The sequence below is a fragment of the Sulfurisphaera sp. genome (assembly GCF_059755235.1).
This window is the reverse complement of record NZ_DBPRYF010000038.1, coordinates 1-52,787: the sequence shown is the minus strand read 5'-3', so window position 1 is coordinate 52,787 and position 52,787 is coordinate 1. Positions and strand designations below refer to the sequence as shown.

Annotated in this window: 59 protein-coding genes, 5 tRNA genes and 1 other RNA gene; 27 read left to right on the top strand and 38 right to left on the bottom strand. The window is 33.3% G+C overall.

What is annotated here, in order from left to right; translation table 11 throughout:
• Positions 1 to 66: 66 nt before the first annotated feature.
• Entirely contained in the window at positions 67 to 1,305 is a 1,239-nt protein-coding gene (gene coaBC, locus AC3OCB_RS06170; RefSeq protein ID WP_498341446.1) for a bifunctional phosphopantothenoylcysteine decarboxylase/phosphopantothenate--cysteine ligase CoaBC, read from the bottom strand.
• A gap of 23 nt (positions 1,306 to 1,328) precedes the next feature.
• Between coaBC and rimI the strand changes: the two genes are divergently transcribed.
• On the top strand, positions 1,329 to 1,832 hold the full coding sequence (gene rimI / locus AC3OCB_RS06165) for a ribosomal protein S18-alanine N-acetyltransferase (protein ID WP_498341431.1): 504 nt from the start codon (positions 1,329 to 1,331) through the stop codon (positions 1,830 to 1,832).
• On the opposite strand, the gene AC3OCB_RS06160 is transcribed toward rimI, so the two are convergent.
• The 7 genes from AC3OCB_RS06160 to AC3OCB_RS06130 all read right to left on the bottom strand — a co-directional run bounded on the left by AC3OCB_RS06160 (position 1,812) and on the right by AC3OCB_RS06130 (position 6,313).
• The gene (locus AC3OCB_RS06160) at positions 1,812 to 2,225 is read right to left on the bottom strand and encodes a hypothetical protein (protein ID WP_498341429.1); all 414 of its coding nucleotides are present in this window, start codon (positions 2,223 to 2,225) and stop codon (positions 1,812 to 1,814) included. The two genes, rimI and AC3OCB_RS06160, sit on opposite strands and share 21 nt — an antisense overlap.
• Positions 2,209 to 3,105, bottom strand: a complete 897-nt coding sequence (locus AC3OCB_RS06155) for a triphosphoribosyl-dephospho-CoA synthase (protein WP_498341427.1) — start codon at positions 3,103 to 3,105, stop codon at positions 2,209 to 2,211. Before AC3OCB_RS06155 ends, AC3OCB_RS06160 begins: the two co-directional genes overlap by 17 nt.
• Positions 3,074 to 3,991 (bottom strand): nucleotidyltransferase domain-containing protein, encoded by a 918-nt coding sequence (locus AC3OCB_RS06150; protein WP_498341425.1) that lies wholly within the window; start codon positions 3,989 to 3,991, stop codon positions 3,074 to 3,076. The genes AC3OCB_RS06155 and AC3OCB_RS06150 overlap by 32 nt, the downstream gene beginning before the upstream one ends.
• Positions 3,955 to 4,857 (bottom strand): DUF1464 family protein, encoded by a 903-nt coding sequence (locus AC3OCB_RS06145; RefSeq protein ID WP_498341423.1) that lies wholly within the window; start codon positions 4,855 to 4,857, stop codon positions 3,955 to 3,957. The genes AC3OCB_RS06150 and AC3OCB_RS06145 overlap by 37 nt, the downstream gene beginning before the upstream one ends.
• Positions 4,854 to 5,426, bottom strand: coding sequence for a hypothetical protein (locus AC3OCB_RS06140; RefSeq protein ID WP_498341421.1), 573 nt, complete (start codon positions 5,424 to 5,426; stop codon positions 4,854 to 4,856). Before AC3OCB_RS06140 ends, AC3OCB_RS06145 begins: the two co-directional genes overlap by 4 nt.
• A 32-nt stretch (positions 5,427 to 5,458) precedes the next feature.
• Positions 5,459 to 6,112, bottom strand: coding sequence for a hypothetical protein (locus AC3OCB_RS06135; protein ID WP_498341420.1), 654 nt, complete (start codon positions 6,110 to 6,112; stop codon positions 5,459 to 5,461).
• A 105-nt stretch (positions 6,113 to 6,217) separates the two neighbouring features.
• Positions 6,218 to 6,313, bottom strand: a tRNA-Met gene (locus AC3OCB_RS06130).
• Between the two features lie 55 nt (positions 6,314 to 6,368).
• Between AC3OCB_RS06130 and AC3OCB_RS06125 the strand changes: the two genes are divergently transcribed.
• Positions 6,369 to 6,896 (top strand): adenosylcobinamide amidohydrolase, encoded by a 528-nt coding sequence (locus AC3OCB_RS06125; protein ID WP_498341445.1) that lies wholly within the window; start codon positions 6,369 to 6,371, stop codon positions 6,894 to 6,896.
• Here AC3OCB_RS06125 and AC3OCB_RS06120 read toward each other — a convergent pair.
• The 7 genes from AC3OCB_RS06120 to AC3OCB_RS06090 form a co-directional block, all read right to left on the bottom strand.
• Positions 6,889 to 7,332 (bottom strand): GNAT family N-acetyltransferase, encoded by a 444-nt coding sequence (locus tag AC3OCB_RS06120; protein ID WP_498341419.1) that lies wholly within the window; start codon positions 7,330 to 7,332, stop codon positions 6,889 to 6,891. The genes AC3OCB_RS06125 and AC3OCB_RS06120 overlap by 8 nt on opposite strands.
• A 53-nt stretch (positions 7,333 to 7,385) precedes the next feature.
• Entirely contained in the window at positions 7,386 to 8,093 is a 708-nt protein-coding gene (locus AC3OCB_RS06115; RefSeq protein ID WP_498341418.1) for an ABC transporter ATP-binding protein, read from the bottom strand.
• A gap of 31 nt (positions 8,094 to 8,124) precedes the next feature.
• Positions 8,125 to 8,200: transfer RNA gene (locus AC3OCB_RS06110), tRNA-Asp, on the bottom strand.
• Between the two features lie 570 nt (positions 8,201 to 8,770).
• Positions 8,771 to 8,854, bottom strand: a tRNA-Ser gene (locus AC3OCB_RS06105).
• 63 nt (positions 8,855 to 8,917) lie between these two features.
• A complete protein-coding gene (gene rpsJ, locus AC3OCB_RS06100) occupies positions 8,918 to 9,226 on the bottom strand; it encodes a 30S ribosomal protein S10 (protein ID WP_498341417.1) in 309 nt (102 codons plus the stop codon).
• Between the two features lie 21 nt (positions 9,227 to 9,247).
• Entirely contained in the window at positions 9,248 to 10,555 is a 1,308-nt protein-coding gene (tuf, locus tag AC3OCB_RS06095) for a translation elongation factor EF-1 subunit alpha (protein ID WP_498341416.1), read from the bottom strand.
• 55 nt (positions 10,556 to 10,610) lie between these two features.
• A complete protein-coding gene (locus AC3OCB_RS06090; protein WP_498341415.1) occupies positions 10,611 to 11,195 on the bottom strand; it encodes a 30S ribosomal protein S7 in 585 nt (194 codons plus the stop codon).
• A gap of 81 nt (positions 11,196 to 11,276) precedes the next feature.
• On the opposite strand from AC3OCB_RS06090, the gene AC3OCB_RS06085 reads away from it, so the two are divergent.
• Positions 11,277 to 11,759: a bifunctional nuclease family protein gene (locus AC3OCB_RS06085; RefSeq protein WP_498341414.1), complete on the top strand. Its 483-nt coding sequence runs from the start codon at positions 11,277 to 11,279 to the stop codon at positions 11,757 to 11,759.
• 4 nt (positions 11,760 to 11,763) lie between these two features.
• On the opposite strand, the gene AC3OCB_RS06080 is transcribed toward AC3OCB_RS06085, so the two are convergent.
• Genes AC3OCB_RS06080 through AC3OCB_RS06045 form a run of 8 tightly spaced genes read right to left on the bottom strand, consistent with a single transcriptional unit; the run spans position 11,764 to position 21,711 of the window.
• Positions 11,764 to 12,207 carry a 30S ribosomal protein S12 gene (locus AC3OCB_RS06080; RefSeq protein WP_498341412.1) on the bottom strand — a complete coding sequence of 148 codons (444 nt, stop codon included), beginning with the start codon at positions 12,205 to 12,207 and terminating at the stop codon, positions 11,764 to 11,766.
• Positions 12,208 to 12,218: 11 nt separating this feature from the next.
• The gene (locus AC3OCB_RS06075) at positions 12,219 to 12,650 is read right to left on the bottom strand and encodes a NusA-like transcription termination signal-binding factor (RefSeq protein WP_498341411.1); all 432 of its coding nucleotides are present in this window, start codon (positions 12,648 to 12,650) and stop codon (positions 12,219 to 12,221) included.
• Positions 12,651 to 12,971 (bottom strand): 50S ribosomal protein L30e, encoded by a 321-nt coding sequence (locus AC3OCB_RS06070; protein WP_498341410.1) that lies wholly within the window; start codon positions 12,969 to 12,971, stop codon positions 12,651 to 12,653.
• A 5-nt stretch (positions 12,972 to 12,976) separates the two neighbouring features.
• Positions 12,977 to 14,155 (bottom strand): DNA-directed RNA polymerase subunit A'', encoded by a 1,179-nt coding sequence (gene rpoA2 / locus AC3OCB_RS06065; RefSeq protein WP_498341409.1) that lies wholly within the window; start codon positions 14,153 to 14,155, stop codon positions 12,977 to 12,979.
• A 5-nt stretch (positions 14,156 to 14,160) separates the two neighbouring features.
• Positions 14,161 to 16,803 carry a DNA-directed RNA polymerase subunit A' gene (gene rpoA1 / locus AC3OCB_RS06060; protein ID WP_498341408.1) on the bottom strand — a complete coding sequence of 881 codons (2,643 nt, stop codon included), beginning with the start codon at positions 16,801 to 16,803 and terminating at the stop codon, positions 14,161 to 14,163.
• The gene (locus tag AC3OCB_RS06055) at positions 16,796 to 20,176 is read right to left on the bottom strand and encodes a DNA-directed RNA polymerase subunit B (protein ID WP_498341407.1); all 3,381 of its coding nucleotides are present in this window, start codon (positions 20,174 to 20,176) and stop codon (positions 16,796 to 16,798) included. Before AC3OCB_RS06055 ends, rpoA1 begins: the two co-directional genes overlap by 8 nt.
• A 4-nt stretch (positions 20,177 to 20,180) precedes the next feature.
• Entirely contained in the window at positions 20,181 to 20,435 is a 255-nt protein-coding gene (locus AC3OCB_RS06050) for a DNA-directed RNA polymerase subunit H (RefSeq protein ID WP_498341406.1), read from the bottom strand.
• A gap of 55 nt (positions 20,436 to 20,490) precedes the next feature.
• Complete coding sequence (locus AC3OCB_RS06045) at positions 20,491 to 21,711, bottom strand: NAD(P)-dependent malic enzyme (RefSeq protein ID WP_498341443.1); 1,221 nt, start codon at positions 21,709 to 21,711, stop codon at positions 20,491 to 20,493.
• A gap of 151 nt (positions 21,712 to 21,862) precedes the next feature.
• On the opposite strand from AC3OCB_RS06045, the gene infB reads away from it, so the two are divergent.
• A complete protein-coding gene (infB, locus tag AC3OCB_RS06040; RefSeq protein WP_498341405.1) occupies positions 21,863 to 23,671 on the top strand; it encodes a translation initiation factor IF-2 in 1,809 nt (602 codons plus the stop codon).
• Here the strand turns inward: infB and ndk are convergent.
• On the bottom strand, positions 23,643 to 24,086 hold the full coding sequence (gene ndk, locus AC3OCB_RS06035) for a nucleoside-diphosphate kinase (RefSeq protein WP_498341403.1): 444 nt from the start codon (positions 24,084 to 24,086) through the stop codon (positions 23,643 to 23,645). The genes infB and ndk overlap by 29 nt on opposite strands.
• A gap of 1 nt (position 24,087) precedes the next feature.
• A complete protein-coding gene (locus AC3OCB_RS06030) occupies positions 24,088 to 24,273 on the bottom strand; it encodes a 50S ribosomal protein L24e (protein ID WP_498341402.1) in 186 nt (61 codons plus the stop codon).
• Positions 24,274 to 24,340: 67 nt separating this feature from the next.
• On the opposite strand from AC3OCB_RS06030, the gene AC3OCB_RS06025 reads away from it, so the two are divergent.
• The 6 genes from AC3OCB_RS06025 to AC3OCB_RS06000 all read left to right on the top strand — a co-directional run bounded on the left by AC3OCB_RS06025 (position 24,341) and on the right by AC3OCB_RS06000 (position 28,848).
• The gene (locus AC3OCB_RS06025) at positions 24,341 to 24,592 is read left to right on the top strand and encodes a 30S ribosomal protein S28e (RefSeq protein ID WP_498341401.1); all 252 of its coding nucleotides are present in this window, start codon (positions 24,341 to 24,343) and stop codon (positions 24,590 to 24,592) included.
• Between the two features lie 9 nt (positions 24,593 to 24,601).
• Entirely contained in the window at positions 24,602 to 25,252 is a 651-nt protein-coding gene (upp, locus tag AC3OCB_RS06020; protein ID WP_498341400.1) for a uracil phosphoribosyltransferase, read from the top strand.
• Between the two features lie 34 nt (positions 25,253 to 25,286).
• A complete protein-coding gene (gene gatB, locus AC3OCB_RS06015) occupies positions 25,287 to 26,708 on the top strand; it encodes an Asp-tRNA(Asn)/Glu-tRNA(Gln) amidotransferase subunit GatB (protein WP_498341399.1) in 1,422 nt (473 codons plus the stop codon).
• An 89-nt stretch (positions 26,709 to 26,797) separates the two neighbouring features.
• On the top strand, positions 26,798 to 27,505 hold the full coding sequence (locus tag AC3OCB_RS06010) for a phosphoribosyltransferase family protein (RefSeq protein ID WP_498341398.1): 708 nt from the start codon (positions 26,798 to 26,800) through the stop codon (positions 27,503 to 27,505).
• 1 nt (position 27,506) lies between these two features.
• A complete protein-coding gene (locus AC3OCB_RS06005) occupies positions 27,507 to 28,073 on the top strand; it encodes an MBL fold metallo-hydrolase (protein ID WP_498341397.1) in 567 nt (188 codons plus the stop codon).
• A 133-nt stretch (positions 28,074 to 28,206) separates the two neighbouring features.
• On the top strand, positions 28,207 to 28,848 hold the full coding sequence (locus AC3OCB_RS06000; protein WP_498341396.1) for a 2,5-diamino-6-(ribosylamino)-4(3H)-pyrimidinone 5'-phosphate reductase: 642 nt from the start codon (positions 28,207 to 28,209) through the stop codon (positions 28,846 to 28,848).
• Here AC3OCB_RS06000 and tes read toward each other — a convergent pair.
• The 4 genes from tes to purB all read right to left on the bottom strand — a co-directional run bounded on the left by tes (position 28,843) and on the right by purB (position 33,085).
• Positions 28,843 to 30,591 (bottom strand): tetraether lipid synthase Tes, encoded by a 1,749-nt coding sequence (gene tes / locus AC3OCB_RS05995; protein ID WP_498341395.1) that lies wholly within the window; start codon positions 30,589 to 30,591, stop codon positions 28,843 to 28,845. The genes AC3OCB_RS06000 and tes overlap by 6 nt on opposite strands.
• A gap of 70 nt (positions 30,592 to 30,661) precedes the next feature.
• Positions 30,662 to 31,582, bottom strand: coding sequence for a thiamine-phosphate kinase (locus tag AC3OCB_RS05990; protein WP_498341394.1), 921 nt, complete (start codon positions 31,580 to 31,582; stop codon positions 30,662 to 30,664).
• A gap of 14 nt (positions 31,583 to 31,596) precedes the next feature.
• Positions 31,597 to 31,687: transfer RNA gene (locus AC3OCB_RS05985), tRNA-Thr, on the bottom strand.
• A 33-nt stretch (positions 31,688 to 31,720) separates the two neighbouring features.
• Entirely contained in the window at positions 31,721 to 33,085 is a 1,365-nt protein-coding gene (gene purB / locus AC3OCB_RS05980) for an adenylosuccinate lyase (RefSeq protein WP_498341393.1), read from the bottom strand.
• A 30-nt stretch (positions 33,086 to 33,115) separates the two neighbouring features.
• On the opposite strand from purB, the gene AC3OCB_RS05975 reads away from it, so the two are divergent.
• From AC3OCB_RS05975 to AC3OCB_RS05955, 5 genes are all read left to right on the top strand, one after another.
• Positions 33,116 to 34,117, top strand: a complete 1,002-nt coding sequence (locus AC3OCB_RS05975; protein WP_498341392.1) for a formate--phosphoribosylaminoimidazolecarboxamide ligase — start codon at positions 33,116 to 33,118, stop codon at positions 34,115 to 34,117.
• Positions 34,114 to 35,163: a formate--phosphoribosylaminoimidazolecarboxamide ligase family protein gene (locus tag AC3OCB_RS05970; RefSeq protein ID WP_498341441.1), complete on the top strand. Its 1,050-nt coding sequence runs from the start codon at positions 34,114 to 34,116 to the stop codon at positions 35,161 to 35,163. The genes AC3OCB_RS05975 and AC3OCB_RS05970 overlap by 4 nt, the downstream gene beginning before the upstream one ends.
• Positions 35,164 to 35,278: 115 nt before the next feature.
• The gene (locus AC3OCB_RS05965; RefSeq protein WP_498341391.1) at positions 35,279 to 36,295 is read left to right on the top strand and encodes an adenylosuccinate synthetase; all 1,017 of its coding nucleotides are present in this window, start codon (positions 35,279 to 35,281) and stop codon (positions 36,293 to 36,295) included.
• Position 36,296: 1 nt separating this feature from the next.
• Complete coding sequence (locus AC3OCB_RS05960) at positions 36,297 to 37,700, top strand: NAD(P)/FAD-dependent oxidoreductase (protein ID WP_498341390.1); 1,404 nt, start codon at positions 36,297 to 36,299, stop codon at positions 37,698 to 37,700.
• 36 nt (positions 37,701 to 37,736) lie between these two features.
• Entirely contained in the window at positions 37,737 to 38,702 is a 966-nt protein-coding gene (locus AC3OCB_RS05955; protein WP_498341389.1) for an Lrp/AsnC family transcriptional regulator, read from the top strand.
• Here AC3OCB_RS05955 and AC3OCB_RS05950 read toward each other — a convergent pair.
• The 6 genes from AC3OCB_RS05950 to AC3OCB_RS05925 are packed head-to-tail and all read right to left on the bottom strand — an operon-like array spanning position 38,665 to position 43,846.
• On the bottom strand, positions 38,665 to 39,498 hold the full coding sequence (locus tag AC3OCB_RS05950; RefSeq protein WP_498341388.1) for a prephenate dehydratase: 834 nt from the start codon (positions 39,496 to 39,498) through the stop codon (positions 38,665 to 38,667). The two genes, AC3OCB_RS05955 and AC3OCB_RS05950, sit on opposite strands and share 38 nt — an antisense overlap.
• 18 nt (positions 39,499 to 39,516) lie before the next feature.
• Entirely contained in the window at positions 39,517 to 40,731 is a 1,215-nt protein-coding gene (ilvA, locus tag AC3OCB_RS05945; RefSeq protein ID WP_498341387.1) for a threonine ammonia-lyase, read from the bottom strand.
• A 26-nt stretch (positions 40,732 to 40,757) separates the two neighbouring features.
• Entirely contained in the window at positions 40,758 to 41,273 is a 516-nt protein-coding gene (locus tag AC3OCB_RS05940; protein WP_498341386.1) for an HIT family protein, read from the bottom strand.
• A gap of 31 nt (positions 41,274 to 41,304) precedes the next feature.
• On the bottom strand, positions 41,305 to 42,279 hold the full coding sequence (gene radA / locus AC3OCB_RS05935; protein WP_498341385.1) for a DNA repair and recombination protein RadA: 975 nt from the start codon (positions 42,277 to 42,279) through the stop codon (positions 41,305 to 41,307).
• 53 nt (positions 42,280 to 42,332) lie between these two features.
• Positions 42,333 to 42,860 carry a hypothetical protein gene (locus tag AC3OCB_RS05930; RefSeq protein WP_498341384.1) on the bottom strand — a complete coding sequence of 176 codons (528 nt, stop codon included), beginning with the start codon at positions 42,858 to 42,860 and terminating at the stop codon, positions 42,333 to 42,335.
• Complete coding sequence (locus AC3OCB_RS05925; RefSeq protein ID WP_498341382.1) at positions 42,836 to 43,846, bottom strand: RsmB/NOP family class I SAM-dependent RNA methyltransferase; 1,011 nt, start codon at positions 43,844 to 43,846, stop codon at positions 42,836 to 42,838. Before AC3OCB_RS05925 ends, AC3OCB_RS05930 begins: the two co-directional genes overlap by 25 nt.
• 4 nt (positions 43,847 to 43,850) lie before the next feature.
• On the opposite strand from AC3OCB_RS05925, the gene cyaB reads away from it, so the two are divergent.
• Genes cyaB through AC3OCB_RS05905 form a run of 4 tightly spaced genes read left to right on the top strand, consistent with a single transcriptional unit; the run spans position 43,851 to position 46,655 of the window.
• Positions 43,851 to 44,408, top strand: coding sequence for a class IV adenylate cyclase (cyaB, locus tag AC3OCB_RS05920; protein WP_498341380.1), 558 nt, complete (start codon positions 43,851 to 43,853; stop codon positions 44,406 to 44,408).
• A 31-nt stretch (positions 44,409 to 44,439) separates the two neighbouring features.
• Positions 44,440 to 45,204 (top strand): SAM hydrolase/SAM-dependent halogenase family protein, encoded by a 765-nt coding sequence (locus AC3OCB_RS05915; RefSeq protein WP_498341439.1) that lies wholly within the window; start codon positions 44,440 to 44,442, stop codon positions 45,202 to 45,204.
• Positions 45,159 to 45,677 (top strand): nicotinamide-nucleotide adenylyltransferase, encoded by a 519-nt coding sequence (locus tag AC3OCB_RS05910; protein WP_498341437.1) that lies wholly within the window; start codon positions 45,159 to 45,161, stop codon positions 45,675 to 45,677. The genes AC3OCB_RS05915 and AC3OCB_RS05910 overlap by 46 nt, the downstream gene beginning before the upstream one ends.
• 54 nt (positions 45,678 to 45,731) lie before the next feature.
• Positions 45,732 to 46,655, top strand: a complete 924-nt coding sequence (locus tag AC3OCB_RS05905; protein ID WP_498341435.1) for an acyl-CoA thioesterase — start codon at positions 45,732 to 45,734, stop codon at positions 46,653 to 46,655.
• On the opposite strand, the gene AC3OCB_RS05900 is transcribed toward AC3OCB_RS05905, so the two are convergent.
• Positions 46,652 to 47,188, bottom strand: a complete 537-nt coding sequence (locus AC3OCB_RS05900; protein ID WP_498341378.1) for an endonuclease dU — start codon at positions 47,186 to 47,188, stop codon at positions 46,652 to 46,654. The two genes, AC3OCB_RS05905 and AC3OCB_RS05900, sit on opposite strands and share 4 nt — an antisense overlap.
• The gene (locus AC3OCB_RS05895) at positions 47,166 to 48,362 is read right to left on the bottom strand and encodes an ORC1-type DNA replication protein (RefSeq protein ID WP_498341376.1); all 1,197 of its coding nucleotides are present in this window, start codon (positions 48,360 to 48,362) and stop codon (positions 47,166 to 47,168) included. Before AC3OCB_RS05895 ends, AC3OCB_RS05900 begins: the two co-directional genes overlap by 23 nt.
• 303 nt (positions 48,363 to 48,665) lie before the next feature.
• On the opposite strand from AC3OCB_RS05895, the gene AC3OCB_RS05890 reads away from it, so the two are divergent.
• The 6 genes from AC3OCB_RS05890 (at position 48,666) to rnpB (ending at position 50,842) form a co-directional block, all read left to right on the top strand.
• Positions 48,666 to 48,739 (top strand) — tRNA-Ala (locus AC3OCB_RS05890).
• 105 nt (positions 48,740 to 48,844) lie between these two features.
• Positions 48,845 to 49,186: an SWIM zinc finger family protein gene (locus AC3OCB_RS05885; protein WP_498341374.1), complete on the top strand. Its 342-nt coding sequence runs from the start codon at positions 48,845 to 48,847 to the stop codon at positions 49,184 to 49,186.
• Positions 49,187 to 49,323: 137 nt separating this feature from the next.
• A complete protein-coding gene (locus tag AC3OCB_RS05880) occupies positions 49,324 to 49,647 on the top strand; it encodes a transcription elongation factor (RefSeq protein ID WP_498341372.1) in 324 nt (107 codons plus the stop codon).
• Positions 49,598 to 50,365 carry a phosphoglycerol geranylgeranyltransferase gene (locus AC3OCB_RS05875; RefSeq protein ID WP_498341371.1) on the top strand — a complete coding sequence of 256 codons (768 nt, stop codon included), beginning with the start codon at positions 49,598 to 49,600 and terminating at the stop codon, positions 50,363 to 50,365. The genes AC3OCB_RS05880 and AC3OCB_RS05875 overlap by 50 nt, the downstream gene beginning before the upstream one ends.
• Positions 50,352 to 50,528: a preprotein translocase subunit Sec61beta gene (locus tag AC3OCB_RS05870; protein ID WP_498341369.1), complete on the top strand. Its 177-nt coding sequence runs from the start codon at positions 50,352 to 50,354 to the stop codon at positions 50,526 to 50,528. The genes AC3OCB_RS05875 and AC3OCB_RS05870 overlap by 14 nt, the downstream gene beginning before the upstream one ends.
• A gap of 11 nt (positions 50,529 to 50,539) precedes the next feature.
• Positions 50,540 to 50,842, top strand: an RNA gene (gene rnpB, locus AC3OCB_RS05865) — RNase P RNA component.
• Here the strand turns inward: rnpB and AC3OCB_RS05860 are convergent.
• Entirely contained in the window at positions 50,834 to 51,337 is a 504-nt protein-coding gene (locus tag AC3OCB_RS05860; RefSeq protein ID WP_498341367.1) for a DUF367 family protein, read from the bottom strand. The two genes, rnpB and AC3OCB_RS05860, sit on opposite strands and share 9 nt — an antisense overlap.
• Before the next feature lie 56 nt (positions 51,338 to 51,393).
• Between AC3OCB_RS05860 and AC3OCB_RS05855 the strand changes: the two genes are divergently transcribed.
• On the top strand, positions 51,394 to 51,645 hold the full coding sequence (locus AC3OCB_RS05855) for an Lrp/AsnC ligand binding domain-containing protein (RefSeq protein WP_498341365.1): 252 nt from the start codon (positions 51,394 to 51,396) through the stop codon (positions 51,643 to 51,645).
• On the top strand, positions 51,594 to 52,787 hold a 1,194-nt coding region (locus AC3OCB_RS05850; protein ID WP_498341433.1), incomplete at its 3' end, for a TiaS agmantine-binding domain-containing protein. The genes AC3OCB_RS05855 and AC3OCB_RS05850, both read left to right, overlap by 52 nt.

The window sequence follows — 52,787 nt, the reverse complement described above, 5'->3', positions numbered from 1 at the left end:
ATTTCCTTACTTTTAAACTTACTCTCTACATATTTCTCTTTTAGTTTAGTAAAAACGATATAAAAATTATTTTGTTTTATACATATCTCTGATTATATCCAGTAATTCCCTTGCTATAATAGTTTTATAATTTTTTTCTAGTTTCTTTATGAACGAGTTTCCTATTACTATAACTTCATTGTAAACTGATGAAAACGCTATATCTTTTCTAGACGCATTATTAGCCACGATTAAATCAAATCCATGCCTTTCTTTCTTGATCTTAGCTTTTTCGATCAACTCATTCTCGTTAGTAACTGTTTCTGCCGAGAAACCAACTAAGAGTATATTATATTTTCTAATTACGCTAGAAATTTTGATGGTTTTCTCTAATTCAATTTTAGGAACTTCAGTATGGCTATCAATTTTAGAGGATGATATGTTCTTAAACTTGTAATCTGCAGGCGCACCAGCTAAAATTACTATATCATATCCCTCTTTAACTAATTTCTCAACTTCATCAGCCATTTCATCAGTGGTTTCAACCTCAATTTTTTTCTTAACCATTGGTTTAATGTGAGAACTTAAAGGTCCGTGAACAAGAACCACATCTGCACCTCTAAAATAGGCATCATTTGCTATAGCTACACCCATGGTTCCACTACTAGGATTTGAAATAAATCTTACAGGGTCTAGATGTTCTCTCGTAGGTCCAGCAGTAACCACTACTTTATAACCCTCTAAGTCTTTTTTCCTTAGAATAAGCGAAGAAATATAACTTGATAAATATTCGATGTCTGGGTAATGAGCCACGTCCCTAACTAAGGAAGGTTCAATAATAATAATCCCCATTTCTTTCAGTTTATTTATATTATTTGTCATTTGAGGGGAAAAATACATAGGCAAATGCATGACAGGCACTATTATCAAATCCTTCTTTAGTCCTACAAAATTAAGGGCTGTAGCTGTAATAGAGGTGTCAGCTATTCCATTAGCAATTTTACTTATTGTATTTGCGGTTGCTGGGGCTATTATAAATGCATCGTAGTCTTCAGCTAGACTTACATGTTCTATTTCTCCAGTTAATTTGGTTATAACTTTGTTACCAGTAGCCCATTCGAACATAGTAGGAGAAATTAGTTTTGATGCCTCTTTACTCATTATCACTTCCACTTCGGCTCCGAGTCTCATTAAAGATCTCACTAAATCTAAGGTTTTGTAAATAGATACGCTTCCAGTAACTCCAACGAGAATTTTTTTACCAACTAACTCATTTGATGTCTCGCCTATAATTTTCTTTGAAGGATGCATCAGACATAAATTTATACTTCAGATAAAAACCTTATATTATGGAATTTGCCGAAGCAACAAAACAAGATGGCTTTAAGGTAAGATTAGCTAGGATGGATGATATAGATCAGATAATAAAAATTAATAGATTTACATTACCTGAGAATTATCCTTATTATTTCTTTGTAGAGCACTTAAAGGAATACGGAGCAGCATTCTATGTAGCTGATGTTAATGGAGAAGTGGTAGGTTATATTATGCCTAGGATAGAATGGGGATTTAGTAATATAAAACAACTACCAATTCTTGTTAAAAAGGGTCATGTAGTTTCAATAGCGGTATTAGAACAATATAGGAATAAAGGAATAGGGAAAGCATTACTTGAAGCGTCGCTGAAAGGAATGAAAGAAATTTACGGAGCAGAAGAAGTATATCTTGAAGTAAGAGTGAGTAATGAACCTGCAATTCATTTATACAAAAAGCTGGGTTTCAAGGAAGTGAAAGTACTTAAACATTATTATGCAGATGGGGAAGACGCATATTTAATGGCTTGCCCTCTTTAACTCAAAACTTCTTCCATCATATATTACATAATAGCCTTTTTCCATACTACCTACCGATATAACCTTTGTTTTACCCACTTCATAAACTAATTGATCCTCGATATGCCCATGAAAAAGAAGCTCAGGTCCGTTGGATAGTATATTACCCAGAACTAATTGAGATCCCCTAGGGTTTCTTGGTGGAAAGTGCGTTATTACTTTTCTTGAAGAAAAAGAGATTGAAAGATCTAAGAAATTATCTATTAATAAATTGTTCTTCTTTAAATATTTTTGAACCGTGACGTTGTCCATTTCTCCCAAAATACCGAGGAAATTATTAATATACTGAGGACACTCTACATCACCTAGCCCTATAATGTAATCAATATGAAGAGAGTTAAGAAATTCTACCACATCCTCTTTGCATGGTACCCGTGAAACTAGGGCTATATTTTTTGTACCACTCATCAAGATAATATAAGGCTATACCAGTTGCTATTATATCTGCTGTTGATCCCGGATTGTAATTATTACTAGATAAAAAAGAATCGAACTCTTTTAGTCTCTCCTTACTATAACTATTTAATATATCACATGCTATAGAAGAAATTTTCAAAGCAATATACCCACCATTTTTTCTAAATATTAAACCATCCGGTATTTCACAAAGTATTTTCAAAAACCCATATAATACACCGTTCTCAAACCCATAAAACCTTATATACTTTATCACCTCAAGAGAATACTTATAATAGTATATCATGTTTTTTACAGAGCTATCTATTTCAGCTGATTTTAAAAGAATCTCATACAAAGAATAATTATCTAATTCCGTGTAATGCATCTTGTCAATTTTCCCCAGATAGCTTAGTTTTAACTCCTTCAAAGAAAGTGAGAAGTAATACGAATCTTTCTTATTCAAGCCTCTTATCACTTGTGAAGCTTTTTTTAATGTCTCTTGAAGTGAGAAAAGTGATGAATAAGCAATAGGTAATAATTGCATTGCTGTCCCGAATATTGAAAAGTTAACGTTAAGTCTCTTACTTTCAATAATTGCTTCATATAGTAATTTGTATAGACTATCATATTCTCTTTCAGTCTTCTTTAAACAAGCTTCTCTATAATATTCTTTAATAATAAGGGAAGAGTAAATAATGTCTGAAAAACTCACAGACTTTATATCTTTTAACCTAGATGCATTACCTGGCTTATCAATTAGAGCTTCATCAATAGATGCTTTTGATAAAATTGTGCTAATTTCCTCACAGTATTTTTTTAACATACCCTCTGACATCCCTATCACCTATGACTATTCTTATTTCTCCATCATCACATTTTATTAGCATTCCATGAGCAAAAATTCTCTTAGCCTTATATAGCAACGTTGAATAAATTCCTTCATAAGAAACTAAAACTCTAGGTAAATGTCCACCCTTTACTGACGAAACATTTGAAAGGGAAACAATTGAAGGGTAAAAAAGTGAACTTGAATTGTCGTCTATATCACCAATAATTTCTCCTTCACCTACTCTTTTGCAAACCTTATCACAGTATTTTTGAGGAAAAGGATTAACAAACAGAAACGAGTACTTTGTGCCTTTATATACTCCTCTAACTCTTACATCATAAAGTTCTTTAGCAACGTCAATAGATATTTTATAATTTTTTTGCGTTTCGTAAATCCATTCGTCATCTTTATCAAATCCTTTGAACGAACTCATAAAATCCATCGAGTTTTTTGCCCCATAGATTACGAAATCGATATCAGATTTCTGATGAGAAATGCCTGCAAGAAGACTTCCAGTAATGCCCATATTTTCGATTCCTATATTCTCATATATCTCTACTGCAATTTCTTCCAGTCTATTATTTGCACGAGAAATAATATGCTTCAATTTACATTCTGGTTTAAGATGTTTATGAACAACAGATCTTAAAATTATTGGAAAAGAAACGTCATAGCAAGGTTCATAAAGGAAACTTTGAGAAATGTTCATTAGATTATGAACGCCGTAAAACTTGAATACTCTCTCATAACCTTTCCATAAGCCTTTGCCAGTGTATATATACTTCAGATAAGCATAAACGTAACCATAACTGTTAATATTACTATAAACCATATAAACGTTAAAATCTTTACCAATTATAATGTCTTTATCAAGGAAATAATCTCTTCCCATCCTTTCAGTCTCACATAAGAAATTGCTGTACCAGAGCTTTTTAACATATCCAAATATTTCCTATAAATTCCTCCTCCCAGTGCATTGGCTATATATGCAGATCCAACTGCCGATTCCTTAAACTTAAATTCAAACTTTTTTCCAAAATCCAATTCATTTTTCTTCTTTCCAGATACTATAATTGGGATTTCATACTTAGAAGAAAACCATTCAGCAATAATCTGTATTATTTCTTTTCCTCTTTCCCAGTTTCCATTACTGTAGATCGTGTCTTTAGTTATCCTAGCATATCTATGAAGTAGATATGCAACTTCACCATCAAGAAATCCTACTGAAGAAGGCCCTGGTAAAACAGTGCCACCAAATCCATCTATTATTTTACCATCGATAACCACCAATATAGAAGAAAAATTCGTGCCTACCTCAATTAAAACAAAACTGTCATAATATGTCCTATAGAAAAAGGCAGAAGCCACTTTGTCCGCAGTACCCATGTCAATAATATTAATTTTTCGATATAGCGGAACTGACTCTAGTTCTATTACACTGGGTATTGTGTATGCATTAGTTAACAAATTAGAACTACGCAAAAAATTCCTTAAAGGTCCTTCTTTGCTCGGGTCCGCAAGACTCATTAGGAAAATTTCCTTTTCGGAAATTTTCCTAACATTAAAAAACGGCAATCCATGACCAGATGGTACTGCTATAACTTGTGGTCTCTCTCTATCTATTTGTTTAATTAAGGAAAAGGAATAATGAGGAATTAGACTAGCTGGTATTTCCTTGTAATATATTACTATACCTATTTCGTTTACAAATGAAATTGCATATGTCCCGCTCCCAGGGTCTACACCAGCAAAAATCATTTTGCCTCAAGCTCGATTCTAACTATTAAATCGCTCTTCTCAACAGAATAAATAAATTTCTGTTCTGATAACACTCTTTTAATAAGATTTTCTGAGAAATTTTTAAAGTATTCTGCGTCTTCTTTATTTTCAAACCTATATACACCTATCTGTTTAGACCTAGAAGGAAAAGTGTTAACCTTTGAATTAAATAACTGTGCAATAATATCAAATATAGCGAATAATCCGTTAATCTTGCCTTCTTCCGTTGAAGATAAAGGAGAGATATAATCAGATATCAAAAGAGATAGGTCTTTTGGCGTCGTTACTGATTTATTAATACTCAAAGCATTTACTGAAATCAATTGTTTTAGCAAAAGATAGAAAGCCATTACATAATTCACTTTATCTTTTAGATCGCCACCAAAACTTACCTTGTCTCTTAAACTATATATTAAATCCTCGTAAATTCCTATAGCGTGGTTGGTAATCTCATATATTGTCTTACCTTCTTCTTTAGCTATGTTCTTTAATTTATCATAAAGGTCTTCACGCATAAAACAAGGTTGCCTATTTTTTTCCTCGACCATGTATACATTTGTATACATACAATATTTAAGGATTAAGGTCTCAAAACTATAATCGCAAAACGCCCACTATCGCTTATCTCATGCTTTAATAAAGTAACTTTTATTTCAGATAAAATATCTTCTATGGCGTTTATAATAAAATCTAAGTTAGTTTTGTCCGCATATTTTGTCCAGATTGTACATTTCACATCACTTCCTTCTGGCTGACAATCTACATTTTGTAGTAGGAACGAAATAAAAGGAGCATAAAAGATAATATTTCTTATCAAATTAGCGTCCTTAACTTTTTCTACCTTAATTGATTTAACATATTGTTTACCAGAATCTACAACTATGGAGAGGAAAAGCTTTCTAAATAGTTCATCTTTCTGAAGAATATAATAAATTAGGGACTCAAAGCTCGAGAGCTTTGCCCTCATTGAGGAGAAGGAGTGATAAATTTTAGCAAGATTAGATATATCTTCCCAAGAATCTTGTGTTCTCATAATAAGCTCTATGTCATTGAAAATCTTGTTTAGATATTCATCTGCCTTATCATCTATATTTCGAGATATACTTGATGCTAAAGAGGATGCTAATTGTCGCTTAATAGCCTCCTCAATATTTCGTAAAACATCTATATTATCTTTAGTCATAGGATAAAGTTTTTTTCCTTCTTTTTTCTTCTCCCCTTTCTTCTCTGTCACAAATTATAAAAGCACCTTTGATAGATAAATAATCTTCCATCAGTGGCTGCCCACAAGCTGTCACGAATCCATTCGGCTCTTTGTCATCATAAAATGGAGGTGGGATAGCGGCGCCTGGATTTGAACCAGGGACCTCGGGGTTTCGCCGTGGAGAATACCCACTTATGAGCCCCGCGGGCTACCAGGCTGCCCTACGCCGCTGTGCAATCCCACCAACATAAAATATTAACCAAGCGTAATAAAGCTTTCTCTCATGATGATAAAAAGAGTAGTACAAATCGATCTAAAGAAAGACTACTTAACACTAACATCTGCTCTATATCCAGAAGGAATTACATTTATTAATAAGTTAATATCGATTATAGTTAAGAAAGAATATTGTAACACAAATCCTTGGAATGATGTTAGAAGATATGCAGATAAAAAAAGCTTAGTTTTTATGACTGCTTCAGAAAAGTTCTTATTTAGAGAGTATGAAGATATGAAACTTTTTATAAGTGCTGGAATTGGTGAAAGTGGAGAAAACGCTGGTTGCACAATAAATATTGCAGTCTTTGTTGATCAAGGTCTTAATATTAATGGTTTAGTGGATTTAGTCCGAACTATAGAGGAAGCTAAATGTGGAGCTCTTAGAGATCTTTCTTTACCTTTTACTGGAACTGCGAGTGATGCAATAGCAGTAGGTAGCTCGGTAGGAGAAAAATATTTTGCTGGCCCTTCTACTGAATTAGGTAAGAAAGTTGCAGTAAGAGTAAGAGAAAAAATAAAAGAATTACTTATTTAAATATTATTTTACCACATTCTATGTTTTCATCTAGTTCTTTACATACAACCAAATCGTCCTCATACGCATCAAGAAGTTCAATAATCTTACTTTTTACATATTTCTTATTAAATAATGTATAATCTAAAGATTTAAACATTTTGATTGCTGGTATGTTAGAGCTTCTTGTAGATGCTATGACGATTTTTACACTCTTTTCTATGAATAATTCTTCTGCTTTCTTTATAATTTCTTTCCCAAATCCTTTTCCTCTATATTCTGGTATTATACCTATGTAAAATATTACCCCTATGTCTTTATATTTCTTTAGCTCTACAAAACCTACTTCTGTTCCATTATATTTTTGTATTAGAATTTTAGATGACTTAGCGTTCTTCAAAGCAAAATATTTATCATATTCAGAAAGAGATGAACTTATTAGATCTTCAATACTCATAATCTCTTTGCCTTTAACTCAAAGGTAATTTGCACTTTTCATACTAAAAAACTTTATGGGAAAATACCACGTATAATCTTTGAAATAATTTGTTCTATTGGTTCATTACTCATACTTCTTAGATTTGAAAAATCACCTATCCACCTTATAGAACCATTAGAGATAATCAAAACCTTATCGGTAAGTCGATCGGCAACAGAAAGAATATGTGTAGAAACAAGAAAAGTAGAATTTTTCAACTCATTTAATAAATCTATGACAATCTCTTGAGAAGGAATATCAAGATAATTTAATGGCTCATCAAGCAACAAAATTTGTGGTTTATGGATTATAGCCATTGCTATAGCAAGCTTCTGTCTATTTCCACGAGATAGGGATGAAGCTTTATAGTTCATATACTGCTTCAATCCTAAAATTTCTAGTAATTCATAAACATTGTCTTCACTTACGTTTCTAATGGCAGAAATAAACTTTAGGTTATCAATTACAGACAAACCTGGAAAGGGATCAGCATCCTCTGGTAAATACCCTAAAATTGCTCTAACTTTCGGAGAAGACGGGTCTTCTCCAATTATCTTTACTTCGCCCTTATCTGGCTTGATAAGACCCGAAATAATTTTTAAAAGAGTACTCTTTCCTGCACCATTAGGGCCAAGTAATGCCCATTTCTCGCTACAATTGACAGAAAAAGAAACATTATTTAGAGCTATTATGTTATCAAATTTTTTCTCTATATCTTTGATATAAATGCACATGACCATAATAGGAAGAGGGCCAAGAGCCGCCCTTATGCGCCGCGGCCGGGATTTGAACCCGGGTCAAGGGCTCGACAGGCCCTCATCCTAAAACCGGGCTAGACTACCGCGGCATTTTCTAGATTTTGTTTTAATCAGCCCGGTCTGCATTAGTATATAATTTTCACTTACTTAAAAATCCTTCGCTTATAAAGCTATTAGCTTTCGAACAATATATTTAAGCTTTAAAAAGTATATCAACTATTAGGAAAAATATTAACTTTAGTAAATCAAAATATATTAATTGTAGCTATTTAGATATTATTAGTTATTATTGAGTATCAAAGAAATATAACTGTTCCCACGTTTATATTCTACAAATTTGTATCAAAAACCTAGATAAAAATGTAATTTATGAAATAATTAACAAAATTATAATTATTTCCTATAGAATCTAAAAGACTAATTATATTTTTAATAAAAGGATTTTTCTACTATAAAATCGCTTTCTTTCACCCTGTCATATAAACTATAAAATAGCTAAGTTATAATCCCTTAAATCGTATAGTACACAATCTTACATTAAAAATGAAAAATCACAGTTCTATTTATAGTAACTTTTATCTAGTTTTCCAAGTCTTTTGTATAAAGTATTAAAAGAAGTCGTTTGCCTAACAATAATTTAATAAAATAGCATAACCAAGCGCCGGGGACGGGATTTGAACCCGTGTGGGGTGACCCCCACTGGCTCTCCAGGCCAGCCCCTTAGTCCGCTCGGGCACCCCGGCAAATATAAAATATTAAGCCAAGTATTAAAAACGTTTTTGCAATAAACAAAGGGTTTAACTTGATTAGACCAATTCTATTTCAATATATACATCATCGGGGACTCTTACTCTCATAAGTTGCCTCATTACTCTTTCATCTGTAGCAACGTCTATTATCCTTTTATGAACTTTCATCTCCCAATGCTCCCATTTCTTTCTTCCTTCACCATGTGGCAATCTCATTACAGGTACTTCCATCCTCGATGTAGGCAAGGGGATCGGACCGTTTACTTCTACTCCCGTTTTCTGAGCTAATGTTTTTATTTGGTTGACAACGAAATTTAGATTTTCTATGTTCGTGCTCCAAAGCCTAATTCTTGCTTTAGTAGGCATAAAATCACCATAATAAAAAAATTACTTAATCTCTACTTTCTTTGGTTTAACGTCTATTATCACACCTACTCCTACTGTCTTACCCATATCTCTCATAGCAAATCTTCCTAATGCTGGAAAGTCCTTAAACTTCTCTGCGACTAAATCTTTAATTGGTTTCATCTTAACTATTGCAGCATCCCCTGGCTTTAGGAATTGTGGATTCTTTTCGGCTTCTTTACCAGTCTTTGGATCAATCTTTGATGTTAATTCAGTTACTCTACAAGCAACGCTTGCAGTATGTATGTGAACTACTGGTGTATAACCTACGCTTAAGGCTGTTGGATGCCATATTACTATTATCTGTGCTGTCATTTCATCGACAACTGTTGGTGGTACATTGGGACTACCTGCTACATCTCCTCTCTTTATATCTTTCTTTTCTATGCCTCTTACGTTAAATCCGATGTTGTCACCAGGTTCAGCTTTATCAATCTTTGTGTGATGAGTCTCTATTGATCTAACCTCACCGACTTTTCCTGCCGGCATAAAGACTACTTTGTCACCAACTTTCAGTACACCAGTTTCTACTCTTCCTACTGGTACTACACCTACTCCAGAAATTGAATATACTTCTTGAATTGGAATTCTTAATGGCTTGTCTACTGGTTTTGGTGGGATTTCTAACTGATCGAGGTATTCCTCTAGTGTGGCTCCAGTGTACCATTTCATATTTTCAGATTTATGAGTTATATTCTCACCAGTGGTTGCTACTACTGGTACAAACTTAACTTTATTCATATCGTAACCAAAGCTTTTCATGAATTTTCCTACTTGGTCAACTATTTCTTTGTATCTCTTTTCATCATATGGTGGGTCTGTTAAATCCATCTTGTTTACCGCTACTATTACTTGGTTAATACCCATTGTCTTTGCTAATATTATGTGCTCTCTAGTTTGGCCTTCGACACTCATTCCTGCTTCATATTCACCTTTCTTTGCAGATATTACTAGGATTGCAGCATCAGCTTGGCTTGCACCAGTGATCATATTCTTTACGAAGTCTCTATGCCCAGGGGCATCAATAATTGTAAAGAAGTATTTTCTTGTTTCAAATTTCATGAATGTTAAATTAATTGTTACACCTCTTTCTCTCTCTTCCTTTAGCCTATCTAGTAAGAATGCATATTTCTCTGATTCTTTTCCAAGTTTTTTGGCAGCCTCTTCTGCTTCTTTTATAGTTTTCTCATCTAGAAAACCTCTGTCCATTAATATTCTTCCTACTAATGTGCTTTTGCCATGGTCTATATGGCCTATGACGATTAAGTTTAGGTGTGGCTTTTGTGACATCTTACTCCCTCTTGCACATATTTAACGTGACAAGCATTAAAAGTTTAGCTATAAGTTATCTTGAGCTTAATGCAATTCTTTCAGTCTCTTCTTTCTTCCTAACAGCAAAGCTCTTTGGATCATTGTTAGCAGCTGCCATAATTTCCTCTGCTAATGCTTCTTCTATAGGTTTCGGATTATTAAATGAAGCTTCTTTTGCACCCATCACTATGTGTCTCAACGCTAGATCAACTCTCCTTTGGGGAGCTACGTCGACTGCAACATAATAAACTATACCACCGTACATAATTCTTGTTACTTCTTCTCTGGGTGCTGAATTTTCTATAGCTTTTACAAGAACTTGAAGAGGATTTTGACCTGTTTTAAGTGCTATTATATCAAAAGCTGTTTTTACTATGTTATATGCTAGCATTTTCTTTCCTTTGTTTCTCCCTGGTCTCATAACATTATTTATTAATCTCTCTACGATTGGTAATCTTGCTTTACCAAATCTCCTATGCTCATGTCTTCCACCAGTATGAGGTAAATACACAGGCATTAGTCCAATATATTTTTTCAAACTTGGGTCTCTAACTTCCACTTTGGTATCCCACTTACCGAAAACCTTTAAGTCTATCGACGATACTTCAAAGCTTTCCATTTTTATCCTAATCCAATAGTTAGTTTTTACTTAAATGTGTTTATGAAGGATTTTATAGTGCAATTACATAAGTATAATATAATGAACCAAGAGAATTCAAACGACTTAGTAAAAGTAGAAAAAGTAGACGCATTCTTTTATCCAATACATGGCATTCCCACCATGGTATTATATCTAGAAGATGGTAGAGAATTTAAAATGTTTCAAATTCCTGTAGAAATAGTTATTGCTTTGAATAGATTACAAGAGAAAAGAGATTATGAAGAATTCTTAAGAGGTGATAAAAGAGAAAATATATATGATATTTTAGCATTCTCTTCTGAAGTAAAAGATCAATTAAACAAGATAATAAACAGAGTCATAATTAATGACGTAAATGAAGAATATGGAGTCTATATAGCTACTGTGGAATTTAAATTCGACGGAGTGATCATAGAAAAACAACTAATACCTAGCCATGCCATATTCCTTGCATTAGTGGCAAATAAACCAATATATGTAAAGAAAAATTTAGTTGATGAACAAGAAAATCAAGATAGAAAAAAGAATAACGAAGAACCTTAAAAATCTACCTTACTGGTTTTTGTTTTTTACCTTTATATAAAGCGTCTAAGGAAACTCCATTTACCATAACTACTTTATATCTGACTCCAGGTAAGTCACCCATAGACCTACCCAAAGTACCTCCAATTCCAGCTATAACTACTTCGTCATGTTCATCAATGAAATTTACTCCACCGTCGCCTGGAACGAATGCTGTTACAACTCTTCCATTCTTAACAAGCTGAACTCTAACTGCCTTTCTAACTGCAGAATTGGGCTGTCTTGACTCTATACCCACTTTTTCAAGAACTATACCTCTAGCCATAGGAGCTCCTTCTAGTGGATCGAACTTCTCTCTCAAATTTAACATTCTTCTTTTGAATTTCCTTTGATGCCACCTAAATTTAAGTCTCTTCAACCTTAGTTTTCTTGCCGCAAATAACCCTTTTGGTGATTTGCTTCCTGCCATTCTTCACACCTTTAAGTTATAATCACAGAATCAATATCCATATATCTTTTTAATATTAACTTTGCTCTAGTAACGTTTCTTCCTCCTTTACCTATTGCAATTCCTTTATCTTGAGGATCTACAGTTATATATACTGTTTTCTTGGAATTTGACTGAACAACCTTTACACTTCTCACTTTTGCAGGAGCCATCAGATTTCTTACCAAATCTTCTAGATTATCGCTATAACCAACAATCTCTATAGATTTACCTATAAGTTTTTCCAATCTTTTTACATTCAACCCATTTTTACCTATTGCTGTACCCATATTTTCTTGGTTTACAAGAAAAATAATTCTGTTATTTTCATCATCTACGATACAATCTCTTGCAGTAACACGCGTTATATCTTGAAAAAGTGACATATATCTTAGTTCTTCCGACGTAAGTTTAATTTCAGGCACTTACTGAGTCCCCTCCTTTAGTTGTTCAATCAACTTTGACTCTCCGGGATCAATAACCCCGATAGTAGAAATCATAAACGGTTTTCCGCATAATTTACCTAAATCATAAGCACTTCCTCCATACTCATAAATAGGGATATTAGATACCTTCGCATAAGTCTTAATATCATCCTTTAAATCTTGTCTTAAGGTTGATGTTATTATAACCATTTTTACTTTACCGTTTTTTACCATTTTTATTGATTTCTTTGTACCGAAGATTACTTTACCAGTTCTTAATAGTGTTTTAAGTTCACTTTCAAAACGCACTACTTCTGACACTCTGTTCACCTCATGTTTGGTTTCATGGTTAACTCCACTATCCCAGTACCTAATCTAATAGGCTGGCCAATTATAATATTTTCTACTACGCCTTTAAATTCTTCCATTTCTCCTCTTGCTGCTGCATCTAGTAAATGCTTTACTGTGACTTCAAATGCAGCCCTTGCAAGCACGCTACTTTTCTCGCCAGTAACTCCATGCCTACCTATCTGCCTTACTACTCCGGTTCTAGTCATAATATCTGATACTAATAGAATATGTCTCAAATCTACATCTAGACCTTGCTCCTCTAGTACCCTCTTAATTTCTCTAGCTATTGCCTCCCTAGCCGCTTCAATTCCAAAAACTTCTCCTATTTCATGAATGTTGTTAGTTTGAACTTTAGTGGGATCCACACCTTTGACACCAATAACTCCTTCTAGGTTAGACCCATCAGTGAGTATAACATATTCATCTCCTTTCTTTTGAACTATAGCTCTTCTTATTCCTTTTATTCCTTTTATTTTGGTATTAAGTAATTTTTCTCTCATCTTAAATAAGGCTGATATGCTATCTAGTTCTTCAAAGTATATAGTAAATGTGTATTCATCAACATCTTCTATGTGTACTTTGCCTAATTTTAGCTTAGAAATTGTCTTCTTTACATCAGATACATCAACACCTTTATCTCTAAGCATTTCACTATCTAGCTGTAAAGTTATAGACATGTTAGATATATCTACACTTATGGAAGCTATAATATGCTCTATTTTGGTATACTCAATTTTCCTAGCAATGTCTAATGCTTTATCTCTATCGAATTTGTATTCATCTGTCAGATATATAGTCATTATAGGAGTAGAAGGGGTTTTCCTTGCATCTACTATTTCTATTAATCTAGGCAAACCTAATGTTACATTTAACTCTCTAATACCAGCAAAGTGGAATGTTCTTAGCGTCATCTGTGTACCGGGTTCTCCTATTGATTGAGCTGAAACAACACCAGCTGCTTCTCCCGGTTCGATTAATGACTGCTGATAATCTCTTATTGCTAAATCTATTATTTTATCTACATCTGACTCATTTATGTTTATTTCTGTGTTAAGTAAGACTTGCCTTAGATCCTCTATTACTTTCTGCGGTAGTTTATTAGAAGCTTGCTCTAATGCTTTTTCAATATAAGATTTAAGATAATCAGACATCATTTATTTCACCTTTTCCATCCGACCACTCTTTCAATTATTCTATTTACATCTACTGTTTTACCATGAGAACTATACATTGGATTGACTCCATCTTCACCATATATAGGTTCAATAACTTCACCATATAATGATCTCACAGTGCCATCATATTCTATCCTGAGATCAGATAATGCATTTATCAATCTTCTCTGCATGTACCCGCTTTGTGAAGTCTTTACAGCTGTATCCACTAATCCTTCTCTACCTCCAGCTGCGTGGAAGAATACTTCTATTGGCGTTAATCCTCTGGTAAATGAATTGTGCACAAATCCTCTTGCATCTGGGGATATATCTCCAGGCTTAAAGTGTGGTAACGTCCTATTCATATAACCTCTTTTAATTCTTTCACCTCTTACTGATTGCTGGCCCAGCATTGCAGTCATCTGTGTTATGTTAAGTTCGCTGCCTCTAGCTCCAGTTACTGCCATGATATATACATTATTAAACGGATCAAGATATTTTGTTGCTATATCTCCCGCAGTCTTTCTTAACTGATCTAATGTCTCTAAAATATGATCCTCTAGGCTTTCTTCTGCAGTCCTACCGGGTATAAGTTCCAAAGTGCCTTCATTATATTGCTTGATGAATTCATTAACCTTTTGATATGCTATTTTTGTTTGTTCATCAATTTCATTAAATGCGGCTGGTGGAATTGTTACATCATCCAAAGTCATTGTAAATCCTCTTAGCTCTACGAATCTTATGAACAATTTAAATACGTTATCCATAAACCATCTCCCGTAATCAGATCCATATTCTCTAATTAACCAGTGTAAAATGCTTTCTGGTTGCTGGTTTCCAATAGCTTTCTTGTCTAATACACCTTCTAATAGAACACCATTTTTAATCACTACAAATGAGTCGTGAGGGCAGACTTCATTCTTACAAGCTCTGAAACCTTTAGAGATATTAGCAGGGCCATGGAAGTTAAAGTCCTTTGGAATAAACAGACTTACTATTTGTTTTCCGGTATAGTATTCTTTAGGTGCTAGAATAGCTGGTTCTCCTAGTTCACCTACAAAATCGGTAACACCTAAAATAGTTGTAGCTTCCTCTCTCGTAACTAATGAAGTTTTAACGGTAAGTAAATAGGCACCACTTATATAATCTTGTGCACCGCCCATTATAGGACCCCCATATCTCGGAGTTATAATATTCCTATGTACTAACATTATTTCTCTAGTTTCAGCAATTGCTTCTTCAGATTGTGGAACATGAAGATTCATTTCGTCTCCATCGAAGTCAGCGTTATATGGAGGACATACTAACAAGTTTAATCTGAATGTCCTTCCAGGTAATATAACTACTTTGTGACCCATCATAGAGATTCTATGCAATGATGGCTGTCTGTTGAATATTACCATATCTCCGTCCACTAAGTGTCTTTCTATTATGTAACCTGGGGTAAGGCTTGATGCCAGTTCTTTCCTATCTTTAACATATCTTAGATCTATTCTTCTTCCATCCGGTCTTATTACATAATTAGCACCAGGCCACTTCTCTGGACCATTAATGACGTATTGTCTCATTCTTTCAATATTCATTTTAGTAACTTTTTCCGGCACAGTTAGCGTTTTTGCAATAGTTTCTGGAACTCCAACTTCATCTATACTGATATTTGGATCTGGAGAGATTACAGTTCTTGCCGAAAAGTCAACTCTTTTACCAGATAAGTTACCTCTAAATCTTCCTTCTTTACCTTTAAGCCTTTGTGCTAATGTCCTTAAAGGTCTACCTGACCTATGTTTGGCCGGAGGTATCCCTGGAATTTCATTATCAAAATACGTGGAAACATGATACTGCAAAAGATCCCATAAATCTTCTATTATTAATTGAGGAGCACCAGCATCTATACTTTCTTTCAACCTTTCATTTATTCTTATTATATCAACTAATTTATGAGTTAAGTCATCTTCTGCTCTAATACCGCTTTCTATGGTTATTGAAGGTCTTATCGTTATTGGTGGAACTGGCAAAACAGTTAATATCATCCACTCTGGTCTTGAATATTTAGGATCATAACCTAGTAACTCATAATCACTATCTGGTATCCTCTCTAGTCTTTCCCTTATATCGGAGGGTGTTAGTCTTATAACTCCTTCTTTCCTTTCTTCATAAAAGTTATATGGTTTTTCAAGTTTTATTTTGAACTGCTTTTCACCGCAATGAGGACATTCCATATTTTTCATAGCATTCTTTTTCACATATTCTACCAGTCTTCTTGCAGCTGATGGCCATCTGTTTTTAATTGCGTTATATATTCTAGTATATCTTTGTAATTCCTCTTCTCTAATTTTAAGTCTTCCACAATGTCTACATGTAGCTCTTAAAATGTCATAAACATGTTTAACATAGCCTACATGGAGTACTGGTCTTATAAGTTCAATATGACCAAAATGCCCTGGACATCCGTTTAATGTATTGCCACAAGTTGGACATTTTTGGCCAGGTTCTATTACTCCTAGTCTAGGATCCATCACTCCTCCTTCTATTGGGGTTCCGTCTTCGTCATATACTTCTGAGGTTATTATTGCAGTTACTGACATTTTTCTTATTTCGTCAGGCGATAATATCCCAAATTTTACTCCTTTAATTATCTTTTCACTCATTACTTTCACCTCCAACTTGAATCTTATCACCTAAAATTAATCTAGGGGAAATAACCATGCTCATTAATTCTTGCAAGAGCAGTTTAAATGCATAAGACACAGTTACTGGATGTAATGTAGTATTCTCGCCATGTACTGGACATACGTATCTATTTCTGTTCCTATCGTACCAGCCTATGTATCCACATTTCTCACAAACATACACCGTAGCTTTATCAGAATTGTCAAGAAGTCTATCTTTGATTAGCATTGCAGTTCCGAAACCAATAAGGCAATCCCTTTCCATTTCTCCGAACCTTAGCCCACCTTCACGTGCTCTTCCTTCTGTAGGCTGTCTAGTTAGTATCTGTACAGGTCCTCTTGCTCTTGCGTGCATTTTATCTGCTACCATATGATGTAATTTCTGGTAATAAACTACTCCGAACATTATTCTGCTTTTCATCTTTTGCCCTGTCCTTCCATCATATACTACTTCGCTCGCATCTGGTAAATATCCAGACTCAAGTATGCCTTTTCTTATTTCGTCTAAAGATGGCGTCTCTATGAATGGAGTAGCATCTACTTGTTTACCAGTTAAGGAAACATATTTTCCTGCTAATGCCTCCCTTATCTGACCTATTGTCATTCTTGATGGTAAAGCGTGAGGATTCAATATTACATCTGGTACTACTCCTTTCACAGTATAAGGCATGTCAGCTTGATCTATAAGCATACCAATTACTCCTTTCTGACCATGTCTAGTAGCGAACTTGTCTCCTATTTCTGGGATTCTAAGATCCCTAACTCTTACTTTAACAAGCTTATTACCCTCCGATGATTCAGTAACTAAAACCAGGTCTACTGTACCCATTTCTCCATGTCTCGTTACTATAGATGTATCTCTTTTAGACTGTTCTGGTGATAGTTCTTTAAATTCTTGCAAAAACCTTGGTGGGCTAACTTTTCCTATTAAAACGTCTCCTCCTTTTACTTCAACCTCTGGGGGTACAATCCCATTGTCTTCAAGCATTTTGTAGTATTCATTACCTTTATAACCTTTAGTTCCAGGCTCTGGCTTCACTATTTTATCTTCTTGTCCGCCAGGGTACTTTAATTCCTCAGTAGAATAAAGTCTAAAGAACGTAGACCTATACATCCCCCTTTCTACTGATGACTTATTCATTATAATTGCGTCTTCCATATTATACCCGGTATATGACATTACTGCCAATATTGCATTGTTACCGGCCGGCCTATCGTTATAACCTATTATGTCTAATATTCTAGTTCCTACCAATGGTCTTTGAGGATAATGAAGCAAATGAGCACGTGTATCGGTCCTTAACTGATAATTTGCAGCGTAAAGACCTAATGCTTGCTTAGCCATTGCAGATTGGTATGTGTTTCTTGGGGACTGGTTATGTTCTGGATATGGTATGATTGAAGCAGTGATTCCTAGTATAGCAGGAGGCCATATTTCTAAATGTGTATGCTCTTCTGTTAAGTCTTCTGGATTTAATGCTATATAAGTGTTTTCTTCTTCCTCTGCATCTAAGAACTCTATTTTACCTGATTTGATTAAATCTTGGAATGTTATTTCTCCGTTTCTTAGTTTATCAATATCTTCTTTTGTGACTAAAGGTTTTCCATCCTTCACTACTATTAATGGTCTTCTAACTCTTCCTCCATCGCTATTTATATGAACTTCGTTGATATATTCCGTTACTATATGAGATACATTAACTTCGTCACTTATTTTGCCAGACCTACGGAGTTCCCTAAGCTTATCTGCTAGTTCTTTACCATCCGGATAATAACCTAATAATCTCCCATTAAGATAAACCTTACTCCAATTAAGATATTTGTTTACATCCTCCTCTTCTGAAATTCTATTTATTAATTCCTCCTGAGATAAAACACCTTCATCGTAAACTACTTTTTCTACAGTGGATTCATTTATGCCTACCGCGATTTGTCCCATTAATGCTATGTTCTTTACTAAACCGCTATTTGGACCCTCTGGGGTTTCAAATGGACATACTCTACCCCACTGAGTACCATGTAAATCTCTAGCTTCAAAGTTCGGCTGACCTCTTGCTAATGAAGACACCACTCTTCTTAAGTGGCTTAACATCGATAGCCAGTTAGTTCTATCTAAAAGTTGGCTTACACCAGTCCTTCCTCCAACCCAGTTACCGGTAGCTAAAGCATGCCTTACTCTTTCAGTAATTATATCAGCTCTTACTAAAGCAGTTATTGATAGTCTTCTTCCCCTAACTTTAGCCTTCTCAAGTTGATAAACTAGATCTTTCACAAATGCTTTGAATGCAACTCTGAATAAACTTGTGAATAAATCACCTGCTAATCTAACTCTTTTATTAGCATAATGATCTTTATCATCTGGTTCTCTTCTACCTAGATATAATTCTAATAGTTTACTTACTGCAGCTGCAAGATAATATCCTTTCTTTTTCCTATCTTCTGGTGAAGTACCTATATGGGGCAAGAAATACTTGTCTATTATTTGTTCAGCTCTTTGAATTCTATTTTCTCTTTTCTGACCTATAGCTACTCTATTTCCTATAAAATCTAGTGCATCTTCAACAGTAGTTATAGAGCTTGCTTGTTCTAATGATGGAAGCAACTCGTTCTGAACTTCTGGATCTAAGGAGACAGCATAGACTATATCCTTATCCGTCGTAAACCCTAACGCTCTCATCATGATTACAAATGGTATTTTCCCAGGGACAGTTGCAAATGAGATTTGAATAGTACTATCTTTTAATCTCTCAATAACAACTTGAACTCTATAGCCTGCAGCAGCAGAAGTTATTTTTGCTACATGTGTAATATTTGATCCGCTTTTTCCGGCGTCAACCAAAACTCTATTTGTGGCTAAATCTTCTTGAGCTACAATAACTTTCTCCGTTCCGTTAACTATAAAGTAACCACCAGGGTCTTTGGGATCTTCTCCAATGTTTATTAACTCTTCATATGTCATGTTTGATGTAGGATCTGCTATTGATTTAAGCATTATAGGTAGATCACCTACATATACTTCAACAGGTTCACCTTCTATGTTATTCTCTACCGGTATCATAGTCAAATATAGTGGAGCAGAATATGTTAAGTTCCTTAGTCTCGCTTCCATTGGAGTTACGTCCTTAGGTGGACCTTTATCAGTTTCTCTGATACTTGGTCTGTCGTATCTAATTTTTCCTAGCTTAATTTTTAAACCTGGTATTTCTGTAGTTATTTCACCTTGTTCATCTATTACTTGCTGAAGTTTATTTCTAAGAAAGTCATTAAATGAATCAAGGTGTTGTCTTACTAAACCTCTAAGTTTGAAATATGACTTTACTATTTCCCATCTATCTTCAATGCTTAAACTCATTTAATCACCCACTAATAACATATCTATATGTAACTACGTCTCCAGAAAGTGGACTCTTCCTTGTTATTTTAATTATGTCACCGGGTTTAGCATTAATTGTACGGGCAATGGGATCTGAGGCCCTTATCCAAGGTAATTGTTCAGGTCTTATACCTAATCCCTTAAGCATATTGTATGCTTCCTCAACACTAAGCACCTCATGTTTAGGAACAAGTTCATGCTGACTTGGGTCAATCTTAATTTTAGATTGAGAACGCATAATAGTTCACCAAACTAAGTCGTAATATCTAAATCATTCTAGCTAGTTAAAAAAATTATGTTAATGAGGAAAGAAGTTTTCTAGTGTTATCCAACATTGTTTTTGCTGACGAGTAAAGTTCGTCATAAGATAATGATATTCTAGCCAAGCCTTGTTGTATGGCTTTCATTCCTACTGCAGCAGCTACCCTTGGATATACTTCCCATTCAGTCATTCTTGGAATTATATAGTTTTCACTTAATCCTTTTTCCCTAGCAAAAGCAGCTAGCTCCCTAGAAGCTTCTATAACCATTTCATCTGATATAGTTTTTGCACGAACGTCTAAGGCTCCTCTGAATACTGCAGGAAATATTAAGGAGTTATTTACTTGGTTAGGAAAATCACTTCTTCCAGTTGCAACTATTTTTGCACCAGCTTTTTTTGCTTCATCTGGCCATATTTCAGGGACTGGATTCGCCAAAGCGAAAACTATAGAATCTTTGTTCATAAGTTTTATCCATTCTGGTTTTATTACTCCAGGTCCGGGTTTTGATGCTGCTACTAATACATCTGCGTTCTTAAATGCCTCCTCTAAAGTTTTTGCTCCTTCTTTGTTGGTTTTTTCTAATAGTTCGTACTTCCAAGGATTTTCAAGTTTCATTTCATCTTCATCTTGTCTGCCCTTATATAGGGGGCCACGACTATCTATAACAATCATGTTTTCATAAGGAATTCCGTATTTATATAATAATCTTGCAGTAGCTATATTTGCAGCACCGGCTCCATATAGAATGATTTTCATACTTTTAGGATCTTTACCTGTTATTTCAATTGAAGTTATAAGCCCGGCTAATGTTGCACCTGCTGTACCTTGTTGGTCATCATGCCAAACAGGTATTTCTAATATTTGTCTTAATTTATCAAGTATGTAGAAACATTTTGGTGATTCTATATCTTCTAAATTTATTCCACCAAAAGCTGACTCTAATATTTTTACCGTTTCAACTATTTTGTCCGGGTCTTTTGTACTAATGGGTAGCGGGACTGCATCAACTCCGCCTAAATATTTAAAGATAAGGGCTTTTCCTTCCATTACAGGCATTGCAGCCTCAGGTCCAATATCTCCTAATCCTAAAACTCTAGTACCGTCTGTCACAATCGCTATTGCATTCCATCTATAAGTATAATGAAAAGACAACTCTTTATTTTTTGCAATCTCTCTTGAAACAGCAGCTACCCCTGGGGTATATAAAACACTAAAGTCATCTAATGACTTGATAGGAACTTTTGGTATCATTTGTATTTTTCCTTTATACTTAGAAGAAATCTCAATTGCTTTTTTATCTAATTCGCTCAATCTAATAACACCATTAACTTTACTAAATATAAGATTAAATTTTTTGAGTGCGAAGTTGATATATAATAGAGCTTACATTCGGTGAAAAATTATGTCTCAGCAATTACAAAGTAGAAAATTAAGACAGCCTATAGTTGTAGTTTTAGGGCATGTAGATCATGGCAAAACTACTTTATTAGATAAAATTAGAGGAACCGCAGTTGTAAAAAAAGAGCCCGGAGAAATGACTCAAGAAGTCGGTGCTAGTTTCGTTCCAACCAGTGTTATTGAAAAAATAGCAGAACCACTAAAGAAAGTATTTCCTATTAAGTTAGAGATTCCTGGTTTATTATTTATTGATACGCCAGGGCATGAGCTATTTAGTAACCTAAGAAAAAGAGGCGGTAGTGTAGCGGATATAGCAATTCTAGTAGTAGATATAGTGGAAGGATTTCAAAAACAAACTTATGAATCACTAGAAATATTAAAAAGTAGAAAAGTTCCGTTTTTAGTTGCTGCAAATAAAATTGATAGAATACCTGGTTGGAATGCTGTTGATACTTATTCCTTTCTTGAAAGTATTAAACAACAGAGAAAAGATGTGCAGGTACAATTAGATAATTATGTTTATAAACTAGTAGAGCAACTAGCTGAACTAGGACTAAGTGCAGAAAGGTTTGACAGAATAAAAGATTTTACTAAGAATATAGCAATAATTCCGGTTTCAGGGAAAACTGGAGAAGGAATAGCTGAACTCTTAGCTCTACTTGCAGGATTGACGCAAAATTATATGAAAACTAAATTAAGGTTTGCGGAAGGTCCTGCAAAAGGAGTAGTCTTAGAGGTTAAAGAACTTCAAGGCCTAGGCTATACAATTGACACGATTATTTATGACGGAATTCTAAAGAAAAATGATACTATTGTACTCGGAGGATTAAACGGCCCCATAGTAACTAAGGTTAGGGCGATTTTAGTACCGAAACCATTACAAGACATTAAAATAGTAAAATCTGATTTTACACAGATAGAAGAAGTATATGCATCAGCTGGGGTTAAAATATATGCTCCTGATATTGAAAACGCTTTAGCCGGATCTCCTCTATTCGTTGCAGAAAATGATGAGCAAATAGAGGAATATAAAAAAGTTATCCAAGAAGAGATAGCCAGTGTAAGATATTATAACGCTGGTATATCTGGGATCATTTTAAAAGCAGATAGTCTAGGGAGCCTTGAAGCATTAGTGGAAGGCCTAAAACAGAAAAATATACCAATAAGATTGGCTGATATTGGGCCAATAACCAAGAGAGATATAACAGAAGCAGAACTTAGCTCACAAGGGGCTAAAGAATTCGGTATAATAGCTGCATTTAGGGTGAAACCACTTCAAGGAATAACTATACCTAGCAAAATTAAAGTGATTTATGGGGAAATTATATATCAACTTTTGGATGACATAGAAAAATACATCACAGAAATAAGAGAAAGTGAAAAGAAAAGAACATTAGATTCTTTAGTTTTACCTGGTAAGTTTAAAATAATACCTGGTTATGTATTCAGAAGAAGTGATCCAGCAATAGTAGGTGTTGAAGTGCTAGGAGGCATAATAAGACCAAAGTTTCCTTTAATAAAGAAAGATGGTAAAAGAGTTGGAGAAATTCAGCAAATTCAAGATAATAAAAAGAGTGTTGATAGAGCTACTAAAGGCATGGAAGTTGCTGTCTCTATTAAAGGAAATGTAATGGTAGGAAGACAAATAGAAGAAGGTGATATATTGTATACTGACGTTCCTAAAGAAGACCTAGAAATATTACTCACAAAATATAAGGACATAATAACAGATGATATGAAAGAAGTCATAAAAGAGTTAATAAATATAAAAAGAGCTGAAGACCCTACATACGGGCTTGGGTTACAGTTGTAATTAACTCCTCTTCTTTGAAGAATATATTCATTTCTCTCTTGGCTTTTTCTTCGCTATCAGAAGCATGAATTACATTCTCAGATTTACTTAAAGCATAATCTCCCCTTATTGTGCCGGGCGATGCTTCTTTCGGATCAGTATTACCTATCATTTTTCTTATGACACTTACTACATCATCTCCTTCTATAACCATACATACTACTGGACCAGATGTAATATAATTTATTAATTCCTCAAAGAATGATTTACCTCTGTGTTCTTCATATAGTTTTTCAGCTACATCTCTGTTCATTTTAACCATTTTCATTGCTATTATCTTTAGACCTCTTTTCTCAAATCTTCCTATTATCTCTCCTATTAAATTTCTTCTTACTCCGTCTGGCTTTATCATTACAAAAGTTCTTTGAAAAGCCATTTTACTTGCCACCCATATATGATTTTGTCCACTTTAGCTTCTTTGGATCTCTACGTAGTTTTAACATAGATTTTCTACATTTATTTGAACAGAACCATAAGATACTACCATCATTTCTGATATACATTATTCCCGTTGCTGGAGGAATCTCTTTTCCGCAAAAACTACATTGTTTAACTGATGGCATGTCATGATATAAAAGAGAGTGAAGTATTTAAGTGAATTGGTCTTTTGATTAGTAAGGGATATTAAAAATGAGCGAAAAGGAAAAGACCCAAACACAGTCCACAATAATTGAAGAGTTCGGTTTCCCAGCGGAAGTAATACAAGTTCTAGATAAAACTGGCGTAACAGGGGAGGTAACACAAGTAAGGGTTAGAGTATTAGAGGGAAGAGATAAAGGAAGAATATTAACCAGAAATGTAAAAGGACCTGTCAGACTTGGAGATATTTTAATTCTTAGAGAAACCGAAAGAGAAGCGAGAAAATTGACAACAAAGAGGTAAAAATACAGTATGCCTCTTTTTATACTATCTAAACCAAATACCCTGCATTTTTTAACTCAATTAAGATCTAAAAATACAGATCAAATTACATTTAGAAAAACTTTAGTAAAATTAGGTAGAATAATAGGTTATGAAATTCTAAATATGTTAGATTATAATATTATTGAAGTGGAAACTCCATTAGGAGTTAAAGCAAAAGGAGTTTATATTTATGATTTGGAAAACATTGTAATAATTAACATTCTTAGAGCTGCTACTCCTTTAGTGGAGGGTTTGCTTAAAGCCCTTCCTACAGCGAGGCTAGGAGTAATAGCCGCAAGTAGAAAAGAGAAAGAAGTAGAAAACGGTTTTCCAACTGAAATGCAAGTACAAATTTTCTATAATAAAATACCAGAGATTAATCCAAAGGATACAGTAATAATTGCAGATCCTATGATAGCTACAGCAAGTACAATGTTACAAGCACTTAATATTATAAAGAAACAGAACCCAAAAAGAATCTTTGTAGTTTCTATAATTATATCAGAATATGGGATAAAAAGAATAATTGAGGAATACCCTGATGCAAATATAATTACACTATCTATAGACCAAGAGCTTGACAATAGGGGCTATATCATACCTGGTTTAGGCGATGCTGGAGATAGAGCTTTTGGTTAAACATTTTTATGCTTATTAGTATTCTTCAATAACTATGGTTAAAATAGGATTAGAGGTACATGTTCATCTTACTTCACTTAAAACTAAGTTATTCTGTTCTTGTCCCAGTGATTACATGAATAAAGAACCTAATACTAATGTTTGCCCAGTTTGCCTTGGTTTACCTGGAGCAATACCAGTTCTAAATGAAAATGCTGTTAAAGCAGCTATAATGGTAGCTCTGGCAATTAATGCCGAAATAGCAGATAGATTGGTTATGGTAAGAAAACACTATTTCTACCCTGATATGTCAAAAAATTATCAGATCTCACAGTACGACGGCCCAGGGAGCATTGCTATATGTAAAGGAGGCTATCTAAGACTTAGAGAAGGTAAAATAGTTAGAATTAGAAGAATTAATATAGAAGAAGATCCAGCTAAGATAGTTTATCCTACCGGATCAATGCTAACGAGTAAATATACTCTTCTAGATTATAATAGATCTGGCATGGGACTTTTAGAGATAGTTTCTGAGCCGGATATGACAGAGCCTAAAGAAGCAAGAGAATTTATGGAAAAATTAAGATCAATACTTGAGCATCTGGGCGTATGTAATTGTGATCTTGAAGGGGCAATGAGAGCTGATGCCAATATATCTGTTGAAGGGGGAGAAAGAGTTGAGGTTAAAAATATAGGTTCTGCAAGAGAAGTGGAAGAGGCCTTAAAGTATGAAATAGCTAGACAGAGAGCAGCTATTAGTCAAGGAATTATGATAAATAGAGAAACTAGACATTGGGATTCCGAAAGAAAAGTTACAGTTCCAACAAGAACAAAAGAAAGCGAAGAAGATTATCGATATTTTCCAGATCCAGATTTACCGCCGTATCCTATAACAAAAGAATACATAGAAGAAATAAAGAGTATATTACCAGAATTACCGGATCTAAGAATTAAAAGACTTGTTAAACAATATGGAATAACCGAATATGATGCTACTGTCTTAGTAATGGATAAAGCGCTAGCAGATTTATTTGAGGAATCATCAAAAGAATACAAAAACTACAAAGCACTCGCTAATTTAATAATAAATGATTATCTCAGATGGCTTAATGATAAAAACTTGAGGCCCTCTCAATCTAAGGCTACTCCTAAACATTTGGTAGAATTATTAAACTTACTAGATAATGGAACCATAACAATAAAAATAGCTAAAGAAATTCTTCCAGAAGTTGTCATTGAAGGAAAGTTGCCTTCATTAATAATCAAAGAAAAAGGATTAACTGCAATAAAAGACCAAGAATATCTAGTAAATGTAATTAAAGAAGTTTTAAGTGAAGAACCAGATGTAGCGGAGAAAGCAAAGAAAGATCCTAGAGTTATTAATTATTTAGTTGGAAAAGTAATGAAAAAAACTGGTAAAAGAGCTGATCCACAATTAACTAATAGGCTGATAAAAGAAATACTAGGTATTAGTTAAATCACAGCGTGGGTTTCTTCATCACATTTCAGTTCTTAAAACCTCGTTCATCAAAAATATTAAAAAGAATGAGAGATATTTATTTGAATATGCAAAAGGACAAGGAGTTAAGACTGAGACTGACTGTAGTAGATTTACTTAAAGAATTAAAAAACAGTTTTACTTATAAGGAACTTTCAAAAATATTTAATATTCAAGAAAGTTTACTTTGTAGGTATGTAAATGGATCCACTATACCCAGTGAATTACATGCAAAAGAAATTCTTGATAAATTAAAATCTAGGGAATTTCTCACAAAATTTCTTCTTAGAAAAATTATAATTCATGAGGACGGCTATGTAGATACTTCTGGATTATTATTTTATCCCAATTTACTTAAAATTTTAATAGAAATTTACTATAGTAAATTCTTCGGTAATAAAGAAATAACTAAAATTATGACAGTTGCTGTAAACGGAATCCCTTTTGCTACTTTAACTGCAGAAGTCTTAGCTAAACCCCTTGTAATAATTAAAAAACATAAGGACTCTATTTACATAGATTACGTTGATGAAAGTTTGAAAGAATCGGATGGGGTAATTACATCAATTTTCATAAGAAGTGATTACGTTTCAAAGAACGATAAGGTACTCCTAGTAGATGATGTAATAAGAAGTGGTAAGACCGTATTTACAGCTTATAAATTAATCAAGAAAGCCGGGGCTGAAGTAGTAGGGGCATTAATCATAGCTTCTGTTGGAAACGAGAAAAGTAGTTATGTTAATAACATTCCAGTGAAACCTATTTTTATATTGTAAGATGATTGGTAAGATATCACAAGGAGTATATTACATAAAAGGATACTACAATGTATATCTTATAATAAACGGGTCTAATGGTGTTCTTGTCAATAGTAGCGATGGAGAGGATAACAGTTTAATAATAGAAGGAATAGAAGAAATACTATCAAGATACAATATAGCTATTAAATATTTAATACTAACTGATCACCATGAAGAATCATCTGGTGGAGCAAGTTATATTATATCATTCTTTAAAATACCTTTTGTTATTTCGAGCTCTGAGGAAGCAACTTTTATAAGAAAAGGTACTGGGAAAAACAGAAAATATAATCCAGTGAGTATAAACTTAGAGATAAAGAATAAAACCACTGATGTAGAAAATTTAAGAATAATTAAAGCTAATTCTCCTTCTCCTGGGTCCTTGATAGTTTTATATAGAAATATTATATTTTCTGGGGTGAATAGAATTTCAGGTATTATTAACAAGATAAACTATATATGTAATGTGTATGAATGTAAGAAAGTGGAAGAATCTTGGTATTTGAAAAGAGATGTGAATCATGTGGGAGATTTAGAGAGATAAAATATTGTGAAATAAGAAAAATTAATGTATGTGTAGACTGTTGTCTTCTTTGTAATCTTAGAAATAAATGTAGTATTAGAGTTTGGTTTCACGATTTAGTTCCAACAAGCACTCAAAAAGGTATGTTGACAAAATGAGACCTTATATAATTATTTTTAGCACGATGTCGATAGATGGAAGAATAGCTGCTAAAGATTACTATAGTGAGCTAAGCTGTCCTTTTGATAAAATAAGACTGCATTTGGTAAGAAGCGAGGTAGACGCAGTACTCGTAGGGGCAAATACAGTAAAAATAGATAATCCTAAGCTACTGCTTAAATATGCAAAGGGGAGAAACCCAATAAGAGTAACTATATCAAGTAAGTTAGATCTTGATCCTTCTGCAATTATATTTGCTTCGCCTCCCACTACGATTTTATACACAACTCAAGATAGTTTGAAAGAAAAGGAAAAGATAGTTGAGGAGCTAAAGAAAAAAGGAGTAGTTATAAGGACGCTGAATAATTTATCATCATGTGCCGTTACAGAAGATTTATATGAGCTGGGTATAAAAAGACTTCTAGTCGAAGGAGGAGGCAAAACTATATGGAGCTTTATAAAAGAGGATTGTTATGATGAACTCAGAGTCACAATATCACCAAAAATTTTTGGAAATGGTGTTTCGATAGTTAATGGGGAAGGGTTTGAGGGAATAAAGGCACAAACACTAAAACTTATAGACTATAAATTATGTGAGTGCAAAAATGAGATACATATTAGATATAAAAAATTATAAGAATGCCTTATATGTTAGCTGATATATTTCGCCTTGCTCTAATTTTGTAGCATTTCTCTTATACTTCATTGAGTCTCCTATGCTATTCTCTCCATGGAGTTTAATCCATTTATCCATTGGAATCTGATAATCTTTTAGTATTTTGTCTCTATAAAGATCATTTAGCACATTATATGTACAAAATGGTATTACTCTGCCATCAGGTGTTACATAATGGATATCACATCTCATTACTCTTTCAATATCGTAGTTGTAAAGATCCATAAAGTGCATTGTACCTAAGAATAACGTTCTATAGTGCCATTCGCCCAGAGCTTCGTAGTTGTGGTTAACTATAATGTTATATAACATCTTATATACGTCGAAGTCTTTAGGACCTTTCTCTTTATCAATAAACTTCCTTAAGCTGTAAAGTAATTTGACTCCTATCCAATACTTGTTTCCTCCTTCTCTCAATTCTTCCGTTTTATCTCTTAGATATTCCAATAATCCCTCTAAATCAATAAACTTAGAGATTGGAATGAAGTGGGGTTCTCCATTTCTCCATTCCACATATACGTAAGTTCCTGCTCCACAACTTGGGTGATTTGCCATTTCAAATTGCTCTTGGCCAGTTAAGGCTTCTATAAGCTTTGAAAATACTACAGATGTTCCTATAGGATACCAACTATCTCTAGTAACTTCACCATCAGTTTGTTCCTCAACATTCTTTAACACTTCTGGGATTGTTATTCTAAATTTATTTCTCATATTTCTCTTCATCATTCCAGTTAAGCTAACTGGCTGGAAGTTAATAGATCTAACAACATCCAAGTTGCGTGCAGCAAATTTGACTATATTGCCTAAGTCTTGATCATTTACAGTCTTTATAACAGTAGGAACTAGAACTACACTAGTCATACCAGATTTTCTAAAGACTTCTAAAGTATATGGAATTTCCCAATGGTTCTTTGGATTAGTTTTTCTGCTAGTACCATCAAAGCTCATATAAATTGTATTGACTCCTGCCTCTCTTAGTTGTCTTGCATACCTAATAGCTTTCTCAGGGTCTTCAAAATACATTTTTGCAAAAGTACCTCCCCATGTATTCAATTGTATGTGTCTAACTCCTTGCTCTCTTAGAGATCTAACGATCTCAATTAAGTCTTCTCTTAATGTTGGTTCTCCTCCAGTAATTTGGATCACAATAGTTGTTCCTTGCCTCTTTAGTTGCTCTGTCATAAACTTTATTTGCTCAATTGTGGGTTCGAAAACATATCCGGCTTTCTCAGCGTAGAAGAAACAGTACCAGCATGACAAATCACATCTGTTTGTTATTACTAAGTTAACTAAGGCCGAATGCTGATGATGCATCGGACATAATCCACAGTTAAACGGACAAGGCGATTTTAGATCCACATAAGGAACTTTAGGACCTTTCCCCTCATATTCCCAATAATCAAATTTGTAGTATAACCCTACATCTCCATAATAAAGGTCTTCAAACTCTCCGTGTTCTGGACAGACTTTTCTTATATATAATTTATCTTCTTTCTCAAATATAGTAGCGGGTAATAATCTATAACATACAGGGCAAAGAGAGCTTGTTACTCTAACTAGTTTCTCGTTTTCTGCAAGTTTAGGTAAGGGACCTCCTACTTTAATTTCTCTATCTCCGAATTTTACTACTCCGTTTTCATATTTTGACGGGGCTGGAAGTAGCCTAAAGCCACCTTGTGGTTGTTCTTGTGAAGTTTGAGCCATACTATATCTAACTACTACATAAAGAATTAGATATATATAAACAATTTCACCGTATACTCCAATAGTTAGGTTAAAACCAACCTGTAAAATTATCCCAACCAGTTTTTTTAATTATTTTATCGCTAAATTGTAAGTTATTTGTATTAGATATTTCCCCTATATAGATTGGGGAAAATCCTAGATACTCCATAAAATTAAGAATTTCTTCCGTGTATTTCTTATCTATGACTAGTAAAGTTTCAAATTCTTCCCCAGAATATTTAAGCACCTCATCAATTTTTATATGATATTCAGTAAGTTTATTACTAACATAATCGGAGAAAGGCATTCTATATAATTTAATGCCCTTATGGGACCTTTCCATTATATTATAAAGAGAAATAATTACCCCATCACTAATATCGGTAGAATAACGAATAGATGTACAATAGTTCTTAAAAAGAGAGACAATTCTCTTGTTAATAACAGGGTGTTTAATTTTATTTTTTTCTATGTAACTAAGCTTTATTTTCCATGAATTTAAGTAGGAAATAAATACTAATGAGGTATACCCAATGGGATTTGTTATTATAACACTATCTCCTTCTTTCACATTTTCAGCTTGAGTATTACACAAAGTCTTCCCGGTGACACTAATATCAATCCAACCAGAGCCAGTAGAGGAGTTAAGATCGCCTCCTACAAGAGAGGCATGATAGTAATCACAAGCATCTTTTATTCCTTTTACTATTTCTTCAATTTTACTAATTTTTCCCTTCTCTATACCTATAGAAGCTAGAATATTTTTTGGCTCTCCGCCCCTACTAAAAACGTCACTAATTGCAGCAGTTACTGCTTTCCAACCTAGATCATAATAGTCCATAAAATCAAAAGTATAACCAAGCTGAAATCCATCTATTTTGTACATGAAACCGTCTTTATCAATATAAACGTCGTCATTGACATAGCTGTACTTACTTATTATATTTTTAATTATTTCATGTTCCGACATTTTTATCACAAGAAAGCCGCTGCGGGGATTTGAACCCCGGACCACCGGCTGTCTTAGGAGCGTGGCCATACGAGGCCGGCGCTCTACCAACTGAGCTACAGCGGCATTTATCTTATCGAAATTACAGCTAATAAAATTTTATGAGGTATTAATCACATTTTTTGCATAATTTATTGCTCTATTTATCAATTCTCTATGCAGTCCAAGATAGTTGTAAGGGTTAAGTATTTCTACGATCTTGTCTTTTCCCAGTATTTTTATTATTTCATCGTCTTCTAATGCCACGTCGAGAAGAGATTTATTATTTTTTTCAGCTTCCCTAGAAATTTTCATAACAAGTTCATGAGCTTTATGTCTAGGAACATTTGCTAAAGTAAGATTTATCATTAAGCTTTCGGCCATTATAAGACCTTTCGTTAACTCTAAGTTTTTCCTCATATTTTCTGGGTATATCTTTAAGTTTCTTAATATAGACAACATACTGTTTAACATTTCATCAATAATAAGGAAAGCATGAGAGATTATAATTCTCTCGGAAGAACTATTGGTTAAATCTCTCTCATGCCATAAAGGGATATTCTCTAGTTCAGATATAACAAGACCACGGAGGACTTTTGCTAAACCGCTTATTTTTTCTGCTGTAATTGGGTTCTCTTTATGAGGCATTGTACTACTACCAACTCTAGACTCAGCCTCTCCTTCTGCCAATTCTAATATCTCTGGTCTCATTAATTCCCTTATCTCTAAAGCTAATCTATCAAGTTGAGAACCTAGGATAGCTAAATCTGAAATTAACTCTGCAAAACCATCACGGGGGGCTACTTGAGTAGATATTTCATGAAATGGAAGTCCAAGATATTCAGATACATATTTTTGTATTTTTAAACCGTTATCTTTCCATCCAGCCATAGTGCCTACAGCTCCTGCAAATTTTATTTTTAATACTCTCTTTCTAGTATCATTAGTTCTTTCTAAAGACCTTGAAAATTCATATACATAATTTGCAAATTTAAATCCTAAAGTTATGGGTAATGCATGTTGGCCATGTGTTCTACCAACCATGACTAAATCTTGATACTCTTTAGAGTATTCAATTAAGATGGAAATAAGATCTATAAGTTTCTTTTTTAAAATATCTAAAGCATCTCTGAATAATAAAGCATTAGTAGTATCAATGATATCATTACTAGTAGCACCAAAATGAATAAAATTACCTGAGGTACCAGAAATTTCTGCTAAATGGACTGTTAATGCCATCACATCATGACCTAATTTTCTTTCTAGCTCGTCAACTTTATTTGGATCAATTTTGTTTATGGCATTATTTACATTAATTACATCTTCTTCTTTTACCAAGCCTATTTTAGAAAGAGCGTATAGGAGAGATACTTCAACAGTAGCCATCTTTTTTAGGATATTCTCTTTTTTGAAAATTTCTCTCATTTCTTTACTTCCATATCTCCAGTCTAAAACACAAACAGAATCTTCCACAGCACTAATCATTTATAAGTAGTATAAGTAATTTATTACTAAATGTACGTACTTACAATTGGCAGTCATTCGTCATTACAAATACTACATGGGGTTAAAAAAGAAGGTTTTAATACCTCTTTAATAACCCCCAAGAAAAGAGTAAAATTCTATAGACAGTTTCAATTTATAGATGAAATTTATGGATATGAAAATGAAGATGAAGCAGTGAATTATATAAATAACTTCTCAGAAAACGGCATACTAGTTCCACATGGAAGTTTAGTTGAATATGTGGGGCCTGAAAGGGTAAACAAAATTAGGACAAAAATTTTTGGAAATAGAAATTTGTTTGAATGGGAAGCAAACCAAAAGAAAAAGATGAGTCTGCTAAAGAGTGCTGGAATAAAAATACCAGAACAGTTTGAAAACCCAGAAGACGTTGATAGGTTAGTTATAGTTAAACTCCCCGGCGCAAAAGGGGGCAAAGGATATTTTATTGCAAGAAACAAAGAAGAGCTAAAAGAAGGGTTAAATAAATTACTCTCTCAAAAAATAATAAAAGATATTGACGAGGTTATAATCCAAGAATACGTAATCGGAGTTCCAATGTATTTTCAATTCTTCAATAGTATAATACTTAATAGACTGGAAATTATTGGAATTGATATAAGATATGAAACAAACATTGATGGGCTTAGAAGATTACCAAGTGATATTAAAGTAGAGCCTACCCTCGTTGTAGTAGGAAACATACCGGTAGTAGCTAGGGAAAGCCTATTACCTACAGTTTATGAATATGGTGAAAATTTTGTTAAGACTGTTAAAGAATTAGTTCCTCCTGCTATGATAGGACCTTTTTGTCTAGAATCAGTAGTTACTGATCAAGGGGACGTCGTAGTTTTTGAATTTTCTGGAAGAATAGTAGCAGGAACAAATCTATATGTAAATGGAAGTCCCTATAGTTGGCTATATTGGGATGAACCAATGAGCGCGGGGAAAAGAATAGGAAGAGAATTAAAATTAGCGATTAACAACAGTAAATTAGATATGGTGTTAACATAATGGTTAGAATAGCTGCACTAGCTAGCCATTCGGCTCTAGATGTATTCGATGGGGCTAAAGATGAGAGCTTTGAGACTATAGGATTATGTAAAAAAGGAAGAGAAAGACCTTATTTAGAATTTAAACGAATTGTGGACGAATGTCTAGTTTTAAGTGATTTCAAAGAAATAACATCAGAAAAAACAGATAATTACCTAATTTCAAGAGATGCTATTATTGTACCAAATAGAAGTTTAGCTGTATATGTAGGTTATGATAATATAGAAAAAATGAAAACAAGATATTTCGGAAATAGAAAAATGCTCAGATGGGAAGAAAGAATAGGAGAGAAAAATTATTACAAACTATTAGATGAAGCAAAAATAAGAAGACCAAAAATATTCAAACCGGAAGAAGTTGAAGGACCTGTCATAGTAAAATTACCTGAAGCTAAGAGAAGAGTAGAAAGAGGATTCTTCATAGCTGTTAATAAGAATGATTTTGACGAAAAACTTAATTCTCTATTAGAAGAGAATATAATTGATGATAAAAGTATAAAAGAAATGGTAATAGAAGAATATGTATTAGGAGCACACTTTAACTTAAACTACTTTTATTCACCAATATTTAACAGAGTAGAACTTTTAAGTGTAGATAGAAGGATACAAAGTGACCTAGATTCGTTTTATAGACTACCTGCTGAAATCCAATTAAAACTTGGCAGACTACCAAGGTTTATAGAAGTAGGGCATGAACCAACTACGATAAGAGAGAGTTTACTAGAGAAAGTTTTTGAAATAGGTTATTCGTTCGTTGAAGCGACTAAAAGATTAGAACCACCAGGGATTATAGGTCCATTTACGTTACAAGCTATGGTCACGCCAGATTTAGATCTAGTTGTATTCGATGTAGCACCAAGAATAGGAGGAGGTACTAACGCTCATATGGGCATCGGTAGCCAATACTCTAAACTATATTTTGGAAAACCTATAAGTTTAGGAAGAAGAATTGCAATAGAAATAAAGGAAGGAATAAATAATGGAAATTCAGAAAAAATTCTATCATGACATTTTGATACACAGTAAGAATATTTAAGCCCAAAATTTTTAGATATTTATAATTACAAATTAACGTGAACTAAGTTTATATAGTTTAGTGAGTTATTTATCAAAACGGTGTTTCATGCTAAATATTTTGATAGGAGGTTTTTTTGGCGATGAAGGAAAAGGGAAAGTAGCGGCATACTTAGCATTAAAAGATTCTCCTTCTCTTTCCGTGAGGACAGGTTCGATAAACGCAGGTCATACTGTCACATATATGGGTAAACAATGGAAAGTTAGAATAATTCCTTCTGCTTTTGTTAATAAATCTACCTATTTGGGTTTAGGACCTGGAGCTCTTACATCAATCGATGTTCTTATGAATGAAGCTAAGGAGACTATAGCATTAGATAGAATGTACATAGATCCTCATGTAGGGATTATAACTGAAAATGAGATCAAAGAAGAGAGGGGCGATGATCATTTAATGAAAACGGTAGGAAGTACTGGTCAAGGAGTCGGATATGCTGAAGTAAAAAGAATTCTCCGAAAATTGAAATTAGCAAAAGATTATGATATATTATCTAAATATATAACTAAGATACCCGAGTTAATAATAGAAAAACTAGAGAAAAATGAGAATATTTTGGTTGAGGGAACCCAGGGTTATTATTTAAGCTTATATCATGGGGAATACCCATATGTTACAAGCAGGAACACATCTGCATCGGGGGTTTTGAGTGAGATAGGTGTAGGGCCTAAATACGTAGACCATGTTACAGTTATATTTAAATCGTATGTAACAAGAGTTGGCGAAGGACCTTTAGAAGGTGAAGTTAGTTGGGAGGAGGCTGAAAAATTAGGTATTGCGGAGGTAGCAACGGTGACGGGGAGAAAAAGAAGAAGTGCACCATTCAATATAAAATTAGCAAAAGAAGCAGTTAGAGTTAATTCGGCAACTCAAATTGCTATTACTAAATTAGACTCACTATTTAAAGATGCTAAAGGAGTGAAAGACTATTCTAAATTACCTGCGGAAGCTAAAAAATGGATAGATCATATAGAAGAGGAGCTTAAAGTTCCTATCACACTCGTAGGAACTGGAGAAGACGCATTAGATATGATAGATTTAAGAGATGAAAAACTTGGAGGTGAATAAAATGGAAATTTTCGATAATGTTATTATTGGGGCTGGACCAGCAGGATTATTTGCCGCATACGAGTTGGCTAACTTAAATAAAAATGGAGCTAGAATTTTACTGATAGACAAAGGAACTAGACCTCTAAAGAGAGTTTGCCCACTTTTAAGCCCAAAAGAGAAATGCACTTTTTGTAATCCATGTCATATAACGTATGGTATTGGAGGCGCTGGTACATATAGTAGCGGAATAATTAATTTGAGACCAGATATTGGAGGAGAACTTCATGAACTAATGAGAAGCTGGGATAAGGCTCAAGAATTGATTAACTATATAGATGAAGTTCTATTAAAATTCGGTGCACCAAAGGATAGATTTTTCCAGCCAAATATGGAAAAAGTAAAAGAAGTCCAAAGAAGAGCAGCTAAAGTAGGGGCTGAGTTCATACCAATTAAACAGCGTCATATAGGTACGGATAAAACCCCTCTCGTAATAGAAAATATATTACAATACGTAGAAAGTAAAGGAATAAAAATAGCAGAGCTAACTGAGGCTGTTGAGATAGAGAAGAAGGGTTCAGAATTCTTGATAAAGACTGACAAACTAGGTGAAATACAAGCAAAAACAGTATTAGCAGCTCCAGGGAGAGCAGGAGCAAGATGGTTTTTAGACCAAGCTAAAAAATTAGGTGTCGATATGATACCTGGACCCCTAGATATTGGTGTGAGAGTAGAGGCAGAAGCTTTTGTTATGGAAGATCTGACTTCTGCTGTATGGGACCCTAAGGTTGTATTATATACAAAGAAATATGATGACAAAGTTAGAACTTTCTGTGTTAATCCAGGCGGATTTGTAATGAAAGAAGTTTATGATGATGGGACAATTGGTGTGAATGGGCAGACGTTCGCAGACAAAAAGAGTAATAACATAAATTTTGCTTTCCTAACTACAATAAAGCTTTCAGACCCGTTAGAAGATACAATAGAATATGGTAAAAGTATAGCTAGGCTAATGACTAGATTAGGCGGAGAGAAACCAATAATTCAAAGATTAATAGATTTCGAAAAAGGTAGAAGGAGTACATGGGAAAGAATAAGTAGATCAACCGTTAAACCTACACTAAAGGATGTAACACCCGGAGATATAAGTATGGGATTGCCCTATAGAGTAGTTAGTAACATAATAGAAGGATTAGAAAGATTAGATAATTTGGCTCCAGGTATATATTCTTCAAATACATTGTTATATGCACCAGAAATTAAATATTATAGCATGAAAGCTGTAGTAGATAGTAACATGGAAACTGTAGTAGACAATCTGTTTGCAGCAGGAGATGGCGTAGGTCTATCAAGAGGAATAAATGTTGCAGCAGCAACTGGAATATTAGCAGCAAGAGGAATTGCACTAAAATTAGGACTTTTATAAACTCATTTTTAAATTTCTTTGAACATATTTTTATCTATGGAGTTATCTGAAGTGGACAAAAAACTTGTTATGGAGTTAGAATATCACTTTCCGTTTACTGAAACTCCTTTTAGTGAAATAGCATCAAGGTTAAATCTAAAAGAAAATGAAGTTATAGAAAAAACTAAAGAACTAGTTGGTAATGAGGTCATAAAAAGAATAGGAATGTATGTAAACTTTAGAGCAAAAGGAATGGAAGGAGCTCTAGTTGCAACTGACATACCAGTAGAAAATTTAGAGAAATATAGAAAAATTACGTTAAGTATAAAGGAATTAACTCATAATTATATAAGAAACCATCCAAAATATAATGTATGGTTTGTTTTAAAATCCGAAAATAAGGAAAGACTAAAAGAGAACGTAGAAAAAATTGTGAAAGAAAGTGGAGGAAGGGATTATGTAATTCTCTATTCAAAAAAGAACTTGAAGTTAAGTGTAAAATATGACATCATAAGAGGGGTTTCTTATAGTGAACCAGACCAAATACATGAAAAAATACCTACAGCTGAAGAGCTTGGAATACCAAAAGAACTATTAAAAGATCTTTCTTACCCATTACAAATAACTAATAGACCATTTAAACAAATAGCAGAGAAGTATAATATGAAAGAGAGCGAGCTAGTTGAATTAATAAAAGAACTAAAAGAAAAGGGTGTAATCAAAGACTATGGCGCAACTGTAAACGGAGATAAAGTGGGAATAAGAGAAAATGCTATGATGCTAGTAAACTCTAATGATATAGAGTCTTCTTGCTATAGTCTTGCAAAAAACCTTAAGGAAGCAACTCATGTAGTACTTAGAGAATCAGATAAAAGATGGGACTATTTATGTTATGCTATGATACATGGTGCTAATAAAAAAATAATATTTGAAGTTGCAAAAAAAGGAGTTGATATTACTAAAGCAAAAAGTTATATGTTGCTGTTCAGCCTTGATAACTTAAAGCCTGGTATTGTAATTTAGAGAAACTACCTTTTATTCTTAATATACTTACTTCGTCTTTAATTTCGTTCAACGCTTGTTTTACTTTTTGATCTTTCAGATTTCCTTCAAATTCTAAGTAAAAATAATACTGCCATGGTATGTTTTTCAGTGGCCTTGAATATATCATGGTTAGGTTTATGGCGTTTCGATAAAATTTCTCTAATACTTTGTATAATGACCCGGGTTTGTGAGGAACCGTGAACATTATCATTGTTTTATTTCCATCATAAGAGATTTTTTTAGATATAGCCACAAATCTAGTAATATTAATACTGTCGTTTATGTCTCTATATAGGATCTTAAGACCATAAAGTTTCGCCGCATACTCAGAGCATATAGCTGCAGAGTATTTCTGTTTAGACGCATATAGTGCAGCAGTAGATGTACTTTCTACTGGAACAAAATTTGTTAAATTTAATTTAGATAAACTCTCTTTTGCTTCATTTATTGCATGGGAATGAGAATATATTACCTCAATATCGTTTAAATTGTTTACTGTGGGATTAACAGCTAATACAAGTCTTATCTCTTTTTCTATTTCATAATTTACATAAATATTTTCGTTTTTAAATAAATTATCAAGGGTTTCATGAACTGGTCCTTCTATACTATTTTCTATTGGGACGACTCCTATAGAATTTTCGTTAATAGAATTAAATACTTCTGTTATTGTTTTTCTTGATATTTTTTCACCCTGAAAAATATCTGCAACTTCATTAGTGAAACTTCCTACTGGCCCTAAATAGTAAATTCCATTTGGATCACTATTATCCATAGTGCTCTCCTTTAAAAACTATTCTACTAGTTTGGCCTCGATTCCATCTACAGCTAAATTATACATAAAATCTGATAAAGCTTCTCCACTAGGTACTTCAAACATTACATATATCTTGGTATATCCGGGCTTGACATCACTACTAACCCTATCATGAATTACGTCAATTACATTACCTCTAATTTGAGCAACTCTACTTAATACCTTATTTAAGTACCCAGGTTTATCTGGAACTATAACTTTAACTTTAACAATCCTTTTATTCTTAAACAACATTTTATCTATAATTCTAGAAAGCATAGACAGATCAATATTCCCTCCGCTTAGTATAGGTATTACCTTATCGGATGCCGAAACTCTTACTTTCCCACTTAGAAGAGCTGCTAAAGATGCTGCACCGGCACCTTCTACTAGAGTTTTATTTCTCTCCAATAAATATACTATGGCATTAGCAATTTCTTCATCATCTACCAGTACAATATCGTCAACTAATTCTTCAATAATGTTAAATGTTATCTCGGAAGGAGATTTAACTAAAATTCCATCTGCTATTGAAATAGAGGGTTCTATTTCTACTAATCTGTGCAGATCTTTAGATACTTTTAAAGACGGTGAAGCTGATGACTGAACACCTATGATTTTTATCTTAGGATTTTTAGCTTTTAGAGCTATTGAAATACCAGATATTAGCCCTCCTCCGCCAATGGGGACTATTACTATATCTGGACTGAAAGGTAAAAGCTCTAAACCAAGGGTTCCTTGGCCAAGAATAACATTAATATCTCCATAAGGATGAACTAAAATTTTACCTTCATCACGGATTATATCTTCTGCTTTTTTCATACTCTGATGAAGAAATTGACCATATAATATGACTTGAGCTCCATATGATTTGGTAGCTTGATATTTTGATATAGGGGCTGTTTCAGGCATTACAATAGTTGCCTTAATACCAAGCATCTTAGCAGCATAAGCTACACCTTGAGCATGGTTACCAGCTGAAACGGCTATAACTCCCTTCTTCTTTTCTTCTTCAGACAAACTAGTAAGTTTTGAGAAAGCTCCTCTCACTTTGAAAGAGCCTGTCTTTTGAAGATTTTCCAGTTTTAAGTACACTTGTGCCCCTGTCATAGTTGAGAAAGTATTGGAAAAATCTAGAGGAGTTTCATGAATATAGGAATGTATTTTTTCTTGGATTTTGATTATTTGATCAAAATATTTTGTATATGACATCAGGAAAACCCTGCATTCATCACATTTCAGAGATCGAGGGCCTCTTCATTAATTACTCTTTCTATTTCTGGCTTTAATTTATTATATGTATCTTCTAACATTTCTGGAAGCACTTTTATTCCTCCTATAACTGGCATAAAATTAGCATCACCATTCCATCTAGGAACCACATGGACATGAACATGCTGATCTATTCCTGCTCCTGCTACTCTTCCAATATTAATACCAATATTAAAACCATCTGGTGAATACACTTTCCTAATTGCTTTAATACTAATTTTGAGTAATTGACTTATTTCTAGAAATTCATTAGAATCTAACATTTCTATTGAGCTAACATGCTTATATGGAACAATCATTAAGTGAGCTGGATTATAAGGAAAAGCGTTTAATATTATATAAGAAAATTTTCCCCGATATATAATCCAATTATTCTTATCTTCTCTTTTAGTTACCACATCACAAAATAAACATGAAGTTGTCTTACTCTTAGAAGCTTCAGAAACATATTTTGATCTCCATGGAGCCCAGAGAATATCCATAGAAAAATATACATAAAATAAAAATTAAAAATTACTCTTCTGCATCTCTTACTCCTTCTTCAGTTATTGCAAACACTACTTCTCCTTCTGGTAAATGAGGTGCGTCTACTATTCTTGCTATTCTTTTATTTCCTCTACTCTTCTTTAATTGAACTCTAATTCCAGGCACATGATATAACGTATGTCCACCTACAGCTACTGTTGGATCCCCGTAGAACATGTCTGGTTTTGACATGACTTGATTTGTTATAACTACAGCTAAATCATACATTTCTGCCGATCTTACCAATTGATGTAAATGTTTATTGAGCTTTTGTTGTCTTACTGCTAAATTTTCTCTTCCAGGGAATTCTGCTCTAAAATGAGACGTTATAGAATCAACTATTATCAATTTTACCGCTGGGTCTTTAGATAGAAGTTCGGGTAAATCATTCTCTACTATTGCAATTTGATGATCACTGTTTATTGCTCTCATGAAATATATATTATTCATAGCAGTATCGGGCTCAAATCCTATTGCTTTAGCCATTGCCTCAATTCTTTCCCATCTAAATGTTCCTTCAGTATCAATATAGACTGCTTTGCCTCCAAGCCCTCCTTTCTCTAGAGGCAGCTGAACATTAACACTTATTTGATGACATATCTGTGTTTTTCCGGAACCAAATTCTCCAAAAAGCTCTGTCATAGTTCTAGTTTCTATCCCACCACCAAGTAATCCATCCAGAGCTTGACTTCCCGTGGTAATCTTCTTTGTACTTATCCTCTCTTTCTTAACTTCTAATGCAGTTTTAAATCTAATATCTAATGCGTCCCTTGCTTCTTTTATTATTCTTTGGGCAGTTGTTAATGGTATTCCAGCTGCTACACTAAGATCTTGAGGAGACGCAACTGCTACTGCCTCAAGAGTAGAATATCCGGCTTCTACTAGTTTATTAAGTATGTTCTGACCTACACCAGGCAGATCCGATAAACTCTTAACTTTTTTATTATCAGCTTCAGAAGACATGTATTTCACCTAATTTCCTAAAATTTTACCTATTGGTTGATATCTAATAAACTTTATCCTCCCTTCCTTAAATACCAACCTATATCTAAGACCGGTATTATCTTTGTTTTATTTTTCTTTCTCTTAACTGTACCATATGCTATAAAATTGTCATTTTTATCCATAATTATATAGGCACCTTCTTCTATTACTTCGTTTAAAGTTAATAATTTTCCATATGTAATAATTTCTGCTAACTTATCAGCCAAATAAATCTTATTTTTGCATAATTTAATCAAATATCTAGAAAAAGGTAATAATGGCTTTACATTTCCATCTTTTGATACTAAGATAATAGGTTCGCCAATAGAATAAGGATTTAAACCAATTATATTTAAGCCGTTAATAATCTGGTCTAATTTATTTGTCCTTGGAATAATTTGAATCGTGGAAAAGTGTGAAATAAACATGAAAATCTCTTTATCATTAAGAAATTCTAAATTATTTTCACAATTATATAATTTAAATATCTTATCAATATATATACGCGCATTCTCTAAAGACATTTTAGTAATTATTATTTTTCCTTTATCATTTTGCATACAAAAAATCCCTCAGTGCCACTTTTATGAGGATAGAACCTTATACAATGTCTTAAACTCTCATCAAATTTAATTCCATTATATTCTGTAAGACCATTTACTGAAGGGTACCCATTAATTGGTATTATCTTTGTATTATAATTTTCAACAAGATAATTTACTACTGCCTCATTCTCTTCTGGTGCAATACTGCATGTGGAATAAACTAGAATGCCATCATTTTTTAATAATTTATAAGCTATATCTATTAGCTTTATTTGATTAACAAAAAAATTTTTCAGATCTTCAATGCTAGTCTTAGTCTTTCTGGAAGGATCTTCTGGTATTAAACCCTCTCCACTGCACGGAGCATCTAATAGAATCTTATCAAACTGAATTTTTGTTTTAATTAAATTTTTAGCATCTGTTCGTAATAATATTACATTTTTAGCCCCTAGTCTATTTATATTGGAATACAATGATTTTATTCTCTCCCTAGACTTCTCTACTGCAATTACCAGACCTTTATTACTCATTAATTGGGATATCTGAGTGGTTTTACCCCCCGGAGCAGCTGCCATATCTAATACAATATCATTTTCATTCGGATCTAGCACATAAGCTGGAACCATCGAAGCTAATCCTTGAATATAATAATAACCAGACAAAAATTCTACGGTAGCGCCTAAGCTCGGTGTTTTAGGATATGATTTTACAATATATCCATGCCTTAACCAAGAAACTTTTTCAAGTTTAAAACCTTTATTAGATAATTTGTCTTCTAATTTTTTACAATCTATTAACAAATCATTACATCTGATACTTTTCTTCAAAGGAAATGAACAACTATATAAAAATTCTTCTGTTTCATTATTCCCCATAATTTGAATATAACGTTCTACCACATAATCAAGAAATTTATATTTTCTAGCTAGATTTATTGCTCTTAAACTGGGAGAAACTGAAAATAATTTATTATACTTGTTAATATATTCTTCAACTGTCATAACAATGAGTCATATTGAACGAGAGATAAAAATAAAATTACTTTCTCCTAAGCTAGAAGAGTTAGAGAAATTAATAAGTTCTAGATATCAGTTTTCTGACGAAGAACATCAAGTGGATATATATTATAATAGTCCTGTAAGAGATTTTAGAAAAAGTGATGAAGCATTAAGAGTTAGAATAGTAAATGGAGAAATCGAACTTACATATAAAGGACCAAAATTATCTTCTCAATCAAAATCAAGAGAAGAAATAACTGTGAAAATTAATGACCTTAAAGCAATGGATTTGATATTACAGAGACTAGGATTTATCAAAGTCTTAGAATTAGAAAAAATACGTAAAAATTATAGGACGAATAATTTCACAATTTCATTGGATAGAGTTACGAACTTAGGTGATTTTATTGAAATAGAGGGAATTGATGTAGACGAAAACAAACTTACAAATTTTGTTGATAATTTTCTTAAACAATTTAATATAATAGGAGAAAAAACACTTAAGTCATACCTTGAATTACTTGTTGATAAACTTGAAAAAAGCTCAAATAGCAATACTAACTGACTTTGGAATATCAGATAATTATAATGGAGTAATGGAAGGGGTTATAAGAAAGATAAATCCAGATATTAACATAAGTTATGTCACACCAAATGCAAAAGAGTTTAATTTATATGCGGGCGCATATTTATTGTATACTTCTTATAGATATTTTCAGAAAGGTACAATATTCTTGACTGTTATCGACCCTGGAGTAGGTACCAAAAGAAGAGCACTAATAGTAAAAACTAAAAACTATTACTTTGTAGGACCAGATAATGGGGTATTATATCCAGCTATCTCTGAAGACGGTATTTTAAAAATAGCTCAAATTACCAATCCGAGAATGTTTTTAGGTAAAGAGATCTCAAATACTTTTCATGGTAGGGATATCTTTTCAGTTGCTGCAGCATATCTTTCATTAAATGTCGATATGTCAGTATTTGGCGAGATGATAAATCCCGGAGAGCTAGAGAAATTAGAGTTTAGCTTTAGGGAAAGCAAAAATGATAATAAAGTTACTTATTGTGGCAAAATTATTTATGTGGATCATTTCGGTAATGTGGCTACATCTATCAGAACTAATATTGACAAAAACGCTAAAGTTATTGCTAGACATAAAGACAGAGAATATAAATTAAATGTAGTAAGAACATTTGGAGAAAGTAAAGGAAAAGAACTCTTATTGTATGATAATGGTTATGGCTTCTTAGAGATAGGAATAAATAAAGGTAACGCATCTATAACTATTAATGCCAATGAAGGTGATGATCTCTGCTTAGAGGTTTATACCCAGGAAGATTTCAACCATTCCATTTAGGACATTTATCTGTAATAAAATGGGCATTAAAAAAAGCGGATGAATTAATTATTATTATTGGCAGTGCACAAGAGAGCCATACATTAGCAAATCCTTTTACTGCAGGGGAAAGAATAGAAATGATAAGAGAAAGTTTAATAGAAGAAAATATTGATATATCTTCTATCTATTTTATACCTGTGCCAGATATTTTAATGAATAGCACATGGGTATATCATTTGAAAACATTTTCCCCAGAATTTAATCTCGTTATAGCAAGAAATCCTTTAGTGGTAAGACTATTTAAGGAAGCAGGATATGAAGTATTAGAGCCTCCTGCATATGATAGAGAGAAATATAATTCTACTTTAATAAGAAGGCTCATAATAGAAAAAAATGACGAGTGGAAAAAATTAGTTCCTACAAAAGTCATAGAGTATATAACAAAAATTAGAGGAGATGAAAGGCTTAGAGATATAGCAGGAATTTACTAGTGGGAGCATAAAAATAATATTTTTTAAACAGTTAGATATCTTAGAGTCTGAATGATAAGAAAATTAGAAACATATTATAACGTGTATCCTTGGCATGCTAACCATTTTGGGAGTTTACATGGCGGAATCTATATGAATTGGTTAATAGATACAACAGGGATGTTAATGTCAAGTATCAGCCAAGGAAATTATCTTTTAGCCTCGGTAGACTACTTATATTTATTCAAACCAGGTAGGGTGGGGGAAGTAATTAGAGTTTCAGCAGAAGCAACTGCAGGTTGGGAAAGTTCTGTTGAAATAAAAGTTAAGGCATGTATTAAAAGAGGGGATAAAGAAGAATTAGGAGCATTAGGTCTAACCACATATGTAGCTGTTGATGAAAATAACAGGCCAAGAGTTCTACCGGAAAAAATAGGAGCTGATGAAGAAGCTAATAAGAGAAAGCTTAAAAGGGTTGAAAGGAAACGAAAAGATGCTGAAGACAAGGAAGATCTCTTACCACAAATGTCGTTTGGAAAAAGCTATATACGAACAATTTATCCAGAGCATGGTTTTGCAAATGGAATATTATATGCAGGTAAAATGTATACAATGCTTGACGAAGCTTTAGCAATTATTGCTAAACTTTATTCTAAGGGAAATGTTTTTACAGCTAGTGCCGGTTATGCTAACTTCTTAACACCAGCGAAAATAGGGGATATACTGGAAATACAAGGAGCGGTAGAATATACTGGAAATACATCACTTGATGTGGGTGCAAAAGTATTTGCAATAAATCACTACACTGGAGAAAAGAAATTAGTGACTAGAACAGTGTTTTCTTTTGTAGCAATTGATGAAAATGCAAAACCAAAACCAATTACAAAATTAATCCCGGCTACTGAGAAAGAAAAAAGATTGTTCGAAGAAAGACTCAAAGAAAGAGAAGAAAGGATAAAAATATCAAAGAGTCTACAAGAAACTGAAAGTTGCAATTAAATAATTTTTTTAGATAAAAGAAATTTAGATAAACTACTCGAAACCTCATGAGCTGTTTTTAAAGGCTCTGGAATTTTATCAAAAACTTGATATTTTTCAATAATTTCCTTAGCTTCATTAACTTTAATGTTTGTGTATATAAAAACATCTCCTTTTTTTGTGGATATTCTAAGTAGATTACTCACTACACTGAGAATTACATCTTTCCTATTATCATTAAAATGCTTAGTTAGCGCATTGGAAACTTTAGCCAGATTAGGTCTTGAAGAGTAGAATATAATATAATTAGAATTTATTAAGCTTGGATTTATATAATTAAAACCGCCAAACGTAATACCATCCAAAATACATAAATCGCCTTTCTCAAGTTTTTCAAGTATCATTCCTGCATCTTCTCCATCAACGGTTATTAGACCAAAATCTATGCTAGATATCTTAAATCCAGTATATGTCACTGAAAGTAGAACTGTTTTTCCTCTGCTCTTCTTGTATTCTAAGGGAAAATACCCATCATCTATTCCAGATACTAGCAATCTTACTATCTTTTTCGGAAATAGCCTTAATAATTGTTTCTTCGTTAACTGCTATATTTACTTCTTTAGTTTTACCATATCTTCCACGGTTTACAACTTTAGCAGTAATTATTCCAAGCATATCTAGTTCATTTATAATATCACTAACTCTTCTCTGAGTAACATTTTCTATTCCTAGTTTTTTTGTGAGCTTAGAATATATTTCATAAATCTCCCCTGTGGTAAGAGATCTATTCTTATCCTTAAGACCCATTACTATAGCTAACAAAACAAGTTTAGAATGAAACGGAAGAGTTGAAACGACTTCATAAACCCTATCTCTTTCAATCTCGACTCTCGCTTTATTAACATGATCTACACTAACCTTAGGTGAACCTTCTCTTTCTGCTATTTCTCCTGCAACTCTTAAAAGATCAAGAGCCCTCCTTGCATCTCCATGATCTCTAGCAGCTAATGCAGCACATAACTTAATTACATCATCAGATACTACTGAATCATAAAATGCTTCGGTGGCTCTTTTACGCAGGATATCTTCTAATTCATCAGCATTATAAGGAGGAAATACTATCTCTTCTTCACTCAAGCTGCTCTTAACTCTTGGATCTAAAAATTCAACAAATTTTACGTCATTAGTTATACCTATTAACGATATTTTACTTTTGTTCAGCTCGTAGTTTGCTCTAGTTAATCTATAGAGTATATCGTCTCCATGTTTTTTTACTAAAGCATCAATCTCGTCTAAAACTACAATAACTATAGGCTTTATTTCTGATACTTTTTTCAGAAATCGCCTATATAGTTCTGCAGTTGAAATACCAGTAAATGGAACTCTTGATCCAAGGCTTTCAAGAATATCAGCTAATATTCTGTAAGGAGTGTCAACTTGTCTAGTATTAATATATACATATATAAAGAGGCTTGACAATCTTTCCTCTAAGTTTTTTAATACAAACTTGGTTACAGCAGTTTTTCCAGTACCCGTAAGACCGTATATAAATATGTTATTAGGTTTTTCACCTCGCATAATGGGAGATAAAATTTCTACGAGCCTCTTTATTTGGGTCTCTCTATGAGGTAATTCTTCAGGTACATAGTCAGGTAGCAAAATTTCTCTTTTTCGGAATATAACAGACTTTTTTAGTGATGATAAAATATCATCAATAATATCACTCATTGTACTTTACATTTTATGTTATAACACATAAAACAATTATTCCTTTTACCCCCCGATCAAATACCCCTTTATTTCCACTGGAGATTTTTAAAGTAATACGTTTAACAATCATAAGATGAGTACCCCTCTATTTCGATTGGAAAATACACTAATATTGATAAATGTTTAAAATATCGCTTTTGTATAATAATTGATACCCTATCTTTGCTTATTTTAAATAATAGAGTTTCCAGTTGAAATAAAGGGGTACCTGGTAGTTTTAAATGAGAAAGATTAATTAATCATTTTGGTATAGTAAGTTATGGGCCGGTAGCTCAGCCTGGAAGAGTGCTCGGTTGGCATCCGAGAGGTCCCGGGTTCAAATCCCGGCCGGTCCACTTTGCAGTCTTTTAATGCGAATTATATTGTTATCATGTATTATGGAAATCGTTAAGACGTCAAAAAGTAAAATTATATAATAATAATGACATATTAATAATAATGTGGCAATTTCAGTAAATAAAGCTAAATCAGCGGTAGTGTATGGTAGAATTATAAGATTGCAGTTATCCGACTCTCACTTTTATATTTATATTTTTGTTGGCAAGTATAGAGATTATATATTGTATGATAATTATTGTTCATGTAAATATTTTATTTTTAATAATATTTTCAATCCAAATAAAAGAAAATGTTATCATCAATTAGCGTTAGAAATCGCGTTACAGCAGGACAAGGTAAGAAATATGGTCGTTAATAAAGATGTAATGGAGGATATTATCATGGAAATCTACTCAATGGATAAGTCATTTATACTAAGAAAATTATTATTTAGCGAGGTCTAGGACAGTGATACCTACGTTAGGCGTCATTTATCTCGCAGTTGTTGTAGTATTAATTACAGGAATTATATACATAACTTTTGCTGAACTTTTTAAAGGTAGAGTGAAAATTAATCTTAAACTAAGAAAAGGTGAAACTGATGGGGGGAAGAAGGAAAAAAAGAAAGCAACAACTTCTAAGACCAAAGCCTAAAGTTCCAAATACATTTGAATGTCCTAGATGTGGAAAAGTAGCTATAACTGTAGAGATAAAGAATGGTATTGCGAAAATAAAATGTGGAAACTGTGGATTAGAAGATCAATTTGAAGTTCCACCAGTCTTTGATGAGGCTAATGCTTACGGTAAATTCATTGATAGATACTTTGAGGGAAAGATAGAAATAAAAGAAAAGAAGAATGAGGAGAATGAAGAAAATGAAACTCAAGGGGAAAGTGAAGAAGATAATAATGGATCAATTGAATGAAGGAAGAGTTCTACATTTTTCTTTGTTAGATCCAGATAAAGTGGATATAGAATCTCTATATTCTATAGCCTCTAAATTAGCTAATGCCGGTACAAGTGCTTTTCTTATCGGAGGTACTTTGGGTGTTTCGAAAGAAAAATTAGATAGAATAATTGAGATTCTTGAAGATTTTGAAATTCCTAAAATAATCTTTCCAAGCAATGTTAATTTAATAACTGAAAAAGCAGATGCAATTCTTTTTATGTCACTACTTAACTCGGATGATATATATTATGTCACCGGTGCTCAGTTAATTGCTGCTCCTATTATTAGAAAGCTTAACATGGAATCTTTGCCTACTGCATATGTAATAGTAGGGCACGGAGGTACTGCAGCACATGTAGGTAAAGCTAGAGTAATTCCTTATAATAACGTTGAGTTAATTATAGCTTATTCGATAATGGCAGAACTTTTTGGAATGAAGTTCATATACCTTGAAGCGGGTTCTGGTGCACCAGAACCTATAGATCCTTCTGTGGTCACTCTTACTAAGAAATATCTGGAAGACTCTAAACTTATCATAGGTGGTGGTATAAAAAGTGAAGAAATTGCTAAGAAAATAGCCATGGCTGGTGCTGATATAATAGTTACTGGGAATATAATAGAGCAGAACTTAGAAAAAGCGTTAAAAATAATAAATGAAATTAATAATACGAGGAGAAACTATGCCATCAAGTAAGAAAAAGAGAGAAACAGTCCCTTTAGCTTCAATGGCTGGTTTGATTAGATATTATGAAGAAGAAAATGAGAAAGTAAAATTATCTCCAAAAGTTTTAGTAATTGTAAGTATAGTAGTAATTGTAGGAGTAGTAATTGCATCTCTTTTAATTCCACCACCATAATAATATATATGGAGCCCTAGCATAGGTACGGGTTGCCTGAGGAAACTCCGGCCTCCAGACTCCAAAGGGGACCTCGAGAAGAGGTAAGGGTAGAACCCTTGGCAACTATACAGAAACGGAACTAGCATAGGGGCAGATGAAAATGATTTGATGATAGCTCGAGCAATCGGGCTGTCTAAATGAGAGCCCTTATGCTAGTTGAAACGGTAGTCCCCCCTGGAGCAAGTGGGAGGTAAGATGAGTTGGAGTCTGATTACCTCCTAGAACGCAAAGTTAAATCCTAATAATACAGAAGCCGGGTTATGCTAGGGCTCCTTCATTATCTTTTCTATTATTTCTTTTTCAATATTTGCTATTTCTTCCTCCTTTTTATTCCTATAAGATTCAAGTAATTCTTTATTTAATTCTATGAAAGTATGACCCCATTTAATAATCCTAGAAATTTTCATAGCTTCATCTATTTCATCAATTATATAAAATGTCGCTATAAGAGCCTCAATATCCGATAATTTATAAGCAATCCCGTAGTGAGTCGGGTTTCCAGCAAACAAAATTGGCAACCTTCTATGTTCCCCTTTTACTTTTTGAAATTCGTTTTCCGAAGTATTATTCCATGAAGTATCAACGAGAGTAAGTCCATTCTTGATTATGACTTCTTTATCTATTATAGATAGTAATCTTTTAGAGAAAGGATCAAGTATAATACCTCTTCCAACTCTGGAAAATTCTGCAAAATTAAATTTAACTAGTTTTTTTCCAGTGCATTTCTTTGGATCATCCTTATGATAATCTATAACATATACTCTCATTAATTCTCATAAAGTTCTTATAACATTATTGTTAATAAACCTTCTGTAGATTAAAAATGGCATCTGCAATCGTTCTCATAAATACCGATGCAGGAGGAGAAGACGAAGTATTTGAAAAGTTAAAAAATATGAATGAAGTAACAGAAGTTCATGTAGTATATGGAGTATACGATGTAGTAGTGAAAGTCGAATCGGATTCAATGGATAAATTAAAAGATTTTGTAACCAATACTATAAGAAAATTACCTAAGGTGAGATCAACATTAACTATGATAATAGTAGAAGGGAAGAGCATAGTGAAGAAATAAGGATTGGAATAGATGATCATGATTCTCCAATAGCCGGTTGTACTACACATTTTTCTACTCTACTTATTAAAGAACTTTTAAAAGAAAAAATAAAACTTTTAGACTTTCCTTACCTTATTCGTTTAAATCCTAATATACCATGGAAAACGAGAGGAAATGCCAGTATTGGAATGAGAATTCAGAGTAATAGGGACTTAAAAGAGATTTTAGAGATAATATGGAATAAATCTATTGAATATACAGAAAAAATAAGCAGATCTAAAGTATATAATAGGAAACCAGGTGTTGCTATTACTAAAAGCACTATAGGCAACTGGTTTTATGAAAAAGCAGTTAAAGATGTTATTCCAATTACTTTAGCCCAAGAATTTGCTAGAAAATATGATATTCTCACGAAGGGCGATAGAGGAATAATAGGTAGTATAGCTGCAGTGTCTTTTAGACCAGTAGAATTTACATATGAGCTTATAACATATAGGCCTTCAGAAGAGTGGGATAAAAGTAGAAGAGAGGTCGACCCTCAAAGTGTTATCAAATATGACGAACAGTTTTTTCCTCATGTTTTTGCAAATTTTGATTATATAAAAAATAATATCTTAATAACCCCTCATGGTAATGATCCAATATTATATGGAATACGAGGTACTAATATTGATTCTCTTCTATTTGGACTAGAAACAATACGCACCAAAGATAAAGTAGAAATGGTAATGTTGTTTAAAACAAACCAAGGTACAGACGATCATATTCTTCCAAATTCTCATTATTTTTATCAAACAACCGAAATTATCACAAAAGTAGAAAATATTGAGATTAGAGAAGGAGGGGACGTACTAATTAAAGCTAATGAAAATGTGATTATCGTATATAAAGAAACTGGGGAGTTAAATGCTACAGCAAAATTGTTGCAAAAAGGTGATTTAATCAAAGTAATTGGTGCGATAAAACCTTCGATGTCATATGGAAAAATAATAGAAGCAGAAAGGATTGAAATACTCCAGCTATTCAGCGATAGAAAAAAGAATCCTAAGTGTCCTAAATGTAATGGGCCTACAGAATCTCTAGGTAGAAATAAAGGTTTTAGATGTAAAAAATGCGGTTATAGATTTTTCGGAGAAAAAGAAATTTTGCAGATAGAGAGG

Bases quoted from the DNA above. Each gene is read 5' to 3' on its own strand.
- rimI (WP_498341431.1), top strand. From the start codon at position 1,329: ATGGAATTTGCCGAAGCAACAAAACAAGATGGCTTTAAGGTAAGATTA.
- AC3OCB_RS06155 (WP_498341427.1), bottom strand. From the start codon at position 3,105: ATGTCAGAGGGTATGTTAAAAAAATACTGTGAGGAAATTAGCACAATT.
- AC3OCB_RS06150 (WP_498341425.1), bottom strand. From the start codon at position 3,991: ATGGGAAGAGATTATTTCCTTGATAAAGACATTATAATTGGTAAAGAT.
- AC3OCB_RS06145 (WP_498341423.1), bottom strand. From the start codon at position 4,857: ATGATTTTTGCTGGTGTAGACCCTGGGAGCGGGACATATGCAATTTCA.
- AC3OCB_RS06140 (WP_498341421.1), bottom strand. From the start codon at position 5,426: ATGGTCGAGGAAAAAAATAGGCAACCTTGTTTTATGCGTGAAGACCTT.
- AC3OCB_RS06125 (WP_498341445.1), top strand. From the start codon at position 6,369: ATGATAAAAAGAGTAGTACAAATCGATCTAAAGAAAGACTACTTAACA.
- AC3OCB_RS06120 (WP_498341419.1), bottom strand. From the start codon at position 7,332: ATGAGTATTGAAGATCTAATAAGTTCATCTCTTTCTGAATATGATAAA.
- AC3OCB_RS06115 (WP_498341418.1), bottom strand. From the start codon at position 8,093: ATGGTCATGTGCATTTATATCAAAGATATAGAGAAAAAATTTGATAAC.
- rpsJ (WP_498341417.1), bottom strand. From the start codon at position 9,226: ATGCCTACTAAAGCAAGAATTAGGCTTTGGAGCACGAACATAGAAAAT.
- tuf (WP_498341416.1), bottom strand. From the start codon at position 10,555: ATGTCACAAAAGCCACACCTAAACTTAATCGTCATAGGCCATATAGAC.
- AC3OCB_RS06090 (WP_498341415.1), bottom strand. From the start codon at position 11,195: ATGGAAAGCTTTGAAGTATCGTCGATAGACTTAAAGGTTTTCGGTAAG.
- AC3OCB_RS06085 (WP_498341414.1), top strand. From the start codon at position 11,277: ATGAACCAAGAGAATTCAAACGACTTAGTAAAAGTAGAAAAAGTAGAC.
- AC3OCB_RS06080 (WP_498341412.1), bottom strand. From the start codon at position 12,207: ATGGCAGGAAGCAAATCACCAAAAGGGTTATTTGCGGCAAGAAAACTA.
- rpoA2 (WP_498341409.1), bottom strand. From the start codon at position 14,155: ATGATGTCTGATTATCTTAAATCTTATATTGAAAAAGCATTAGAGCAA.
- rpoA1 (WP_498341408.1), bottom strand. From the start codon at position 16,803: ATGAGTGAAAAGATAATTAAAGGAGTAAAATTTGGGATATTATCGCCT.
- AC3OCB_RS06055 (WP_498341407.1), bottom strand. From the start codon at position 20,176: ATGAGTTTAAGCATTGAAGATAGATGGGAAATAGTAAAGTCATATTTC.
- AC3OCB_RS06050 (WP_498341406.1), bottom strand. From the start codon at position 20,435: ATGCGTTCTCAATCTAAAATTAAGATTGACCCAAGTCAGCATGAACTT.
- AC3OCB_RS06045 (WP_498341443.1), bottom strand. From the start codon at position 21,711: ATGATACCAAAAGTTCCTATCAAGTCATTAGATGACTTTAGTGTTTTA.
- infB (WP_498341405.1), top strand. From the start codon at position 21,863: ATGTCTCAGCAATTACAAAGTAGAAAATTAAGACAGCCTATAGTTGTA.
- ndk (WP_498341403.1), bottom strand. From the start codon at position 24,086: ATGGCTTTTCAAAGAACTTTTGTAATGATAAAGCCAGACGGAGTAAGA.
- AC3OCB_RS06030 (WP_498341402.1), bottom strand. From the start codon at position 24,273: ATGCCATCAGTTAAACAATGTAGTTTTTGCGGAAAAGAGATTCCTCCA.
- AC3OCB_RS06025 (WP_498341401.1), top strand. From the start codon at position 24,341: ATGAGCGAAAAGGAAAAGACCCAAACACAGTCCACAATAATTGAAGAG.
- upp (WP_498341400.1), top strand. From the start codon at position 24,602: ATGCCTCTTTTTATACTATCTAAACCAAATACCCTGCATTTTTTAACT.
- gatB (WP_498341399.1), top strand. From the start codon at position 25,287: ATGGTTAAAATAGGATTAGAGGTACATGTTCATCTTACTTCACTTAAA.
- AC3OCB_RS06010 (WP_498341398.1), top strand. From the start codon at position 26,798: ATGCAAAAGGACAAGGAGTTAAGACTGAGACTGACTGTAGTAGATTTA.
- AC3OCB_RS06005 (WP_498341397.1), top strand. From the start codon at position 27,507: ATGATTGGTAAGATATCACAAGGAGTATATTACATAAAAGGATACTAC.
- AC3OCB_RS06000 (WP_498341396.1), top strand. From the start codon at position 28,207: ATGAGACCTTATATAATTATTTTTAGCACGATGTCGATAGATGGAAGA.
- tes (WP_498341395.1), bottom strand. From the start codon at position 30,591: ATGGCTCAAACTTCACAAGAACAACCACAAGGTGGCTTTAGGCTACTT.
- AC3OCB_RS05990 (WP_498341394.1), bottom strand. From the start codon at position 31,582: ATGTCGGAACATGAAATAATTAAAAATATAATAAGTAAGTACAGCTAT.
- purB (WP_498341393.1), bottom strand. From the start codon at position 33,085: ATGATTAGTGCTGTGGAAGATTCTGTTTGTGTTTTAGACTGGAGATAT.
- AC3OCB_RS05975 (WP_498341392.1), top strand. From the start codon at position 33,116: ATGTACGTACTTACAATTGGCAGTCATTCGTCATTACAAATACTACAT.
- AC3OCB_RS05965 (WP_498341391.1), top strand. From the start codon at position 35,279: ATGCTAAATATTTTGATAGGAGGTTTTTTTGGCGATGAAGGAAAAGGG.
- AC3OCB_RS05960 (WP_498341390.1), top strand. From the start codon at position 36,297: ATGGAAATTTTCGATAATGTTATTATTGGGGCTGGACCAGCAGGATTA.
- AC3OCB_RS05955 (WP_498341389.1), top strand. From the start codon at position 37,737: ATGGAGTTATCTGAAGTGGACAAAAAACTTGTTATGGAGTTAGAATAT.
- AC3OCB_RS05950 (WP_498341388.1), bottom strand. From the start codon at position 39,498: ATGGATAATAGTGATCCAAATGGAATTTACTATTTAGGGCCAGTAGGA.
- ilvA (WP_498341387.1), bottom strand. From the start codon at position 40,731: ATGTCATATACAAAATATTTTGATCAAATAATCAAAATCCAAGAAAAA.
- AC3OCB_RS05940 (WP_498341386.1), bottom strand. From the start codon at position 41,273: ATGGATATTCTCTGGGCTCCATGGAGATCAAAATATGTTTCTGAAGCT.
- radA (WP_498341385.1), bottom strand. From the start codon at position 42,279: ATGTCTTCTGAAGCTGATAATAAAAAAGTTAAGAGTTTATCGGATCTG.
- AC3OCB_RS05930 (WP_498341384.1), bottom strand. From the start codon at position 42,860: ATGCAAAATGATAAAGGAAAAATAATAATTACTAAAATGTCTTTAGAG.
- AC3OCB_RS05925 (WP_498341382.1), bottom strand. From the start codon at position 43,846: ATGACAGTTGAAGAATATATTAACAAGTATAATAAATTATTTTCAGTT.
- cyaB (WP_498341380.1), top strand. From the start codon at position 43,851: ATGAGTCATATTGAACGAGAGATAAAAATAAAATTACTTTCTCCTAAG.
- AC3OCB_RS05915 (WP_498341439.1), top strand. From the start codon at position 44,440: ATGGAAGGGGTTATAAGAAAGATAAATCCAGATATTAACATAAGTTAT.
- AC3OCB_RS05895 (WP_498341376.1), bottom strand. From the start codon at position 48,362: ATGAGTGATATTATTGATGATATTTTATCATCACTAAAAAAGTCTGTT.
- AC3OCB_RS05880 (WP_498341372.1), top strand. From the start codon at position 49,324: ATGGGGGGAAGAAGGAAAAAAAGAAAGCAACAACTTCTAAGACCAAAG.
- AC3OCB_RS05875 (WP_498341371.1), top strand. From the start codon at position 49,598: ATGAAACTCAAGGGGAAAGTGAAGAAGATAATAATGGATCAATTGAAT.
- AC3OCB_RS05870 (WP_498341369.1), top strand. From the start codon at position 50,352: ATGCCATCAAGTAAGAAAAAGAGAGAAACAGTCCCTTTAGCTTCAATG.
- AC3OCB_RS05860 (WP_498341367.1), bottom strand. From the start codon at position 51,337: ATGAGAGTATATGTTATAGATTATCATAAGGATGATCCAAAGAAATGC.
- AC3OCB_RS05855 (WP_498341365.1), top strand. From the start codon at position 51,394: ATGGCATCTGCAATCGTTCTCATAAATACCGATGCAGGAGGAGAAGAC.